At 43.6% G+C, this 57671-nt stretch carries 46 protein-coding genes and 10 tRNA genes (2 of these 56 cut by a window edge); 31 read left to right on the forward strand and 25 right to left on the reverse strand.

Annotated elements, in window-relative coordinates; translation table 11 throughout:
* The 6 genes from bhcB to sps_RS05435 form a co-directional block, all read left to right on the forward strand.
* Positions 1-504: the 3' portion of a beta-hydroxyaspartate dehydratase BhcB gene (bhcB, locus tag sps_RS05410; protein ID WP_077751595.1), read on the forward strand. 474 nt of this gene lie to the left of the window's left edge; only the last 504 of its 978 coding nucleotides appear in the window; the start codon falls outside the window, past its left edge; the stop codon is at positions 502-504.
* A 49-nt stretch (positions 505-553) separates the two neighbouring features.
* Positions 554-1702, forward strand: a complete 1149-nt coding sequence (gene bhcC / locus sps_RS05415; RefSeq protein WP_077751596.1) for a 3-hydroxy-D-aspartate aldolase BhcC — start codon at positions 554-556, stop codon at positions 1700-1702.
* Between the two features lie 283 nt (positions 1703-1985).
* Positions 1986-2984 carry an iminosuccinate reductase BhcD gene (gene bhcD / locus sps_RS05420; RefSeq protein ID WP_077751597.1) on the forward strand — a complete coding sequence of 333 codons (999 nt, stop codon included), beginning with the start codon at positions 1986-1988 and terminating at the stop codon, positions 2982-2984.
* Between the two features lie 125 nt (positions 2985-3109).
* Positions 3110-4411: an IS4 family transposase gene (locus tag sps_RS05425; RefSeq protein WP_077751598.1), complete on the forward strand. Its 1302-nt coding sequence runs from the start codon at positions 3110-3112 to the stop codon at positions 4409-4411.
* Between the two features lie 97 nt (positions 4412-4508).
* Complete coding sequence (locus sps_RS05430; RefSeq protein ID WP_077751599.1) at positions 4509-4958, forward strand: YtoQ family protein; 450 nt, start codon at positions 4509-4511, stop codon at positions 4956-4958.
* A gap of 114 nt (positions 4959-5072) precedes the next feature.
* Positions 5073-5936, forward strand: a complete 864-nt coding sequence (locus tag sps_RS05435; RefSeq protein ID WP_149027219.1) for an urea transporter — start codon at positions 5073-5075, stop codon at positions 5934-5936.
* Here sps_RS05435 and sps_RS05440 read toward each other — a convergent pair.
* The 10 genes from sps_RS05440 to xdhA form a co-directional block, all read right to left on the reverse strand.
* Positions 5930-6556: a TetR/AcrR family transcriptional regulator gene (locus sps_RS05440; protein ID WP_077751601.1), complete on the reverse strand. Its 627-nt coding sequence runs from the start codon at positions 6554-6556 to the stop codon at positions 5930-5932. The two genes, sps_RS05435 and sps_RS05440, sit on opposite strands and share 7 nt — an antisense overlap.
* Before the next feature lie 176 nt (positions 6557-6732).
* Complete coding sequence (locus sps_RS05445) at positions 6733-7929, reverse strand: urate hydroxylase PuuD (protein ID WP_077751602.1); 1197 nt, start codon at positions 7927-7929, stop codon at positions 6733-6735.
* A gap of 49 nt (positions 7930-7978) precedes the next feature.
* Positions 7979-9268 (reverse strand): guanine deaminase, encoded by a 1290-nt coding sequence (gene guaD / locus sps_RS05450; RefSeq protein ID WP_077751603.1) that lies wholly within the window; start codon positions 9266-9268, stop codon positions 7979-7981.
* A gap of 77 nt (positions 9269-9345) precedes the next feature.
* Complete coding sequence (locus sps_RS05455; protein WP_077751604.1) at positions 9346-9864, reverse strand: ureidoglycolate lyase; 519 nt, start codon at positions 9862-9864, stop codon at positions 9346-9348.
* A 12-nt stretch (positions 9865-9876) separates the two neighbouring features.
* Entirely contained in the window at positions 9877-10218 is a 342-nt protein-coding gene (gene uraH / locus sps_RS05460; RefSeq protein WP_077751605.1) for a hydroxyisourate hydrolase, read from the reverse strand.
* A complete protein-coding gene (uraD, locus tag sps_RS05465; RefSeq protein ID WP_077751606.1) occupies positions 10215-10715 on the reverse strand; it encodes a 2-oxo-4-hydroxy-4-carboxy-5-ureidoimidazoline decarboxylase in 501 nt (166 codons plus the stop codon). The genes uraH and uraD overlap by 4 nt, the downstream gene beginning before the upstream one ends.
* Before the next feature lie 11 nt (positions 10716-10726).
* Complete coding sequence (gene alc, locus sps_RS05470; RefSeq protein ID WP_237157996.1) at positions 10727-11785, reverse strand: allantoicase; 1059 nt, start codon at positions 11783-11785, stop codon at positions 10727-10729.
* 75 nt (positions 11786-11860) lie between these two features.
* A complete protein-coding gene (gene xdhC / locus sps_RS05475) occupies positions 11861-12775 on the reverse strand; it encodes a xanthine dehydrogenase accessory protein XdhC (protein WP_237157997.1) in 915 nt (304 codons plus the stop codon).
* Between the two features lie 25 nt (positions 12776-12800).
* Complete coding sequence (gene xdhB / locus sps_RS05480; RefSeq protein ID WP_077751608.1) at positions 12801-15161, reverse strand: xanthine dehydrogenase molybdopterin binding subunit; 2361 nt, start codon at positions 15159-15161, stop codon at positions 12801-12803.
* Positions 15154-16611 (reverse strand): xanthine dehydrogenase small subunit, encoded by a 1458-nt coding sequence (xdhA, locus tag sps_RS05485; protein ID WP_077751609.1) that lies wholly within the window; start codon positions 16609-16611, stop codon positions 15154-15156. The genes xdhB and xdhA overlap by 8 nt, the downstream gene beginning before the upstream one ends.
* Before the next feature lie 659 nt (positions 16612-17270).
* On the opposite strand from xdhA, the gene sps_RS05490 reads away from it, so the two are divergent.
* Positions 17271-19961: a bifunctional acetate--CoA ligase family protein/GNAT family N-acetyltransferase gene (locus tag sps_RS05490; RefSeq protein WP_077751610.1), complete on the forward strand. Its 2691-nt coding sequence runs from the start codon at positions 17271-17273 to the stop codon at positions 19959-19961.
* 47 nt (positions 19962-20008) lie between these two features.
* Here the strand turns inward: sps_RS05490 and sps_RS05495 are convergent, their stop codons facing one another.
* The 4 genes from sps_RS05495 to dmeF all read right to left on the reverse strand — a co-directional run bounded on the left by sps_RS05495 (position 20009) and on the right by dmeF (position 24573).
* Positions 20009-21040: a GGDEF domain-containing protein gene (locus sps_RS05495; protein ID WP_077751611.1), complete on the reverse strand. Its 1032-nt coding sequence runs from the start codon at positions 21038-21040 to the stop codon at positions 20009-20011.
* Between the two features lie 137 nt (positions 21041-21177).
* Positions 21178-22809, reverse strand: coding sequence for a phosphoethanolamine transferase (locus sps_RS05500; protein ID WP_077751612.1), 1632 nt, complete (start codon positions 22807-22809; stop codon positions 21178-21180).
* Positions 22810-23122: 313 nt separating this feature from the next.
* Complete coding sequence (locus tag sps_RS05505) at positions 23123-23542, reverse strand: MarR family winged helix-turn-helix transcriptional regulator (RefSeq protein ID WP_077751613.1); 420 nt, start codon at positions 23540-23542, stop codon at positions 23123-23125.
* Between the two features lie 59 nt (positions 23543-23601).
* Positions 23602-24573, reverse strand: a complete 972-nt coding sequence (dmeF, locus tag sps_RS05510) for a CDF family Co(II)/Ni(II) efflux transporter DmeF (protein ID WP_077751614.1) — start codon at positions 24571-24573, stop codon at positions 23602-23604.
* Between the two features lie 281 nt (positions 24574-24854).
* Between dmeF and sps_RS05515 the strand changes: the two genes are divergently transcribed.
* Positions 24855-25874: a Gfo/Idh/MocA family protein gene (locus tag sps_RS05515; RefSeq protein WP_077751615.1), complete on the forward strand. Its 1020-nt coding sequence runs from the start codon at positions 24855-24857 to the stop codon at positions 25872-25874.
* Positions 25875-26129: 255 nt separating this feature from the next.
* Here sps_RS05515 and sps_RS05520 read toward each other — a convergent pair whose 3' ends face one another.
* From sps_RS05520 to zwf, 4 genes are read right to left on the reverse strand one after another with little or no spacing between them, the layout of a single operon-like run.
* Entirely contained in the window at positions 26130-26771 is a 642-nt protein-coding gene (locus sps_RS05520; protein ID WP_077751616.1) for a bifunctional 4-hydroxy-2-oxoglutarate aldolase/2-dehydro-3-deoxy-phosphogluconate aldolase, read from the reverse strand.
* Positions 26772-26785: 14 nt separating this feature from the next.
* Positions 26786-28612 carry a phosphogluconate dehydratase gene (gene edd / locus sps_RS05525; RefSeq protein WP_077751617.1) on the reverse strand — a complete coding sequence of 609 codons (1827 nt, stop codon included), beginning with the start codon at positions 28610-28612 and terminating at the stop codon, positions 26786-26788.
* A 9-nt stretch (positions 28613-28621) separates the two neighbouring features.
* Complete coding sequence (gene pgl / locus sps_RS05530) at positions 28622-29320, reverse strand: 6-phosphogluconolactonase (RefSeq protein WP_077751618.1); 699 nt, start codon at positions 29318-29320, stop codon at positions 28622-28624.
* A gap of 12 nt (positions 29321-29332) precedes the next feature.
* Positions 29333-30805: a glucose-6-phosphate dehydrogenase gene (zwf, locus tag sps_RS05535; RefSeq protein WP_077751619.1), complete on the reverse strand. Its 1473-nt coding sequence runs from the start codon at positions 30803-30805 to the stop codon at positions 29333-29335.
* A 309-nt stretch (positions 30806-31114) separates the two neighbouring features.
* Here zwf and sps_RS05540 point away from each other — a divergent pair, with 309 nt between their 5' ends.
* Both sps_RS05540 and pyk read left to right on the forward strand, forming a co-directional pair.
* Positions 31115-31969 carry a MurR/RpiR family transcriptional regulator gene (locus tag sps_RS05540; RefSeq protein ID WP_077751620.1) on the forward strand — a complete coding sequence of 285 codons (855 nt, stop codon included), beginning with the start codon at positions 31115-31117 and terminating at the stop codon, positions 31967-31969.
* Between the two features lie 184 nt (positions 31970-32153).
* Positions 32154-33593 (forward strand): pyruvate kinase, encoded by a 1440-nt coding sequence (pyk, locus tag sps_RS05545; RefSeq protein ID WP_077751621.1) that lies wholly within the window; start codon positions 32154-32156, stop codon positions 33591-33593.
* 149 nt (positions 33594-33742) lie between these two features.
* Here pyk and sps_RS05550 read toward each other — a convergent pair whose 3' ends face one another.
* Complete coding sequence (locus tag sps_RS05550; RefSeq protein WP_077751622.1) at positions 33743-36019, reverse strand: acyl-CoA dehydrogenase; 2277 nt, start codon at positions 36017-36019, stop codon at positions 33743-33745.
* 31 nt (positions 36020-36050) lie between these two features.
* A complete protein-coding gene (gene psrA / locus sps_RS05555) occupies positions 36051-36689 on the reverse strand; it encodes a TetR family transcriptional repressor PsrA (protein WP_077751623.1) in 639 nt (212 codons plus the stop codon).
* Positions 36690-36885: 196 nt separating this feature from the next.
* Between psrA and sps_RS05560 the strand changes: the two genes are divergently transcribed.
* The 3 genes from sps_RS05560 (at position 36886) to sps_RS05570 (ending at position 39964) form a co-directional block, all read left to right on the forward strand.
* A complete protein-coding gene (locus sps_RS05560) occupies positions 36886-38724 on the forward strand; it encodes a M2 family metallopeptidase (RefSeq protein WP_077751624.1) in 1839 nt (612 codons plus the stop codon).
* Between the two features lie 198 nt (positions 38725-38922).
* Entirely contained in the window at positions 38923-39498 is a 576-nt protein-coding gene (locus tag sps_RS05565; RefSeq protein WP_077751625.1) for a YybH family protein, read from the forward strand.
* Positions 39482-39964: a YchJ family protein gene (locus sps_RS05570; RefSeq protein WP_077751626.1), complete on the forward strand. Its 483-nt coding sequence runs from the start codon at positions 39482-39484 to the stop codon at positions 39962-39964. The genes sps_RS05565 and sps_RS05570 overlap by 17 nt, the downstream gene beginning before the upstream one ends.
* A 41-nt stretch (positions 39965-40005) precedes the next feature.
* On the opposite strand, the gene sps_RS05575 is transcribed toward sps_RS05570, so the two are convergent.
* The 3 genes from sps_RS05575 to sps_RS05585 all read right to left on the reverse strand — a co-directional run bounded on the left by sps_RS05575 (position 40006) and on the right by sps_RS05585 (position 43302).
* On the reverse strand, positions 40006-42174 hold the full coding sequence (locus sps_RS05575) for a sensor domain-containing phosphodiesterase (protein ID WP_077751627.1): 2169 nt from the start codon (positions 42172-42174) through the stop codon (positions 40006-40008).
* Positions 42175-42321: 147 nt separating this feature from the next.
* Positions 42322-42609, reverse strand: coding sequence for a DUF406 family protein (locus tag sps_RS05580; RefSeq protein ID WP_077751628.1), 288 nt, complete (start codon positions 42607-42609; stop codon positions 42322-42324).
* A gap of 180 nt (positions 42610-42789) precedes the next feature.
* Positions 42790-43302, reverse strand: a complete 513-nt coding sequence (locus sps_RS05585; RefSeq protein WP_077751629.1) for a VC2046/SO_2500 family protein — start codon at positions 43300-43302, stop codon at positions 42790-42792.
* Positions 43303-43426: 124 nt separating this feature from the next.
* Here sps_RS05585 and sps_RS05590 point away from each other — a divergent pair.
* From sps_RS05590 to sps_RS05610, 5 genes are all read left to right on the forward strand, one after another.
* Positions 43427-43511 (forward strand) — tRNA-Tyr (locus tag sps_RS05590).
* 31 nt (positions 43512-43542) lie between these two features.
* A tRNA-Tyr gene (locus sps_RS05595) sits at positions 43543-43627 on the forward strand.
* Positions 43628-43723: 96 nt separating this feature from the next.
* Positions 43724-43808: transfer RNA gene (locus tag sps_RS05600), tRNA-Tyr, on the forward strand.
* Positions 43809-43901: 93 nt separating this feature from the next.
* A tRNA-Tyr gene (locus sps_RS05605) sits at positions 43902-43986 on the forward strand.
* 224 nt (positions 43987-44210) lie between these two features.
* Positions 44211-45272, forward strand: coding sequence for a PLP-dependent cysteine synthase family protein (locus sps_RS05610; RefSeq protein ID WP_149027221.1), 1062 nt, complete (start codon positions 44211-44213; stop codon positions 45270-45272).
* 55 nt (positions 45273-45327) lie between these two features.
* On the opposite strand, the gene queE is transcribed toward sps_RS05610, so the two are convergent.
* On the reverse strand, positions 45328-45996 hold the full coding sequence (gene queE, locus sps_RS05615; protein WP_077751631.1) for a 7-carboxy-7-deazaguanine synthase QueE: 669 nt from the start codon (positions 45994-45996) through the stop codon (positions 45328-45330).
* Positions 45997-46164: 168 nt separating this feature from the next.
* Here queE and queC point away from each other — a divergent pair, with 168 nt between their 5' ends.
* Positions 46165-46854 (forward strand): 7-cyano-7-deazaguanine synthase QueC, encoded by a 690-nt coding sequence (queC, locus tag sps_RS05620; RefSeq protein WP_077751633.1) that lies wholly within the window; start codon positions 46165-46167, stop codon positions 46852-46854.
* A gap of 2 nt (positions 46855-46856) precedes the next feature.
* On the forward strand, positions 46857-47474 hold the full coding sequence (gene rrtA / locus sps_RS05625; RefSeq protein WP_077751634.1) for a rhombosortase: 618 nt from the start codon (positions 46857-46859) through the stop codon (positions 47472-47474).
* Between the two features lie 94 nt (positions 47475-47568).
* Here rrtA and uvrB read toward each other — a convergent pair whose 3' ends face one another.
* Entirely contained in the window at positions 47569-49584 is a 2016-nt protein-coding gene (uvrB, locus tag sps_RS05630) for an excinuclease ABC subunit UvrB (protein WP_077751635.1), read from the reverse strand.
* A gap of 1020 nt (positions 49585-50604) precedes the next feature.
* Here uvrB and sps_RS05635 point away from each other — a divergent pair.
* From sps_RS05635 to rsxD, 11 genes are all read left to right on the forward strand, one after another.
* Positions 50605-50680 (forward strand) — tRNA-Asn (locus sps_RS05635).
* 47 nt (positions 50681-50727) lie between these two features.
* Positions 50728-50803 (forward strand) — tRNA-Asn (locus tag sps_RS05640).
* 36 nt (positions 50804-50839) lie between these two features.
* A tRNA-Asn gene (locus sps_RS05645) sits at positions 50840-50915 on the forward strand.
* A gap of 30 nt (positions 50916-50945) precedes the next feature.
* A tRNA-Asn gene (locus sps_RS05650) sits at positions 50946-51021 on the forward strand.
* 36 nt (positions 51022-51057) lie between these two features.
* Positions 51058-51133: transfer RNA gene (locus sps_RS05655), tRNA-Asn, on the forward strand.
* Positions 51134-51163: 30 nt separating this feature from the next.
* Positions 51164-51239: transfer RNA gene (locus tag sps_RS05660), tRNA-Asn, on the forward strand.
* Positions 51240-51355: 116 nt separating this feature from the next.
* Entirely contained in the window at positions 51356-53260 is a 1905-nt protein-coding gene (locus sps_RS05665; RefSeq protein ID WP_077751636.1) for an EAL domain-containing protein, read from the forward strand.
* 112 nt (positions 53261-53372) lie between these two features.
* A complete protein-coding gene (rsxA, locus tag sps_RS05670; RefSeq protein WP_005501820.1) occupies positions 53373-53951 on the forward strand; it encodes an electron transport complex subunit RsxA in 579 nt (192 codons plus the stop codon).
* Positions 53952-53953: 2 nt separating this feature from the next.
* Positions 53954-54523, forward strand: coding sequence for an electron transport complex subunit RsxB (gene rsxB, locus sps_RS05675; RefSeq protein WP_077751637.1), 570 nt, complete (start codon positions 53954-53956; stop codon positions 54521-54523).
* Positions 54517-56967 (forward strand): electron transport complex subunit RsxC, encoded by a 2451-nt coding sequence (gene rsxC / locus sps_RS05680; RefSeq protein ID WP_077751638.1) that lies wholly within the window; start codon positions 54517-54519, stop codon positions 56965-56967. Before rsxB ends, rsxC begins: the two co-directional genes overlap by 7 nt.
* Positions 56968-56970: 3 nt before the next feature.
* Positions 56971-57671, forward strand: partial view of an electron transport complex subunit RsxD gene (rsxD, locus tag sps_RS05685; protein ID WP_077751640.1) — the 5' portion only. It continues 352 nt past the right edge of the window; only the first 701 of its 1053 coding nucleotides appear in the window; it begins with the start codon at positions 56971-56973; the stop codon falls past the right edge of the window.

The following is a 57671-nucleotide window of genomic DNA, read 5'->3' on the forward strand; positions in this document are numbered from 1 at the left end:
CCACGAGTTATCGCTGGTCAAGCAACCTGCTCTAAAGAATTGGTCAATCAGGTTGAAAATTTAGATATTGTGATCGCCCCCATTGGTGGCGGAGGCATGATATCAGGAACCTGTCTCACTTTATCCACGATTGCCCCTCAGATTAACGTATACGCGGCAGAGCCCCTCAATGCCGATGATGCTGCGCGCTCATTAAAAGCTGGATACATCATCGCAGATGATGCCCCAAATACCGTCGCCGATGGCCTTAAAGTCCCCTTAAAAGATCTGACTTGGCACTTCGTAAAAAACCATGTGACCGATATTTTAACCGCTACCGAAGAAGAGATCGTGGCTGCGATGAAACTGATTTGGATGCGCATGAAACTGGTTGTAGAGCCTAGCAGTGCCGTTACTCTGGCGACGATTTTGAAGAACCCTGAAATATTTAAAGGCAAACGAGTCGGGATCATTATTACGGGAGGCAATGTTGATTTAGACAAGCTTCCCTGGATGGATAAATAAGGCCAATCCGCGTTGGTAAACTAATAACTATTAATAGATGGAGATTAACATGACAACAACTAACGATTTAGAAGTGGGTTATGACGTTCCGGCATTGCCGGGGATGGCTGAAGCCGATATTCAAACCCCCTGTTTGGTGGTTGATCTAGACGCGCTAGAAAGTAATATTCGAAAAATGGGACAATTTGCTAAAGAGATGGGGGTTCGCCATCGAGTGCATGGCAAGATGCATAAATCTGTAGATATTGCCCTGTTACAAGAGCATTTAGGGGATAGCTGTGGTGTATGTTGTCAAAAGGTTTCAGAAGCAGAAGTGTTTGCCCGTGGGGGGATCAAAGATGTTTTGGTGTCAAACCAAGTGCGTGACCCAGCCAAAATTGACCGTTTAGCCCGCTTGCCAAAATTAGGAGCTCGTACCCTTTGCTGTGTTGATGATATAGACAATGTGGCTGAACTCGCCGCGGCCGTTAAAAAGCACAATACTGAAATTGAATGTTTAGTCGAAATAGACTGTGGCGCTGGTCGTTGTGGTGTCAGCGAAGGTCAACCCGTTGTCGATATAGCTAAGGCCATTGCCGCAACACCAGGGCTGAAATTTGCAGGAATTCAGGCTTATCAAGGCGCGATGCAGCATATGGAAAATTTCCTGGAACGCAAAGAAAAAATCGATATCGCCTGTGCCATGGTCGCACGTACGGTGGATATGTTAAAAGAGGAGGGTCTTGAGTGCGATATCGTTGGTGGTGGTGGCACAGGCTCCTACTACTTCGAAGGTAACTCTGGTGTGTTTAACGAACTACAGTGTGGCTCTTATGCATTTATGGATGCGGATTACCAACGGATCCATGATAAGGATGGCCAAAGAATTTCTGAATTCGAAAACTCGCTTTTCATATTAACTTCGGTCATGAGCCACACGAAAGCTGATAAGGCTATTTGTGATGCGGGACTTAAGGCACAGTCTGTGGACAGTGGCTTACCTTACATCTATGGCCGTGATGATGTGGAGTACATCAAATGTTCGGATGAACACGGTGTGATTTCAGACCCAAGCGGCGCGTTGAGAGTCAATGAAAAATTAAAGCTTGTTCCTGGCCACTGCGATCCAACCTGTAATGTACATGATTACTATGTAGGTGTTCGTGACGGTAAAGTGGAAACTCTGTGGCCTGTGTCAGCTCGCGGAAAGGCCTACTAATCCCGATTATCACCAGTCTATCAACCAGCAAGATAAGTTTCACGTTTCTCCCAAAAGCGAGGATAAAAGAGTTTTTAGCTAGCGCTTCATTAGTTCCCAACTAACTCAATGCCCCTGTATTTATCAGGGGCAATATCGAAGTATTACAGCCTTTTAAACTCGCCTTTGGGAGTTTTTTAGTCCTCCACGAACATAGCAGGCAGGCTAATAATAAACGTATTCTGTCTATTTTCTCCCCCCTTAACATTCATCTAGGGGTTGCCATTATTCTAGGAAATAAACAATGAGTCATTCAAATCAAAATAATAGTAAAGGCATAACTGTAGTATCTGAAGCTGTATGTCAGCAGGTAATGGGACGTGCGGATGCCTTCACCGCCGTAGAAAACGTATTTTCAGCCATGGCAAGAGATACCGCCTACAATTTCCCCGTGATCCGTGAAGCCATTGGTCATGCCGATGCCCTTTATGGCTTTAAGTCAGGCTTTGACCGCGTCGGCATGGTGTTAGGTTTAAAATCTGGCGGTTATTGGCCAGGCAATATCGATAAAGGGCTCACTAATCATCAATCCACAGTTATTTTATTCGATCCAGATACTGGAAAGCTCAACGCTCTTGTTGGTGGCAACTATTTAACCGCAATACGGACAGCAGCCTCATCTGCGGTGTCGATTGCTCACCTGGCTAGACAAGATGCAAACGTATTGGGCATGGTCGGTGCTGGACACCAATCAACATTTCAATTACGTGCAGCTGTTGAGCAGCGTAATTTTAAAAAAGTAGTGGCATGGAACAAGGAGCCAGAGAAACTGACTAATCTTGCCGTCATATGTGAAGAGCTAGGGCTCCCCTTTGAGTCTGTAAGCCGTGAAGCGCTTTGCGCCCAAGCTGACGTGATTATTACCATAACGTCGGCATTTGAAGCTTTAATCGACCAAAGTTGGATTAAGCCAGGAACCCATATTGCCTGTATGGGAACAGACACCAAAGGAAAACAGGAAGTTGATGCACACCTCCTCGCAAGAGCGAGAGTTTTTACCGATGAGTTAACACAATCGACCACCATTGGTGAGGCCCAACACGCGATAGCTGAGGAGCTAATTAACGAAGCTGACATCATTCCAATTGGTGATGTCATCAATGGCACTAAAGCGGGTCGAACCTCTGATGATGAAATTACCTTATTCGATGGTACTGGTGTGGGGTTACAAGATTTAGCCGTTGCCTCGGTTGCAGCTGAATTGGCCGAAGCCAAGGGGCAAGCAAGCTATTTTAATCTATAACCTACATCGTCATTTGTAAAAGCCTCCCAAGGGGTAATGCCGATCATTTAGTGATTTATCGATCGGTTGACTGATCTTCTAGATGCTTCAGAATCCGAGTCCTATCTCTAGGTCTCGGATTTTTTATGCAAGTTTCCCAAGCTTTTGACATGATCAACCAACTCAAGCCCCATCAAGTTGAAACCCTCGCAGATTTACTCCCTCTGGAGTTGATAGAGGAAGCGTATTCATTAACTGAAACAGTCACGATTAGAAAACGTAAATTAACACTAGAGTCAATGGCTTGGCTTATTATTGGAATGGCTATCTATAATGATAAGTCGATGGCTCACATCATTAACATGCTCGATATCGTTGATAGAGAGGGCAAGCCATTTGTTGCTCCGAGCGCATTAACTCAACGACGAAAAAATCTCGGTGAAGCGGCAATGAAAGCTCTGTTTGAGTGCACTCAAGCTCACTGGAATCGTGAAGCTCTACATCCAAACTGGAATGGACTGACGTTACTGGGAGTCGATGGTGTAGTCTGGCGGGCGGAAGATACTCCCGATAATGCAGAAGCCTTTTCTCGACAAAAAGAGACTCAATATCCTCAAGTTCGTATGGTCTGCCAAATGGAATTGAGTAGCCATCTTATTACCGCCAGTGCTTTCGATGATTACGCCGTTAATGAGATGATTTTGGCCGAAAAGCTTATCGACTCCACACCGGATCATAGTCTGACATTGTTTGATCGAGGCTTTTATTCTCTAGGGCTACTTTATCAGTGGCAATCCACAGGTAACGAGCGACACTGGCTAATTCCGTTGAAAAAAAATGTCCAATATGAAGTGCTCCGCAGCTTGGGGCGCAACGATAAAATCGTTCAATTAAAAAGTAATCCACATGCCAGAAAACGATGGCCTGAGCTGCCTTATGAGCTGGAAGTTCGGCTGATAAGTCGAAAGATTAATGGCAAGGAATACTCGGTTTTGACATCAATGATAGATCCCATGCGTTATCCCGTTGCAGACATAGCTGACTTATACGTGCATCGATGGGAAATAGAATTAGGTTATCGAGAGCAAAAACAATACATGCTAGGTAATCGTTTAACGTTGAGAAGTCGACTGCCAGAGCTTGTAAAACAGGAGTTGTGGGGGATCTTACTCACCTACAATCTAGTGCGTTATCAGATGGTGAAAATGTGTCATCAACTCAAAGGGGATTATCTCCCTTATCAGTTGAGTTTTAATGGTTCTTTGGCTCATATTTTGAGGCTATTAGTGGGTTTGCCCTACTCGACACCAGGTGCAATTCCTCGTCAGCTTAAATATTTCTATGAAATGGCTGAAAGCCTGATTTTAGAGCCCCGACGAACTCGGTCTTTTCCTAGAACGGTCAAGCGCAGACCACAGAAATATGCCAGAAATAAAAAATGCCAGTAAGCTTAACTTACCGGCATTACTCCCAAGCAGGCTTTTACAATCTCAGGGTTCTGGTTTAAGTTTGCAGCGTTAACAATAATAAGGTGTAGGAGCAATGATGAAATTAAATGTGTATCTTTCCGGTGAAATACATACGGATTGGAGAGTTCAGATCATTCAAGGCTGTCAAGATGCCGATTTAAATATCGAGTTTTCTTCGGCAATCACAGATCATGAGGAAAGTGACAGTGCCGGAGATATGCTTGGTGACGGTCAGCTTGATGAGAAGCAAGGATTTTGGCGAGATCATAAATCAGCAAAGGTAAACGCAATAAGAACGAAAACATTAATAGCCGCATGCGATATCGCCATTATACGCTTTGGTGATAAATACAAGCAGTGGAATGCCGCCTTTGATGCAGGCTACTGCGCCGCCCTTAACAAACCTTATATCACGTTACACAGTTCAGATATTATTCACCCTCTTAAAGAGGTTGATGCTGCTGCCCATGCATGGGCTACCAGTGTTGACCAAGTTGTGGCAAGCCTGAAATACCTTTGTAAGTAGCCAAGAGATCAATCTCATTGAATAACATTGGGACGCTCGATTCATGCCGAGTTATTGGTAAGTATTATCGTTAGGTTTAATGCCCATAATAAGCATCTATAACAGGTAACTGATTTGACGTCCCCTATTTCCCCCCTTATTTCCCTTGTTCTAGGTTTACTGCGTGGTTTTTCTCAGATCATGCTTCAAAAGAGTGCACTAACTGGCCTCTTGTTTGTGATCGGTGTTGGCGTTAACTCTTTGGCTATGATGTTAGGGGGTATAATTGCGACATTATCTAGCTTAATCACAGCGAAACTCTGTCGATATGACAAAGAACTTATCAGCAATGGCATCTATGGCTACAATGCTGCGCTAGTTGGAATCGCAGTGTTTTACTTTTTACCCATCAGTCCGCTTTCGCTAATTCTTCTTGTATGTGCAAGTGTCCTATCCACTATCTTAATGCACTATTTGCTTATACGAATACCGGGGGCTTGTGTTTTTACCACGCCTTTTATCATCTCTACTTGGTTAGTCTTATTCCTGATTGATATGGCCGGAATAAGCGCATCGCCGGCGCCCTTATCATCCCAAGCTACCGCAGACTTTTACTCGCTGACGCGAGGCGTAGGTCAGGTCATGTTTCAGGGGTATTGGCTGTCGGGAGTCATATTTATTATCGGGCTAATATTTTATTCATACCAAGCCGCGATATGGGCAATAATAGGATCTGGGTTAGGAATGCTAACTGCGCGAGCTGTAGGGTTTTCTGAAGCTAATCTGGTAATGGGAGGTTATGGGTTCAACGCGAGTCTGGTTGCAATCGCACTCGCTGTACGCTATCCAAGCACACTCATACCAGCAGTCTTTGGCATCATGCTATCTGTGGTACTCACTGGGATTTTCGAGGCGTTTATGCTGCCAGCATTAACCGCCCCTTTTGTACTTGCTACTTGGCTAGTCATTGGTATGACAGAAAGAACATCATCTCACTGAATTCCACAGCCCTTTAGAATTAATTGAGTCAAAAAAGTCACCACATCTTCAAAATCATCATCGCTCATTGTTTGTTTATTTAAGGCCGCCACGACTTGCACATTAAAATCCGCGTAATGTTGAGTGGAACTCCAAATTAAGAACAACAGATGATGTGAATTGACCTTGTCCATCAAGCCTTGTTCAATCCAAGTATCAATCACACTCACTTGGCTCTGTAACCAGTCTTTAAAGTCGCCATAAAGGTAATCGTTCAACACTGGCGCACCATGGATCAACTCACTAGCGAAGATTCTCGAAGAATCTGGGTCGTCCTTAGAGTGCATGACTTTGGCCCTGATATAAGTGCTAAGCGCTTGTTTTGGCCCTTTATCAACACTTAATGTATCGTAGTCTCTGTTCCACACTTCTATAATATTGCTGAGCAATTGCCGATATAGGTCAGTTTTATCTTCAAAGTAGTAATGGATATTCGCGCGTGCAATATTTGCTCGCTCGGCAATTCGCTTAATGGAAGCACCTTTAAAACCATAAGTGACAAACTCTTTCTTTGCTGCATCGAAGATGACAGCCTTATTCTTTTGCCGAATATTGCCTTCCGAGGCTTTAACCTTTGCCACAAACACTCCAAGTCAAAAAGTGAACCAGCACCATCCATATAAGCGCTGTAAAAAAATAAATCAGTACCGTGGCTAACACCAAATTATCTTGGTATAAGCCACGGTACTGATTTTTAAATCATTAGATAGTAAAAGTTATTGGTTTTCAACCATAGCGGTACGCAGACCGCCATAATTTACTGACGACTGGTGTTCGCCAACCAAATCGCTAATGTTCTGCGCTCTTCATCCGTCATGTGCGTTTTATTCATAAATGGCATGTCTTTAGCGTCTACCACACGAGCTTGAATACGAGGTGCCCATTGTATAATACTAGCGGCATCAGAAAATACGATACCAGCTGGTGCAATGGTAAACACATCGTCAGTGGGGTGAGCAGAATGGCAACTGCTACATCTTTGCTCAATAATCTGTTGTACTTGACTGGTATCCACTGTTTGTCGTTTTTGCTCGGCGGTCAGTTCAGCTGAACGTGGTGCGATTATAAAAGCAAGAATGATAGTCGCCACAACCGATCCAACCAGCACTAGCGGCTTTTGCTTACCAAAGTGACGCAAAACAAAATATTGACGAACCGCTGCAGTAATTAAAATGATAGCAATGAGCACTAACCAGTTCGCACTATGGTTGTAGGTCATCGGATAGTGGTTTGAGATCATGATAAAAATGATCGGCAGCGTAGTATAAGTATTATGAGTTGAACGTAATTTTGCGTTTAAGCCATAAGCTGGATCCGGAGCAGTCCCCTCTTCAACCGCTTTAACTAAAGCGCGTTGAGATGGCATGATGCCAAAGAATACGTTACCGGCCATGATGGTACCAATAATAGCTCCCATGTGCATGTAAGCACCACGCGCACTAAACACTTGTGTCAAACCATAGGATAAAGCCGTTCCAATCAGGATTAAAATAAGCCCTAAAACTATCCCATGCTCTCTTAATTTAGTGCGTACTAACAACTCGTAACTGCCGACACCAATAACAATAGAACCTAGACCTATAGCAATGGCTTGAAATTGGGTTAAGTCAGCGACTCGTTTGTCGATTAAGTAAGAGTCAGCACCAACATAAAACATGAGTGACAGTAAAAGAAAACCGGTCAACCAGGTAGTATAAGCTTCCCATTTAAACCAATGCAAAGTGGTTGGCATCTGTGGTGGTGCCAATTTGTATTTGGCCACTTCGTAAAAGCCGCCGCCGTGAATAGCCCAGAGATCACCGCCAATTCCTTTCTCTTCTTTCCATTTTGGTGGTTTTTCTAGATGGTTATCTAACCAAACAAAGTAAAATGATGCGCCAATCCAAGCAATACCTGTAATGACATGTGCAAAGCGAATAATTAAATTTAACCATTCATTAATATAGGGATCCATAACCTTCCTCAATTCTTTTAATATTTATTTTTACGGCAATAGCGAGTGTCTACACTCGTTCACCCATAATATGAGTGGCCTTAACATGACGGTCATCGCCTAACATGCTTAACGTAAACAGCTTCTCTGACAGATCTTTGCAATGATGCATGCGTCTATCCATAAGTGGGGTAGCATGATAGTCGAGGAAAATGAAGTCGGCTTCCGCACCTTTAGTGAAGTTGCCTATGGTGCCTTCGAGATCTAATGCTTTTGCCCCGCCTAGAGTGGCCAAATAGAAAGATTGGAATGGGCTGAGTTTCTCAGCGCGAAGTTGCTGAGTTTTGTAGCCTTCGTTTAGGGTGCTTAACATTGAAAATGTTGTACCTGCACCTATATCAGTGCCGTAGCCCACATTGACGTCATATTTTTGCGCCTGTTTCAGGTTGAATAATCCACTGCCTAAAAACAGGTTAGAGCTTGGGCAAAATGCAATGGCCGATTCAGTTTCACCTAATCGCTTACATTCATGGTCATGCAGATGCACGCCATGGGCAAAGACACTTCGACGACCGAGTAAGTTACTTTGATCATACACATCTAAGTAACCTTTTGAATCTGGGAACAATTCACTCACCCACGCAATTTCACTGGTGTTTTCACTGATATGGGTATGTAAATAGACGCTTGGATTTTCTGCCAATAGTTCACCGGCTTTATTTAGTTGCTCAGTTGAGCATGTAGGTGCGAACCTTGGCGTGATGGCATATTGCAATCTATCTGTTTTATGCCACTTTTCAATCAGTGCTTTGCTGTCTTCATAACCACTTTGCGCCGTATCAGACAGATAATCAGGACAATTTTGATCCATCAATACCTTGCCGCAGATCATGCGTAATTTCTTCTGTTGAGCAACGGTAAAGAATGCCTCGACCGATTCTTTATGTACCGTACCAAATACAAGTGCTGTGGTAGTTCCAGCGTCAAGAAGTTGAGTTAAGAAAAACTCAGCCACTTTTTTACCGTGCTCTAAATCTGAAAATTGGCGCTCAAACGGGAAAGTATAATTTTGCAACCATTCAAGTAGCTGTTCACCATATGAGGCGATCATTTCAGTTTGCGGGTAATGCACATGAGTATCGATAAAGCCTGGCATAATGAGTCCATTTTCATAATGAATCACCTCAACGCCTTCATCTAACAGAGGTAACAACTCAGATGCTTCACCCACTTGATCAATCAAACCATCTTTAATGATTAACAACCCGTCTTCTATATGCTGGTAGCTTTCTTGTAGGGCAACTTTGGCGGGGTCAGCCAAAAAGTGCAATAACTCGCCTCGATAAACTTTTAACATCATACTTACCTTCTCATCGTATCTTTAAGTTCTTATTATCTCATTACGATATTTATTTTTTACATTGCAAAATCAAGCACTTACTCTTGCACCATTAAGAGTGAACCATCTAACTCCAGTGAGTCACAGTTATCCCCTTCGCCCCCTCTGTCAATGACTAAAAAGTCACTTTCACTCTCTAATGTTAGACAGAAATGATGCCAGGTCCCCTTGTGGTAATTCACTCCTTGACTCGATCTCGCGATAAAGACTTCAATATTATTGATATTAAATTCACCAGCAGGAGCCACAACCACTAAGAACGGATTGTTCCCCAAAGGAACAAATGCCTGGCTCCCATGGGGATGACGCTCCATCATCTTTATGGCTATGGGTTGCTCTAATGGCTTTGAGCGGAAAATACTGATCAAGGTATGGCCATCATTATCATTGACATCTACCTTAGCCAAATCGTGATAGCGATGAGTCAACCCGCCATTAATTGCAAAGTTTTTTGCATCGCTGCTGGCTTCAATCACATCACCAAAGGCACTAAAGGCTTCCCGAGTTAGAGGTTTTGCCGTGATGATCTGTAATTTATCCGTAATGCTGTTTTCCATTAGAGTACTCCCTTAGCTGCCGCGGTAAGTTGAATAACCGAACGCGCTTAATAACAAGGGAATATGGTAATGACTATTTGTCCCATCGAGTTCGAATACAATATCAACAAAAGGATAAAACCCCTTCTCATTATTGGCCTCGAAGTAACACTTGGTCTCAAAATGCATACGGTAAACCCCAGCATCGAGCACAATATTGTCGGCTAAAAGACCTGCAATACGACCATCTGAATTAGTCACACCCGAAGCTAATTCTTGCCAAGCATCACCGTTTTTGACAGATAATGTGATAGGCAGTTCCTGTGCGGGGAGCCCACGAGTGATGTCTAGGACATGAGTAGTTATTTGGCTCATATTAGTTTATTTAACCTCAAGTGGAAGATTTTACGCTGCTCTTCAGCGGCATTAGCGAGTTCTGTAATTTTATTATTAGGCAAGCGTGCGAGTAACAAGGCAAGCATCTGCAGTGCACTCTTACCCGTCGCGCACACAATAAAAATAAAACCAAACTTTTCGAGATAGTCGGCATTACCTTGGGCTAAATCCAGTAAAACTTGCTCAGAGGCCTGATTCACTGAGCTTTGTTCACCACTGGCCAGCTCCTTAGTATTGGCATATTTTTCCCTCAGGGTATTCACATTACCGATTTGAGGGTGACCTTCAAACGCCTCTAAATAATCTGGCTCCAACGACTTAGCCCAAGCAAGATCGGCTTGGTAAGCTAACGCTCGCTCGTCAATAAAAGGACGCGCCTGTACCATAGCCTCAACCCAATTAGATGCCGTACAACACTGCATAAAGGCATGTGTAGCATCTTCAACAGATAAGCGGTTTAATTGTTCTAAGTTCATATAAACACCACCTAAACTTTACGATTACCAAACACACGCATGCGTGATATACCGCCATCAGGGAATATATTCAAACGTACATGGGTATAGGTCTGATCCTCATCAGCAAGAATCTCATTAATAAAGAGGTGTTCGCGATGAGCATAGAGTTTGGTGCGAGCAATAATGGGTTGCCATTTATCTTCCTGCTGGCCGTTACTAAAGTCATCACTGTCCGTTACCATACCTTCCAAGGTAAAAGTATCAGGAAAGTTACCTTTAAAATGACAGGTATCTATGATCACTTTTTCAACACATCCACGACTGGCAAGTTTAACAATCGACCAATCAGGTCCGAGATCGCGACGACGTTTAGTTTCCCAGCCATCCCCCATGTTCTTACCTCGGCCAGGCATGATTAAGTTATTCTTATCACTAAAGAACATGTCGCTGACTAATAGCGCTTTAGCACCATTCTTGATGTAAGCTAAATCGATTAGCTCTCCAGCAATGAAATGCTCCCAATTCACATCGGCCTCGCCATAAACACGTATACGAGCCACACCGCCGTCTGGGAACATGTTAAAACGGATATGGGTCCAGGCAGTATCATTGCTAATAGCAAAAATATTTTGGCTATGGGCTTCGACAGAGCTTCTCTGTAAAACGGTATGCCATACCGTGTCGGCACCGGGTTCTACTTCGCTGATACATGCTTCTACCGACACAGACTCAGGCGCATTACCACGGAAGTAGTTGGTATCGATATCAAGACCACGAATAACGCCCTTTATGCCAAGCCTGATAATACACCAATCGAACTCACGGCCATTATCACGACCGTAGCTGCGACGAGACTCCCAACCGTCCATCCACTTACCGCGATCGGTAAATTTATCATCAATAAATATTCCTCGACCCGGTTTAATCAAGTTTTCCATTTCAGCAAAAAAATCATCACTACAAGACAAGGTTTCACCGCCAACCGCCTCACTGGCTAAGTCGACACAGTGCGTTTTTAGCTGGCGCTCTAATTCGAGGGGCTCACCACTTAACTTGTTTTGTTGTTGTGTATCTATATCTAACATCATTAGTTATTTTTCCTTTTTACTCTGTAGGGCATAATGAGCCACCTTGTGACTCCTGTTTAATACGTTAGCAAATGCCTAATCGGCATTAAGCAATTGCTTTAATTCTTTCCAATTAACGCCCTGTTGTGAACTCGGATGTTTTCTGGATACAGCTTGTGAACCGGTATTTAGCCTCTGATTCAGAACTTGCTCAACCTGTCGCTTTTGTTCTACTATTTTTTGTTCTTCGGCTTGATACTTGTTAATAATTTCAGCCGAAACAGACACAGCAACTTCAATGGGCAACTTACCGCCCACCTGCTCGAGTCCAATTGGGCAGCTCATACGAGCCACTTGGTTTTGATCTACATCTCTGTGCTTGTAGCGCTGCTTAAAACGACGCCATTTCGTGTCAGAGGCGATAAGGCCTAAGTAACTAAAATCTGCACGCTTGAGCACAGCTTGAGATATTTCAAAATCCATTTGATGGTTATGAGTCATCACCACAAAATAGCTGTTTTCGGGCATAGAACCGACTTCAAACTCCGGCTCCTCACTCACCACTTTAGTCACATTAGGGTAAGTGTCCATGGTCGGAAATTGCTCTTCACGACTATCGACCCAAGTGACATGACAAGGCAGTTGAGCCAATATGGGGATCAAAGCCTTGCCTACATGCCCGGCTCCAAACAGCATGATGTTCACACCAACAGCGGTAAAACACTCAAATAACACGCTAGCATTGCCACCACAGCACTGACCTAAATTACTCGCCAATTGAAAATGCTCTAAATGTTGGTAGTTCTTGCCGACTGCCAGCATGGTTCTAGCGTATTTAATGGTTTTATGCTCAAGGTGCCCTCCCCCTATGGTGTCAAAAATGTCATCTTGGCTGATCACCATTTTAGTGCCGCTGTTTCTTGGGGTTGAACCAGAGACACCCACGAGTGTCACTAAGACATAAGCTCTGCCTTGCGTACTTAGTTTATTAGCCGCGCTGCTCCAGTTCATTGTCATCATATTCCCCTATAGTCTCTTAACCTTGATTGCAGGCTTTCATGGATTCAACCGCCCACAGCACTCGTTCAGGCGTTGCTGGTGTATCAAGTGCGGGGCTTAATTTGTGATCTGATACGCTTGAGATCGCATCTTTTAACGCTGACCAAACAGACATCCCCAACATAAACGGTGGTTCACCCACCGCCTTCGAGTTATAAATGGTCTGCTCACGGTTTGGATCGTCAGAGACTAAATTGACACGAAAATCAACAGGTGCATCGCTGATTGCCGGGATCTTATAGGTTGCAGGGTTATTAGATAACAGTCGGCCTTGTTCATTCCAAACCAATTCTTCTGTGGTTAACCAACCCATGCCTTGAATAAAAGCACCTTCAATTTGGCCAATATCTATCGCTGGATTTAGTGAATGACCCACATCATGCAAGATATCTGCGCGCAAAACTTTATATTCACCGGTTAAGGTATCGATAAGCACTTCAGATACCGCTGCACCAGTGGAATAATAGAAAAATGGCCGACCCTTACCCGTTACACGATCGAAGTGAATTTTAGGTGTTTTATAGAAACCTGTCGCCGATAATGCGACTCGTCCCATATAAGCCTGTTGCACAAATTCAGCGAAGCTAAATCTCTCCACACCTACATGGACTTGGTTTTCAGCAAAGATAACCTCATCTTGATCTACACTGTATTTTTTACTGGCAAACTCAATCAGGCGTTGCTTAATAATTTTAGCTGCAGCCTGGGCCGCTTTACCATTTAAGTCAGTACCAGACGAGGCTGCAGTGGGTGAAGTATTGGGCACTTTATCGGTTCTGGTTGCCGATACACCAACCGTATCTACGTCTACCTGAAACTCTTCGGCAACGATTTGTGCAACCTTGGTAAATAATCCCTGACCCATCTCAGTGCCACCATGGTTTAGATGAATCGTGCCATCGGTATACACATGCACGAGCGCACCGGCCTGGTTAAGGTGTTGAACAGTAAAAGAGATCCCGAATTTAACGGGCGTTAAGGCAATCCCTTTTTTCAAAATGGTGTTTTCACTATTGAACAGATTGATGTTTTCACGACGAACTCGATAATCAGAGCTTTGCTCTAGTGAGGCTATCAGTTCTGGGATCTTGTTATGCTCAACCTTTTGATGATAGTGAGTTTCATTGCGGTCATCTGTGCCATAGAAGTTGATCTTACGAATTTCTAAGGGATCTTTTCCTAAGTGACGCGCAATATCATCCATAACCATCTCAATGGTCATCATGCCTTGGGGGCCACCAAACCCACGATACGCAGTGTGGGATACCGTATTGAGTTTACAACGATTTCCCGTAACAGTGGCCTGATCTAAGTAATAGGCATTATCAGAATGGAACATGGCTCTGTCGACGATGGCATCGGAAAGATCCGGCGAGTAACCACAGTTACCATTGACATTAATGTTAATGCCTTTGATTTGGCCCTGACTATCAAACCCAACTGTATAATCGTTTTCAAAAGGATGACGCTTGCCTGTCATACACATATCGTCTGAGCGGTTTAGTTTAAGCTTTACCGGACGCTTACTTTCATTGGCAAGCAGGGCCGCAATACATGCCCAAGGCGCCGCCTGTGTCTCTTTACCGCCAAATCCTCCGCCCATACGGCGAGTGTCAACAACTACAATGTTAAGTGGAATATTCAATACTTCAGCAACCAGCTTTTGCACTTCACTCGGGTGCTGGGAAGAAGAAAACACTAGCATGCCTCCTTCTTCAGTCGGCTCAGCAGAAGAAATTTGACCCTCTAGGTAAAAGTGCTCCTGGCCGCCGACTGTGATTTCACCAGATAATTGGTGTTCAGCACTGGCAATAGCCGTTTCTGAATCGCCTCGCTTCATGGTGTACGGTGGACGAACAAAGCTTTGCTTCGCTAAGGCATCTTTGACACTTAACACAGCCTCTAGCTCTTCATAATCAATTTTAGCGAGCTTGACTGCACGGTTTGCTAAGTCATGGCTTATTGCTGCGACAGCAAAGATTGGCTGACCCACATATTCGACTTTCCCAATAGCAAGAACAGGATCGCCAGGAAATACTGGACCAATATCGGTATGACCCGGCACATTGTCTACCGTGATCACAGCGACGACACCTTCAGCCGCTTTTACAGCAGAGAGATCCATGGATTTAATATTGGCGTGGGCAACACTACTTTGGCCTATAGCGGCATGTAACTGCCCTCGAAGTTCAGGCCTATCATCGATATATATCGCTTCACCACTCACATGCTTTTCGGCGCTTTCGTGTTTTTTTGAACGACCAACACCACCTAAACCTACGCTAGTTAGACTTATGTCTGACAAATTGGCTTTATTTATTTCGATAAGACTACGCATAGCTAACCACCCGTGTTTCAATTGTTCTGTTTTGCAATTCGAGATAACATTTTTGCATTAAGTTTTGCGTAACTTTCATTCGGTATTTGTCTGACGCGCGTACATCTGACATAGGATTAAAATCCAGTGTTAATGCCTGCTGAGCCACTGTGATATTTGCTTGGGTTAATGGTTTATTCAATAAGGCTGCTTCACAGTGTTTAGCGCGCATAGGAATACCAGCCATACCACCGAAAGCAATCCGCAAGTCGATGACAATATTATCTTTTAGCTCAATGAAGAAAGCAGCCAGTACTGCTGAAATGTCGTCATCGATGCGTTTTGAAATCTTATATAACTTAAGAAACTGTCCGGGTTTGGCTTTGGGTATGTAGAAATTTTTAATGAACTCTGAATCTTTCAACACGGTTTTTTTGTAAGCGATGAAGTAATCTTCAACCGCAATTTTTCGTTCTTTATCACCACGTTGTAGAGTCATTTCGGCCCCTAATGCAATGAGCGCAGGCGGCATGTCACCTATTGGTGAGGCGTTACCGACATTGCCACCTAAAGTACCGTTATTACGCACCTGTCTGGAGCCTATACGTTCAATCATCTCACCGAGCTCGTGATATTCATCGTGTAGCATTGGCGTAAACTCGGTATAGGGTACTGCTGAACCAATCACAAATTGATCATCATTGTTTTCAAGGGTACGTAGCTCAGAAACATCACCCAAATACACTAAATCGTTAATGATATTTAAGTTTTGAGTGACAGATAGCGCTAAATCGGTACCACCAGCCACTAAGGTTGCCTTGGGCTGCTCAATGAGTTTCTGTGCCAGCTCCGCTGCATTTTTGGGTGCAAAATAACTGCGTTGGCTGTCTGAGAGACTGGCGGATGGTAGTTGTTTGAAATTATTGAGATGCTGCACTGTTTGTTTATAGTGTTTAGTAAATGAATCGGCCTGTTCATGCTCACTAGACTCCATGGCGGCATCTATTATCGAGCGATATCCGGTGCAACGACATAAATTTCCAGCAAGCGCTTCGATAACCTCGCCTCTACTCGGCTTGCTACTGACTTTATGTAAGGCAAACGACGACATCACAAAACCTGGTGTACAAAAGCCACACTGTGAGCCATGGTTATCGACTATTGATTGTTGCACATGGTGTAATTTAGCGCCGTCTTTGAGGTCTTCCACCGTAATGAGTTGCTTGCCATGTAAGCTACCTACAAAGCTAATACACGAGTTTATCGATTTGTAATTTAATTCTTGTTTATTATTTTCTAATTCAGCGACCACGACGGTACAAGCCCCGCAATCACCAGAACAGCAACCTTCCTTGGTTCCTGTATTAAATGTCTTTTCGCGCAGATATTGCAGAACCGTCAAATTCGGGTCTATGTTTTCTAATGTCACTACATCATTATTGAATAAGAAACGAACTGTACTCATTGTCATAATTTGTCCCGTACTTGATCTTGTAAATCGGTGTGTGCTCACTTTTTGTTAATTTAGGTATATCAGAACAAAAAACCTGACACAAGTGTCAATTATATAAAATCAACACATTTCATTAACATACACCTTGGTATTTAAGCGATACGACTTAGGTTAACGTCAGTTAAAAACAGTAGAGAATATATAACATAATCATTTACTATCAACAGGATGAAGGCTTTCAAAACAAAGTGATCAGCAAGAATATAAACCACAATTACAGGATTTAATTTCTCCTATACAATTTGTTTCCTATCATGGAAGAAAACGGAAAGTCAAAGCAAAGCCATCAAAATACACAGCAAATTTATAACGATAAAATATTGAAATTTTGACTGGAATGCATCAATCGTTTGAATTTAAGTAAGCCCTTTTTACGGGGCATTTCGATAGCATCCTTGTATCAAAAAATGAATAAATATGCCTTGAGATTGCAATAAAAAATAGCGCTAAACTTAGGGTTTTACCTTGTTAAGTGATTAGACCTGTCTGCTTAAATATGTGATCATCAAGGTGATTGTTTAAATATCTGGTGTGTCACTAAGTTGTAATAATCTCTATCATAAATTCTGTATATAAGAACAATGTAGTGAGTCACCCAGTGATAAAAGGAAGCACTAATGAGTCAGCGTACGTTACATAGCCTATTTAACCCTAAATCAGTAGCCATTATTGGTGCCTCAAATACTGAAAAACGTGCCGGTAATGTCATTATGAGGAACTTGCTCGCTGGCGGGTTTTCAGGTCCTATCATGCCAGTCACCCCAAAGTATCAAGCTGTGCTCGGTGTCCTCGCCTACCCCAATATTGAAGCTCTGCCGTTAAAACCTGATTTAGCCATCATCTGCACCGCCGCGGACAAGGTACCAAGCATTGTCGAAACATTAGCTCAATTTGGTTGTAAGACAGCCATCATCAATGCCTCAGGGATGGGCCAGCAGTTGAATGATATGGGGGTTGATCTGCTCACTCAGGCCAAAAATAATGCTAAGCGCTATGGCATGCGACTCCTTGGACCCAACAGTTTAGGTATGATGCTGCCGAATTTAGGCTTGAATGCCAGTTTGGCTCATACTAGTGCCCTGCCAGGAAAAATAGCCTTCGTGTCACAATCGGCGGCCATATGCACAACAGTTCTCGATTGGGCTAATAACAAGGGCATAGGTTTCTCCTCTTTTATTTCTCTGGGGGACACCACAGATATCGATTTCGATGAGCTGCTCGATTATTTAGGCAGAGACTCACGCACCAGTGCAATCATGCTTTATATCGATTCAATAAATGAGAAACGCCATTTCCTCTCAGCTGCACGCGCTGCGTCCCGTAACAAACCCATATTGGTGATAAAATCAGGGCGCAGCCTGGAAGGGACCAACGCCGCAAAACTTCATACTGGTGGACTAGCGGGAAATGATGCTGTTTATGAAGCCGCTTTTCGGCGCGCTGGTATGCTTAGAGTCAATGACTTAATCGAACTCTTTGCCGCCGTTGAAACCTTAGCCCACTCCTCCCCGCTGCTCGGTGAGCGCCTGGCCATTATCACCAATGGAGGCGGGCCAGCCGTACTCGCTTTAGACCAACTCATGTTAGGGGGTGGAAAGTCTGCAGCATTAGATGATGTGTCTTACCAAGCGCTAAACCAACTTTTGCCCTCAACCTGGTCTGGCCAAAACCCCATAGACATAGGTGGAGATGCAGATGCAGAGCGCTACACTAAAGCAGTAGAAATCATGATGAACAGCAATTTAGCCGATGCTATCTTGATACTGCACTCACCTTCTGCTTTAGGGGATAGCGTTGAAATAGCCGATCGTTTAGCTAAAATGGTGACCAAGCACCCCAACAGGAAAAGGGTCAATATCCTAACCAACTGGAGTGGTGAAGATGCCGCTTATCAGGCACGTAAACGTTTTAATCAAGCCGGACTCCCAACCTACCGTACGCCAGAGGGAGCCGTTGGCGCCTTTATGCACATGGTTGAGTACCGAAGAAACCAGAAACTTCTGCAGGAAGTGCCCCAATCGATACCAGATAATATTCCAACAAATGCATACCAAGCGAAAGCCGCACTAGTTAACGCCAAGAAATCGGGAAAAAAAATATTAGAAACCCATGATTCACAAGAAATATTAAGTGCCTATGGATTAAAAACCATCGACACCTATGTCGCCCAAGATCCTCATAGTGCTGCTGAGATAGCCCAAGATATTGGTTATCCGGTGGCCTTAAAGGTGCAATCACCCGATATACATCATAAATCCGATGTCCACGGGGTCATGCTTAACTTAAGCAACAAAAATGAAGTAATACAGGCGGCAATAGCCATAAAAGAGCGTGTGTTGTCTACCAATCCAGATGCGCGTCTCGAAGGCTTGTTAGTACAGAAGATGGCATTAACGGCTGGGGCGCAAGAGATCCGCGTCGCAGTCATTAACGATCCGGTTTTTGGTCCAGCGATCTTACTCGGTGAAGGAGGTTCTGAATGGGAACCCTCTACAGATGCAGTAGTTGCCCTACCACCATTGAATATGGCTTTAGCAAGATACATGGTGATCCAAGCGCTTAAGACCAAGAAGCTTAAGGATCGTCATCTTCCTTTGGGCCTGGATATGAACGCGCTATGTGTGATGTTGACACAAATATCCCATCTGGTGATCGATTGTCCCGAAATCGCCAGTATCGATCTTAACCCTGTGCTATGTGCGGGGAAAAACATTACTATGCTTGATGTGAACATACAGCTCAATGAACACCCCCTCGATAACACCTCTCGTCTCGCTATTTCCCCCTACCCAAAGGAATTGGAACAAGTGGCTAGATTGAAAAACGGTCAAGACATTATGCTGAGGCCCATTTTACCAGAGGATGAACCTAAGCATCTGGCATTCGACAACTCCTTGTCTGATGAAGACAGGTATAAACGTTACTTCGGTGTTCGTTCAAAAATGACCCACGAAGAGATGGCCGTGTTAACTCAAATCGATTACGCCCGGGAAATGGCCTTTATTGCGACATCTAAGAGTGATGATGGCGAAGAGATCACACTTGGCGCTATACGGGCTTCTATCGATCCGGATAATACTGAAGCTGAATTTGCCATGGCCGTGAGGAGCGACCATCAGGGGCAAGGGTTAGGTAGGTTGCTTTTGGAAAAACTGATCGCTTATTACAAGACTAATGATACTCAGGTGCTCACTGGCTATACCATGTTTGAAAATCGTAGCATGGCAAATCTCGCTAAACGTCTTGGTTTTACTGTGACTTTCGATATGGAAGAGCACTTGATTAAGATGGATATGCAACTGAAATAGTCATACATCAGCTATCAGGCTCACATTAAGCCTGATAGCTTCACGTGTTATTCACTACAAACACGGTTCCTACCCGTTGATTTGGCACGATACAGTGCTTCATCGGCCCTGACAAAGTAGCTTTCTCGGTCATCACTGAGAGTAAGGGCCGACACTCCCAGTGATACAGTAATTGACCCCAAAGATAATTTCTTATCTTTACCTATGGTTAATTTACGTTCTGCAATCACCTTGCGTAATTGCTCAGCGACCACCAATGCATTTGTCAACTCAGTGTTTGGCAGCAAGATCACAAACTCTTCACCGCCATATCGGGCAACAAAATCAGTCCCTTTCACCGCTTGCTTCAATGCTAAAGCCACGTATGCCAGCACCTTGTCCCCAACTAAGTGACCATGGGTATCATTAAACTGTTTAAAATGATCGATATCTATCAAGAGTAAACAACTTGGAGACTGGGTTTGAATAAACTCTTGCATATGTTTCATCACCTCATCCTCAAAGCTACGCCGATTGTTGAGTGATGTGAGTTGATCTGTCATGGCAACCAGATTAAGACTTTCCATTTCGATTTTTAAAGAGCTCACCTCATCACGCATGGTATTTAAGCTCCCTTCCATCTGTTTATTACTTAAAATCACCCCTTCAATATTATCGACTAAGCTATTGACCAGCGTATTAAGGACTTCGACATCTGGCTGTTGTTTTAACTCTTGACTGAAGTCAGATAAGGTATCAGAAAGACGGGCTGTACCTTGAGTCAACTTGCTGACTTTACTGAATAAACTATTGATAATGATTTGAGTTTCAATTTGAACATTTTCAATCACTTCTGGTGATTTTTCTTGAATGAAATTCTTGTGAAGCCCATCATTCACTTCCGTACAAAAAGTGATGCCATTTGAGATAAGGCCATCGATGGCGCGTTTAAGGTCTAAATTAATACCGAGATAATATTCATACCAAACGGCATAATTTACAGGCGTGACGGGAATATTGAGTTCAGACATTTTAGGTACTGCATGTCTGAGGATTTTTGCTGATAGCTCTGTATCTGATAGGTGTTTCGCTAAGTTCATGCTTCCACCACCCTGTGAATGATTATAAGTAGAGTTTTATGGATCTCGTTAGCGCAGAAGATCCGTTCACAATTGAGTAAGAGTACTAACAATAAACAAAAAAGAGGATGTTGCCATCCCCTTTGTGAACTATTTACTTATTTAGGCAGCCTACATGAGCTGAATATATCTAAGCTTTTATCGTATACTTCTGATTTTACATTCATTATTCCAAGTAAAGAATCAAAAATATTATCATGAGAAAAACCACCGACTTGTGCCTTATCATTGAGGCAAGCCAAGTCTAGGTTATTTTCAGAGGCGAAATTTTCAGAAAACCAAGTGAGCATAGGGATCTGTATCTGTTCGTCTGGCGCGATTGCATAAGGTGCACCATGGAGGTACATGCCTTTTTCCCCCAAGGATTCCCCATGATCAGACACATAGATCATCCCAGTATCGTACCTATCTTGCTGTGACATGAGTTTATCTATAACTTGAGCAACAATATAATCAGTATAAAGTATGGTGTTATCATAGGTGTTCATCAAAGCTTCATCACTGCAATTTTGAATATCACTTCTCTGACAATCCGGGGTAAACTTTCTGTGTTCCTCTGGATAACGTAAGTAATATGTCGGCCCATGAGAGCCTATGATGTGTAATACCAGCAAGCTATCCTTGTTCTTAAGTTCTGCCAGCGCTTTGTCCAACTCATTCAATAACACCTGATCAAAACAATATTGTCCATTACAAAGCTTAGGGTCGCTGTCTAGCTTTACCATCAGATGTGGCACCCTATCACACACCCCTTTGCAGCCACTATCATTATCGAGCCAAAGCAGTTCTATGCCACCATGTTGCAATACATCCATCACACCGTCTCGGGCCTTGGCTTCGCTGGCATCATAGTCGTTGCGAGTCATATTAGAAAACATACAAGGCACAGAAACTGCGGTAGCCGTGCCACATGAGGTCGTATTCATAAATGCGGTCATACCGTATGGCTTGGTATAAGTGTTAGTGGGTTTATCATAGCCATAATATTCATAATTCATCGATCTGGCTGTTTCGCCAAGCACCATCACCATCAGATTAGGCTTCTTATTTGTATCTCGAGTCTCGTTAACCGCATCTAAGCCTATCTGTTTATACACCAGAGGAGTCTGTAAATAGTTGATATTAGTATACTTGGCGATCGAAGCAATCACATAAGTCGGAATAATAAAACGTTTTAACTCATCATTATTTCGCCCAAAAGACACATAATTTTGATAATAAAAGAAACCTATAACCCCTATTCCAATCAGCATTAACAACATGAATGCAAATTTATGCAGTAGCTCCTTTATCACAGGTTTATACTTGATATTCAGTTTTAATATCACAAATGAAGGCAATAGCCCCGTTAGCAGGAAGTTGACCACAGAGGATAAATTAATATAGGTAAATGCCTCAGCCGAATTGGTCTGCACCGTGTTTTCAATCATCCCATAATCAAATACGACACCATATTGCAGTGCCGCGAAAAATACGCTGGAAGAAAGCAAGGTGACACAAATGAAGAAAGGCTTTAGCAAATATTTAAAGGTAAATAGTGAAAATAGAAAACTCAAGGCAAAAATCAAGAATAGCGGGATTGTTGCAATAAACAGAGGGTCGACCTCCCCCTGCTTTTCTATGCCAGTCTGGACGATTCTAAAAAACGGTATGTTGAAGACCACAACATAGAAAATAGAAATGAATAGGGTAAATTGGATGACAGTTGGATTTTTTAATCGAGTTAGCACACGGATCCTCACTCACTAGATAATATCGACAAGAATACAGTTAATTAAAATTGTAAAACGAGCGCTTAGTACAAGCCAGTTGAACAAGCTATCGAAGCTGACTCAAACCAAAAACCTCGCCCAAGCATATGAGAACGAGTCGCAGATTTAGATCTATTCGACATAGGGACAACGACACTAAACAAAAGTTATAACTAAGTTTAGTTCTAGCGCTGTGAAAAAAATGTGTGTACGAGATAATTATCGTTTTCTACTAAGCATCAGGAGGAATTTCGCTAACAAGGAAGTACATCTAGTAAAGATGAGCTAGATATTAAAATTCGGCATTGATACGCTGCATAAAGCTAAGCAGTTGTACTCTCTCAGCATCAGAAAACTTGGCGGTTAGCTCTCCTGTTAGCTGCAGATGTAACGCATCATGCTCTCGAAATAACTCTTGTCCTTTATGGGTGAGATCTACTAAAATTGAGCGTCTATCTGACTCGTGGGGCATGCGAGTCACCAGATCTGCTTTAACCATCTTATCGATTTGTACCGTAAGTGTGCCTGTAGTTACTCCAATTTTATCTGCAAGCTCCTTCATCCTCATAGCGCCATGGCCGCCTAAAATCTCTACCGTGTGGATCTGTGGCAAACTGTGGCCATTATCTTTTACCACGGCCTGTTCCCAGGAAGAAAGTTTCTCATAGAATTCAACCATGACATGGTTCAACTGATCTTCTGTAGACTTCATTTACTTCTCTTAAATAGATGCAAGTGCTCATGACAAACAACCATGAGCACTTATTAATATTATGCGCTATATTCTGCCCGATTTGAGGTATTAACTTCAATAGTCAAATGGTTAAGACGTGTGAACTGACTCAATTTATTTTTATAAAAAGCGGCTTCTTTAGGTTCTGGCGTTACGATAGCAAGTTCGGCTGCATAGTGATCGCCGCTGATCCGCCATACATGAATATCCGAAATGGTATCTTGAGTCCCCAACTCGATAGCCTGAACTATATCTTGCTTATAATCATTTTCGATACTCGTATCTAACAGTATCGGTGCCGTTTGTTTTAATAACTGCCAAGCCCACCTTGTGATAATAACGGAGCCGACGATCCCCATGACAGGGTCTAGCCAATTTAAGCCATAGAGTTTACCTAATAATAAGGCACCTATGGCGAGTATTGACGTCAATGCATCTGCAAGCACATGGAAATATGCAGCCTTTAAATTATGATCATGAGTCTGAGTATGTTCATGAGTATCTTCTGCTGTATGACTATGGGAATGACCGTGGGAATGATCGTGTGTGTGATGGTCCTTTAATAAGAAAACACTGATCACATTCACCGTCAGCCCAATAATGGCAACCATAATAGCTTCATTGAATTGAATCTGATGTGGATTAAATACCCGCATGACAGATTCAACCAACATGATGAGCGCCACTAGTCCTAAGGCAATGGCACTAGTAAAGCCACCTAACACACTGACCTTTCCTGTCCCGAAGGAGAATGCCGGATTATTGGCATGTTTTCTTGCGTAATGATACGCAAACAGCGTGATCATAAATGCCGCGGCATGGGTCCCCATATGCCAACCATCAGCCAGTAATGCCATCGAACCATAAACGGTTCCTGCGACGATTTCGGTAATCATGGTCACCACAGTCAAGTAGAGTACATAACGGGTATTACGCTCTCCGGCATCACTAACCGAAGCAAAATTATGTGTATGCTGCCATCCACCTGCCACATGATTTTTATTATTCATTGTTAACCTTAATTTTTATCACTTTTAAAAGGCCTCTAAACTAGTTTGAGAGCCAAACAAAATGATTTTAATATAGTTTGATGATCAAAGTATATTAGTATTATTATTTAGTATCAAATAGTGTGATATGACACTCAATTGCAGTAGCTGGGTAACAATGGTATTGCCTATCAGTTTCATATTATTGCTCTCAATGAAAACAAAAAATATCTTTCGATACAAGGCGTTTTAAGGCAGTCTTATATCTCACTTTCAACGGATTATAGAACCTAGGAGTTAAGATGGATCAATTACGTGTAGGGGTCGTCGGTAGCGGTTTAATTGCAGGAGTGCTAGCTCGTGCAATCAAAGCGGCTAAAGGTATTGCTCTCACAGCAGTCGCAAGTCGACGACTATCTTCTAGCGAATCTTTTGCAAAAGAACACGAGATTGAGAATGTGTTTACCTCTTGGCAAGATTTAATAAACTCGAATAAAGTCGATATCGTCTACATCGCCACGCCGACTTCTGTAAGAGAAGAGATTTCTATCGCCGCAACCAATGCAAACAAACACATAATAGCTGAAAAACCTTTCGCCGATCTCGCTTCATTGAAACGGATCACCTCAGCAGCTCGAGAAAATCGAGTCGCATTTATGGATGCAACGCACTTTGTTCATCATCAGCGTTCACCTCAATTACAAGCATTACAACTCGATGAGATAGGTGAAGTTCAGGCGGTTAATAGTAATTTTTTCTTCCCACTGATGGAAAGAGACAACATACGTTTTGATTTAGAGAAGGAACCCACCGGTGCCGTCGGCGATATGGCTTGGTATTGTATGCGCGCTATTACTGAATACTTAAGACCTGAATCAGATCTCATTAAGGTCGAGGGCTCAATCATTCGGGATAATCAAACTGATGCCGTTATTCGTGGCAGTGGTCTCTTGGTATTTGCCGATGGAAAATCGTCAACAATCAACTTCGGTTATAATGCCGGCGTAGGTTTAATGGATTTAGATATCATAGGTCATACTGGTATATTCAGGCTTGATGATTTCGTTCTTGACTGGAAGCAAGGCTTTGCCTTCGACAACCCTGAACATAAAACAGGATTTTACAAACGCTCAGGGATGCAGTCGCCAGCAGAATATCAATTTATCGAGAGTGAAACGGATAAACCCCAAGCAGAACTTATGCTGGAAAAATTTATTAAACTGGTCGCGGCCCCAACATCAGCAGACTCCTTAGCTAGCATGAGAATTTCAGAACAGACTCAATTTCTGTTAGATGAATATTGGAATAGCGTAAACGAGTGATTTTGAATTATAAAAAAGGCTGCCAGTAGGCTAATGCCGGTAAGTTAAGAAAAAATATTGATAAAATAAGGGCTACAGGGGATTTAATCTAAATCTGGCTGTAGCCCTTACTCGTTATGCTGTTAGTCAATGATTGCTACACAAATTCCGTTAATTCAGAAAGTGAATAAAAGGTGATTATGTATGCAAAATAGTGACTCAGTGATCGGCATTACTGCCAGTAGGCAGCCTTAAATCAAATTAAGCCATTTAACATTAAATCCCGCTAATGGCTTCTTTACAGAGAGCGGTAATGCGAGCCCAGTCACCCTGTTCCATCGCATCCGTTGGCGCTATCCAGCTGCCACCGATACAATCAACATTCTTCAGTGCTAGATAATCACGGTAACTGCTGGGCGTGATCCCACCCGTAGGACAGAAACGAATATCTGCTAGTGGACCAGAGAACGCCTTAAGCGCATTGACTCCGCCAGATGCTTCGGCCGGGAAAAACTTGAAATTGGTATATCCAAGTGACATGCCCGTCATCACTTCAGAAATGCTGGCAACGCCCGGGATCAAAGGGACATTTCCCGCCATAGCAGCTTTTAGCAGGCTAGGTGTGGCGCCAGGGGTAATAACAAATTGAGCACCTGCATCGACAGCTTGCTGTAACTGATCTTCATTTAAAATAGTCCCTGCACCAACAAGTGCATCGGGAACTTCCTTGGCAATTTTAGTGATGGCTTCTAACGCACAAGGTGTACGTAAGGTCACTTCCAGTACGCTGATCCCGCCCGCAACGAGAGCCTTAGCTAACGGCACGGCATCTTCTATCTTATTGATCACCATGACAGGAACAATAGGGCTGCGTTTAAAAATATCTTGTGGTTGTAATGACCAGTTATTCTCAGGCATTCGTTACTCTTCCTTTAATAGATTTCGTCGATAGCACTGGTGCAGCGTGCACCCGTTTCAGGACTACTTAAATTTGATCTTAATGCACCGAATAACTCTCGGCCCATACCGTAATTGGTATCGCGAAGCTCCACTTTCTCCGCAACGCGCGCCTCGAGTTCGGCGTCGCTGACTAATAAGGTTAGATCGCCGGTCAGTGCATCGACACGGATCATGTCGCCGGATTGTACCTTGGAAATCAAGCCACCATCGAGGGCTTCTGGCGTTAGATGAATGGCTGCAGGAACTTTACCCGACGCGCCTGACATACGACCATCTGTCAGTAATGCAACCTTAAAACCACGATCTTGCAATGTGCCTAAGATCGGAGTGAGCTTATGTAGCTCAGGCATACCAACAGCTTTAGGACCCTGCCCCTTAACGACAACGACACAATCTTTATCGAGATCGCCAGATTTAAAGATGGCTTCAAGTTTATTCTGATCATCGATAACAACAGCTGGAGCCTCGACGACTCTATGTTGCTCAGACACAGCAGACACCTTGATGACAGCTCGGCCCAAATTGCCTTTTAGCAGTTTCAAACCACCGTTGGCCTGGAAAGGATTAGCGACCGACGTCAGTACCTCTGAATCCAGACTGGTCGCTTGACCGTCTACCCACTTAATTTCCCCATCGATTAATCTAGGCTCTTGGGTATAACGACGAAGGCCTTGGCCAGCAACGGTATTCACATTTTCATGGAGCATTCCGGCATCGAGTAGCTCTTTAATTAAGAAAGCCATACCGCCAGCGGCGTGGAAATGGTTGATGTCCGCATGACCATTTGGATATACACGAGCAACCAGTGGCACAGCGTCTGATAACTCAGAGAAATCATCCCAGTTAATGATAACGCCAGCAGCACGAGCAGCGGCAACAATGTGCATGGTGAGATTAGTCGAACCGCCTGTCGCCAGTAACGCGACGATACCGTTCACAATGGATTTTTCGTTTACTATCTCACCGATAGGCGAATATTGGGTACCCATCTCAGTTAAGCGACATGCTTGCTTTGCGGCAGTCTTACTTAATGCTTCTCTTAAGGGGTCATCTGGATTGACAAACGAGGAACCTGGCAGTTGCAGTCCCATGACTTCTAGCATCAATTGATTACTGTTTGCGGTGCCATAAAAAGTACAAGTTCCAGCACTGTGATAAGAAGCTGATTCAGCTTCAAGCAGCGCCGTTCTATCGATGAGCCCTTGAGCAAACTTCTGACGAATACGGGCCTTCTCTTTATTGGGGATCCCCGACTTCATCGGACCGGCAGGCACGAATAACATAGGTAGGTGACCGAAGCTAAGTGCCCCGATCAATAAGCCAGGCACTATTTTGTCACATATACCCAGTAACAAGGCGCCGTCGAACATGTTATGAGAAAGACCAATTGCCGTGGACATAGCAATCACTTCGCGGCTAAGAAGACTGAGCTCCATGCCTGGCTGACCTTGAGTCACACCATCGCACATGGCTGGCACGCCAGCAGCGACCTGAGCCACGCTACCGATTTCGGCACAAGCCTGCTTCAATAAGTCCGGATAAGTTTCGTAAGGCTGGTGAGCCGAGAGCATATCGTTGAATGACGTAACTATGCCTATATTAGCCTTAGTTAAGCCTTTAATAGATTGCTTATCATCTGGATTACAAGCTGCAAATCCATGGGCCAAGTTGCCACAGCTCAAAGAACTGCGATGAACACCATTTTGTTTTGCTTCATCGAGTGCCGCCAGGTATTTAGCCCGTGACACTTTACTGCGTTCGATAATTCTATCGGTTACAGATTGTACAACTGCGTGCATAATAGCTCCTTAAGCGCTCCAGTAAACGTCAACTGGTGTCTTATGTTGTGCCAATACGGCTCTGATCGGCATATTTTTAGCGTCTTCGTTTTCAAGCGCTTGACGGTAAACAGCTAATTTCTGCTCACCAACGATATGTAAATATATTTGACGACTGGCCAAGATTGCCGTTTTTGACAATGACAATCTTGGGTTCAGTGCAGAACCAGGATTGACCGCCACGCATAATGCTTCTGTCGATAGTGCTTCTTCTATCTCTTTAGAACATGGGAACCAAGAACAAGTATGACCATCGTTACCCATGCCCAAAACGACAACATCAAATGGGCTCGGGAAATTAGCCAGTTGCTCTATGGTCATCGCACATCCTTCTTCCGGAGAAGAGAACATGTTTTTTAGGCCGCGAAATTTGGCGGTATGTGCCTTATTCTGTAGCAAATGAGTCCGCACCAACTTTTCGTTAGACGCATCAGAATCATTGTCGACCCAACGCTCGTCAGCCAGAGTGATGTATACTTCACTCCATTCAACATTCTTATGACTGAGCAGTTGGAAAAGTTTTACCGGGGTCGAGCCACCAGACACAATCAGACTCGCTTTTCCACGGCTATCTACCGCTTCCTGAAGTTGCTTAGCAATACGATCGGCAAGCTGGTTTTCTAATGATGTCTTATCATCAAATGATTTGAACACACTTTCTTTAATCATAACTAGATCCTCTTACTCGTCCCAAGAACGGCCGTCTTTTGCTATTAGAGCAACGGATGCCACAGGGCCCCAACTGCCGGCAGGATAGGGTTTTGGCTTCTCATTGCTTTCTTCCCAAGCCTGAATAATTCCGTCAACCCAAGTCCAAGCCTGTTCGACTTCATCACGACGCACAAATAGCGCTTGATTACCCAACATAGCCTCGAGTAACAGACGCTCATAGGCATCGGCGATACGTTCGTTTTTAAAGGTATCCGAGAAGCTTAAATCGAGTTTAGTCGTCTGTAGTCGTTGCTTTTGTTCAAGGCCTGGTACCTTGTTCATCATCTGAATTTCGACACCTTCATGGGGCTGGAGTCGAATAGTCAATTTATTTGGCGGTAAGTTCCTATAGCTTGAGCGGTATAGGTTATGGGGCGGATTCTTGAAAGAAACGACAATTTCAGAACTTTTGGCAGGCATACGCTTACCACTACGAAGATAAAATGGCACCCCGGCCCAACGCCAATTGTCGATATCAATTCTTAAGGCAACGAAAGTCTCAGCATTAGATTGAGTATTAGCGCCCTCCTCTTCGAGGTATCCGGGAACCGGTGAACCTTGCAAGAATCCCGATGAGTATTGACCACGAACCGTATTCTCATAGATATTGTCAGAATTGATAGGACGAAGGGATTTGAGCACTTTGACCTTTTCATCACGAATGCTGTCAGCATCTAAGTCAACCGGAGGGTCCATAGCAACCAGTGTCAGTACCTGCAACAGATGATTCTGGATCATGTCTCGCATCTGACCCGCCTTATCGAAGTAACCCCAACGACCTTCGATACCTACCTCTTCGGCAACGGTGATCTGTACATGATCTATGGTGCGGTTATCCCATTTTGAGGCAAACAATGAATTGGCAAAACGAAGTGCGATAAGATTCTGAACAGTTTCTTTACCTAGATAGTGATCGATACGGTAAATTTGATTTTCATTGAAGAAGGCAGAAACATGGTCGTTAATAACTTTAGAAGATTCGAGATCGTAGCCGATGGGTTTTTCTAAAACCACACGAGAATCGGGATAAATCAAATTTTGTTCATGAAGACAGCGACAGATATCACCAAAAATAGCCGGTGGCGTCGCGAAATAGCTAACCATCACCCGCTTTTCGGGCTCTAGTATATCATGGAAAGGTTTGTAACCTTCTGACTCCGTAAAATTAGTACCTACATAATGGCAGCGTTGTAAGAAACGTTCGACAGTCTCTTCACAGAGTTCCTCTTTCACGAAGGTCTTGAGAGCCTTATCGACTAACGCTTTAAATTCTTCTTGAGTAAAACCATCTTTAGCGACACCAAGTACCTTAGTATCGATATTTAGCAGTCCCGCTTTGTCTAACTGATATAAAGAGGGAAGTAATTTACGCCGCGCTAAATCACCTTTAGTACCAAACAATACAAAATCACAAGCTTTGGCTTCTGGTGTTGTTATGCCCATAGCTTCTCAATCTCCTCATGTCACTGTGTTCAATCGAATCGATTTGAAATTCACGTATTTGTTGTAATATAACAACAGAATTTGTTAATTGCATCTTAATTTTGCAAAATACCCCCTATTAGTTAACTAGGCATACTGCCCTATGATCTGGTATGCTTTTCGTGATTAAATGACTATATACAGTAGAAACTTTTAATCTAATCCAAGTTATAATCCGTCATACGGGTCAAGCTTTTCATTTATAGAAGCTTGCTAAAATGACAGAAAAGAAATAATAAAATTACATATTTTTCGAGTGGACGTACGCATATGAATACCCTAGAAAAGGTTCAAAAAAGCCTCACCCATTTTAGTAAATCAGAGCGCAAGGTTGCAGAGGTCATTTTGGCTTCTCCACAAACGGCGATCCACTCAAGTATCGCGACGCTGGCTAAGATGGCCGATGTCAGTGAACCTACAGTTAACCGCTTCTGTCGTCGCTTAGACACCAAGGGCTTCCCGGACTTTAAACTCCACCTAGCTCAAAGCTTAGCTAATGGTACCCCCTATGTCAGCCGTCATGTGGAAGAAGATGACACTCCTGATTCCTATACTACAAAAATATTCGAATCATCAATGGCTTCTCTCGATACGGCCAGGCAGAGCATAGATACCTGCGCTATCAATAAGGCCGTCGATATTCTGACTCAGGCTAAGAAGATCTCTTTCTTTGGCCTTGGTGCATCAGCCTCCGTTGCCCATGACGCACAGAATAAATTCTTTCGCTTTAACGTGCCCGTCATCTGTTTCGATGACGTTTTGATGCAACGTATGAGCTGTATCAATAGTGGAGAAGGTGACGTGATTGTGCTTATTTCCCATACAGGCAGAACTAAGTCTATGATTGATATCGCTAGGCTCGCCCGTGAAAATGGCGCTGCAGTCATAGGCATAACGGCTCGTCACTCTCCCCTATCTAGCGAATGTACGCTCCCACTTACCATGGAAGTCCCAGAAGATACTGATATGTACCTGCCGATGGCATCTCGCTTGGCACAATTAGTGGTCATTGACGTATTAGCAACAGGCTTTACTTTACGCCGCGGACCTAGGTTCAGAGAGAGTTTAAAGCGAGTGAAAGAGGTGTTGAAAGAGTCTAGAATAGACAAAGATTCTATAATGTAACTGACTTTCTTTGCCTTCCTAGGCAGTACAACTTTCTTTGTACTGCCGTTTCCCCCTAATTTTCAGTTTCTCTTCACAAATTTATTATATTGTTTTAGATCATTTTGTTTGTAATTTTCCTACATAATCTCAAAACCTCTGTTAATATGGTGTCAGACATTTTTAAAAATTAACGGAGTATCTCATGTTCCGCAGAACCAAAATTGTAACCACTTTGGGTCCCGCTACCGACCGCGATGACAACTTACGCCGCATCATAAAAGCTGGCGCTAATGTTGTTCGACTAAACTTCTCCCACGGCTCACCTGAAGATCACATCAAACGTGCTAAAGATACACGTAGAATAGCCGCCGAACTCGGTGTTCATGTGGCCGTGCTGGGTGATCTTCAAGGTCCAAAAATTCGTGTTTCTACCTTTAAAGACAACAAAAAGGTCCAGTTAGACTTAGGTCAAAGCTTTATCTTAGATGCTGATCTTCCCAAGGGTGAAGGCAATGAGAAGCACGTTGGTATCGACTATAAAGAATTGCCAAACGATGTCAGCATCGGCGATATCCTTATGTTGGACGATGGTCGTGTACAATTGAAAGTCGAAAGTGTTGAAGGTAATAAGGTACACACTAGTGTCACTGTTGCCGGGCCGTTATCAAATAACAAGGGCATCAATAAGCAAGGTGGTGGTCTATCTGCTGCCGCGCTAACTGAGAAAGATAAACGCGACATAGTTACTGCTGCCGAAATTCAAGTTGATTATCTTGCGGTTTCTTTCCCCCGTACAGGTGCAGATCTTGATTATGCACGTGAACTTGCCCTAAAAGCTGGCAGCAAGGCACTTATCGTGTCTAAAGTTGAACGCGCTGAAGCGGTTGCAACCGACGAAGCAATGGATGATGTGATCAGAGCATCCGATATTGTCATGGTTGCCCGTGGTGATTTAGGTGTTGAGATTGGCGATCCTGCGCTTGTTGCGGTACAGAAGCGACTCATCAGTCGAGCACGTCAGCTTAACAAAAGTGTGATCACGGCGACTCAAATGATGGAGTCTATGATCACCAGCCCAATGCCTACTCGTGCAGAGGTCATGGATGTGGCAAACGCTGTGCTCGATGGTACTGATGCAGTGATGTTATCGGCAGAAACTGCGGCAGGTGACTTCCCAGAAGAAACAGTCAAGGCAATGTCTGAAGTCTGTCTTGGTGCAGAATCCCATCCAAGTGTTCAAGTCTCTAAACATAGACTCGATGAAAGTTTCGATTCAGTTGAAGAAACTATCGCGCTATCGACCATGTATGCGGCAAACCACCTCAAAGGTATCAAGGCCATTGTCGCGTTAACTGAGTCTGGTGCGACTCCTCAGTTGATGTCTCGTATCAGCTCAGCTTTACCTATTTTTGCTTTATCACGCCATGAAGTGACATTAGCCAAGATGGCCGTTTATCGTGGTGTACAGGCAGTACATTTTGATTCTACTGATGTCAAAGCCGAAGACGTTGCTCGTAAAGCGTTAGAAAGTCTAGCATCGGCTGGTTACCTAAAAACTGGTGACATGGTCCTTATGACTAAGGGTGATTCGATGGAAACAATTGGCGGAACCAATACTTGTAAGGTGTTGATCGTCGCTTAATGCCAAATCGTTAGTCAAAAGGGCACGCTTTCGCGTGCTTTTTTGTAGGCTACTCCCCTGCTGGTCAGTGCCTGGAACTGCCGCTGTAAACACAATAAAAAAGGACGCATAAGCGTCCTTTTCATTTTTAAAGCGATAACAAGATGACGTTACAGAGAACTAAAATCATCGACATTGATTGCTGCCAGTCTTAACTTATCTGCTGCAAGCACTGACTCTAATTCAGCCCCATCGATAACTTGTGTCTCATGAGCAAGATTAAACAATGGTAGGTTACTCATCTTCTTGGGTAAGGTTCCACTACGTTGGGCCGCTTTTATCTTCTTATGGATCTGCTTACAGTTAAACTGTGCGATAAAGGCACGTTCAACGTCGGCGATACCGCTAGTATCGCCCTCGAATTCAGGGCATAAGAAGGTAATACGGTCACGTGCAGGCCCTGGCTTTGACATGCCTTTAACGAGATCGATGGCCATCTTGTCAGTCGCACCATTAAAATGGTTACCCAGAGGAAAGATTAGCCCCCTCATCACCCAAGCAACAGGACGGTTAGGGAAGTTACGTAGCGTTTCTTCCAACGCCTTGGCCGCTTTTTGTAATCGTGTCGCCATCACATAGCGCACCGCAGGTAGATCATCTTGCTGACGACCATTATCTTCAAACAATTTTAGAGTCGCTGAGCCTAAATATAGCTCACTGAGCACATCACCCATTCTTGCCGATAACATCTCTTTTCGCTTAAGATCTCCACCCATGATCAACATAGAAACATCAGTCATAAATGCCAACGCCGATGACAGCCTCGACATGTCTTTATAATACTGCTGAGTCTCACCGCTCACTGGAGTCTGATTAAAACGGCTCGCGGTTAACGCACAGAACAGCGCACTGAATGCATTACGAGTAGCGTAGCCAATATGACCAAGCAGCAGTGAATCGAAGCGTTCCAATGCAGCTTCTTTGTCTTCCATGACCGCCGTTTCCATCTCAGCAAGCACATATGGATGACAACGCGTCGCCCCTTGACCAAATATCATCAGACTACGGGTGAGAATATTCGCCCCTTCAACCGTAATTGAGATAGGATTCGCCATATAAGGATGACCCAGATAGTTTTTCGGTCCGAGTTGAATCCCCTTACCCGATTGAATATCCATGGCATCGTTAAGCACATCACGGCTCATCTCAGTCATATGATATTTTGCAATAGCCGTGACTACCGATGGCTTCACTTTCAGATCAATACCCGTTGTCGTCAGACGCCTTGCCGCTTCTAACTGGTAAGTATTGGCAATAATTCGGGCGAGCGCTTCTTGTACACCTTCAAAGTTACCAATAGAAAGGCCAAACTGATGCCTGACATAGCTATATGCCGTCGTGGTTTTCGTCGCCGTGTGACCAGAGGCCGTCGCGAGTGCAGGCAATGATATCCCCCGGCCTGCAGATAAACATTCCACCAACATGCGCCAGCCACGGCCAGCATATTGTGGCCCACCGATGATCCAATCTAAAGGAATGAAAACATCTTCCCCTTGAGTAGTCCCATTCATGAATGCCATGTTAAGCGGGTTATGTCTCTGCCCAATCTTCACACCGGCGTGATCTGTTGGGATCAAGGCGCAGGTGATCCCTAAGGCCTCTTTATCACCTAACAAGCCGTCAGGATCTCGCATCTGAAAGGCAAGCCCCAGTACCGTCGCGACTGGCGCTAAGGTGATGTAACGTTTATCCCAGTTGAGTTTAAGACCCAAAACCTCTTCACCTTCAAAGTCTTGGCGACAGACTATACCTTCGTCAGGAATAGCACCTGCGTCGGATCCAGCTTCGGGTCCCGTCAGAGCAAAACACGGCACAGCCTCACCACTGGCAAGTTTAGGTAACCAATGCTCTCTTTGTTCCTGTGTACCGTAATGGGTAAGCAGTTCGCCTGGGCCTAAAGAATTTGGCACCATAACGGTAACGGCAGCACTGACACTGCGACTGGCAAGCTTACTGACGATGGTCGAATTAGCATACGCAGAAAAAGCCTTACCGCCATACTGTGTAGGAATAATCAGGGCGAAGAAACCTTCATCCTTAAAGTATTGCCAAAGTTCTGGTGGAAGATCCTTGCGGTTTTGCACTATGTCGTAATCATCGATCATGGTCAGCGCGGTCATCACCTGATTGTCGAGGAAAGCTTGCTCTTCTGCTGTGAGTTTAGGCTTGCCATAGCTATGTAAGGTTTCCCAATTGGGTTTACCTCTGAAAAGCTCACCTTCCCACCAGACATCGCCAGCCTCCATCGCTTCCTTCTCTGTATCAGATAACGGAGGGAGGACCTTCTTAAAAAATGAAAAAACAGGACGCGTAATAAACTGCATCCTGATATTTTTGACACCGAAGAGCACAATAATGATCAAGAGTGCAAGTATAAACAGAGTCATGATGCTACCTTTTGTTTAATTAAGTCTTAGGTTAAGCCGTTACTGGAACCGCTACGCCAGCTGAAAGATAAGGGATAACTTTACGTATGACAGCTTCAATATCATTGTGTTCACCGAAATCAGCCGCCGCGATTTCAGTCAACGCATCCGCCGAAGCCATGGTGAAAACGACGGTGCCTAAGGTAAAGTGTAAACGCCAAAACATTTCAGCGGGAGGAATATGTGGCGCACTATCGGCTACCGCTTTTACAAATTGAGTCAGATGGTCACCGTAATGTGTGGTGATAAACCACCTGAGGTGCCCCTGACTCTCTATATAGCCTCTGCCGAGTAACTGTAAGAAGGTACGAGTGCCCTCGGATCTTAGTTGATTTAAATCTAACAAAGGTTTGACTAAGGTTGAAAAAATATCATTAAGCGATGCCTCCTTGTCTGTACTCTGTAGAGAGGCAATTTCAGACGAAGCTGCAGGCATAAAAACATCGAGATATCGAGCTAAGACCGCCCGTATCAATTCTTTTTTAGAACCAAAATGATAATTCACTGAAGCAAGATTAACTTCAGCCTTACTGGTGATCAGACGTAAGGAGGTTTCAGAAAAGCCTCGCTCTGCAAATAACTTTTCTGCAGCATCCAGTATTCTTGTTTTTGTATCGGATCGATTTGCCATTCCGTGACCTTTAACTCTATTTTAAACACTCGTTTAAATTAAACATTGGTTCACATTTTGTCAAACAAAATTATTAGTCAATTGTAGGCTACAGATAGATTTACACTCCATTCCTCTTCTTTTCCTTTCTTCCACTTTTAAATCGTTGGCTTTTGGTTAAAATAGCCAACACAAAAACAACAAAGGAACTGAATTAATGTCACTTTTCAAGCCGAAGCTTTCACGTCTTTCGCTACTTATCGCGCTTTCAATAGGACTATCTGCCTGTAATGCCTCGAATAATGACGAAAACGACTCAGTATTATCTAAAACAGAAGAGGCTGAACAATTCCTAACTCAGTCTGAGCAGACATTGAGTGAGCTGTCAGTCGAAATAAATCGTGCCGAATGGATCTACAGCAACTTTATTACCGACGATACAGCGGCCCTGTCAGCATCAGCAAGTGAGAAACTTACCGCAACATCGGTCAGACTCGCCACCCAAGCTGCACAATATACTGATTTAAAACTAGATGATGCCAGTCAACGCAAACTCAATATCTTACGTAGTTCTTTGGTACTCCCCGCCCCACTCGATCCGGATAAAAATGCTGAACTTGCAGGGATAAGTTCACAGCTCAATGGCTTATATGGTAAGGGAAAATATTGCTTCGATGACGGCCACTGCTTAACTCAACCTGAGTTGTCCGCAATCATGGCAGAATCCAGCGACCCCAAATTATTGCTAGAAGTATGGCAAGGTTGGCGTGAGATAGCCAAACCTATGCGTCCTCTGTTCCAGCGCGAAGTTGAATTGGCCAATGAAGGCGCAAATGACCTTGGCTACGCCGATTTGTCAGTATTGTGGCGCAGTCAATATGACATGAAGCCTGATGAGTTCTCAAATGAATTAGACAGACTATGGGGTCAAGTTAAGCCCCTCTATGATTCATTACACTGTTATGTTCGTGGCGAGCTCAATGAAGAGTATGGCGATGAAATTGTACCGTCAAATGGACCAATTCCGGCTCACTTACTTGGAAACATGTGGGCGCAAAGTTGGGGCAATATCTATGATAAAGTCTCGCCACAAGATGCAGATCCTGGCTATGAAGTCACTCAATTACTTGCCGAGCATGACTATGATGAAGTCAAAATGGTTAAGCAGGCTGAAAACTTCTTTAGCTCACTCGGTTTCGATGAGCTACCAGACTCTTTCTGGACTCGTTCGTTATTCGTGCAACCTAAAGATCGTGATGTTGTGTGTCATGCATCGGCTTGGGATCTGGATAACCTCGATGATATACGGATCAAGATGTGCATTCAGAAAACGGCAGAAGATTTTACCGTTATCCATCATGAGCTAGGCCACAACTATTACCAGCGAGCATACAAAGAGCAGCCTTTCATCTTTAAAAATAGTGCAAATGATGGCTTCCACGAAGCGATTGGTGACACCATTGCCTTATCTATCACCCCGAGTTATCTCAAACAGATAGGCTTACTCGATGAAATCCCCGATGCCTCGAAAGATATCGGCCTGTTACTCAAGCAAGCCTTGGATAAAGTCGCCTTTATGCCCTTTGGCTTGATGATAGATCAATGGCGCTGGAAAGTGTTCAGTGGTGAAATCACACCGGCTAAATATAACCAAGCCTGGTGGGATCTCAGAGAGAAATACCAGGGAGTCAAGGCACCCATCGAGAGAAGTGAAGATGACTTCGACCCAGGCGCTAAATACCATGTACCCGGTAATGTCCCTTATACGCGTTATTTCCTGGCTCACATTTTACAGTTCCAATTCCACAAATCCCTGTGTGAGACTGCTGGTGATACGGGGCCCGTACATAGATGTAGCATCTATGGCAATAAAGCTGCAGGCAGTAAACTCAATACTATGTTGGAGATGGGGCTAAGCCGTCCATGGCCCGAAGCGCTGAACGTTGTAACCGGTAGTCAGGAGATGGATGCCAGTGCCGTACTCGATTACTTTGCCCCGTTACAAGTTTGGTTAAATGAGCAGAACGCTCAGGCTAATCGCCAATGTGGTTGGTGATGTGTGTAAGGCACGCTGAATCATTGAGATTAATGTCATAAACGATGAAGGGCGCTTTATTAAAGTGCCCTTTTCTACTTAAACTCAGGCTCTATCCCAACAATTCCCCAACCGACACACTTTGTTAAGAACTAAAACTTTAGATAATCAATGTCATCTATTATAGTGACATCAGTAATAGTGGATTTGAAATATTTAATGTCATTAATAAAAGTTCTCTTAGTGAGCCTATTCTCTTTTCTGTACTCGATACAGCCGGCGATGGCAGAGTCGGAAGATAATAAAGCAATTAATCAGTTATATACCCAATTTGCGCTGGCATTTAACCAACTAGATGCAGCCATAGTTGAGAATATTTATGCTGAAGATGCCTGCTATGTCCCTGAAAATCAAAGTAAGGGTATCACTATGGGTCGTGAGAACATCATCGCGGTTTATAAGAAGTTTTTTGGTAAAATTAAACACAAAGAAGCACGCATCGAAGTCGATTTCAGAGTCGTAGAACGTCAAATGGAGAGTCATAACGCAACAGACGTAGGCTACTACCTGATCCGTTTTCATCCTTCGGAAGATGCCGAAGAACCTATCAGTGAATTTGCCGGCAAGTTTGTCAATGTATCTAAAAAGAATGCCGATGGAAAATGGTATCTAACCGTTGATACCAACAACCGTTCAGAGACACCATTTTACTATAATGCAAAACCCTCTCCAGACCTGTATTATGGCCGTCACTTTTCACCACTCACTGCCGAGAACTATGCCGAACAACCTTAAAATCGTTTGTCCTTGTGGTCATAAAGTCCAAGATCCCCCCCTTTTATACCAAGCTTGCTGCGAACGATTTCATTCAAATGCCCTGAAAGCAAACAGTCCTGAACAGCTAATGCGAAGCCGCTACGCTGCATTCGTACTACACTTGTATGACTATTTAATCGCGACACATCATCCCGAATTTTTACAAGGCCTTACGGCTAATACATTAGCTCAAAGCCCGGAAACCCACTGGTTATCTCTGGAAGTCATGTCCTCATCAAGCACTGATTTGGATGGAAAAGTTGAATTCCAAGCTTGGTATAAAGATGACTCTGGAATAAACGCGATCCACGAAATCTCAGATTTCCAGTGTATCGGCGGGCAGTGGCTTTATACTCAGGGAGAGCAATTCGATGCTATCTTCCCTAAACGCAATCAAACTTGTCTTTGTGGAAGTGGTAAGAAATTCAAACAGTGTTGCTTATGATGATGTTTAAAGCACAAGATGCAAATAGATGAATTGTCTTTTTAATGGATCAGCGCTGGGTTGGATTTAAATAAAAACTGGCTAAACTCAGACTCCCTCAGCGCGGGACTGTAAAGAAAACCTTGAGCCTGATGACATAGATGTTCCGATAAGAAAGCTTCTTGCTCCTTAGTCTCTACCCCCTCAGCAGTTAACGATATATTAAGCGCCGAGGCCATCGCTATGATGGCACTCACAATCTCACGACTCTCTCGACTTACCGTTAAATCTGAAATAAACGAACGGTCAATTTTAAGTTTACTGATAGGAAACTGTTTCAGATAACGCATCGAACTGTAGCCGGTACCAAAGTCATCGATCGCCAAGCCTACACCGAGTTCAGAAAGTTCAGTGCATAGCTTAGTTGCATAATTGATATCTTCCATCAATTCTGTTTCTGTGATCTCTAAAATCAGGGAACCAGGTTGAAGCCGATAACGAGACACCAAGCTCCATACCAGCTCAAAGAGGTTACCACTAAAAAATTGACGAGCCGACACATTAACATGCATAGAAATATCAATTTGATGATGTTGCCACAGATTGAGTTGCCTGCACGCGGCTTCCAACACCCAAGAGCCAATTGCATTAATCAGGCCCGTTTGCTCAGCAATATCGATAAAAGCACCGGGATACAGCACCCCTTTCTTAGGGTGGTGCCAGCGTATCAATGCTTCTGCACCTATATACGTTTTGCTCTTGAGGTCTTTAAGAGGCTGATAGTAGAGTTCAAACTCCCTCCCCCGCAATGCAGTTTGCAGATCGCGCTCTATCTGCGAGTCTTCTTTGAAGGTATTGAGTAAAGCATTATTAAATACTTGGATCTTATCACTTTGCTTTTTCTTTGCGTATTGTAGTGCGATATCGGCACAGGCTAAGGGAACGAAGTTGTCTTCGACAGACTCTATATCGACAATGGCCAGAGCCGGTTTAGGTTGGATCTGTTCGCGGCCTATGATAACTGGCAGAGTCAGTTGGCAGTATAACCTGGCGGTAATGTAGTCCATGTCCACTTGATTTTGCAATGGAAGAATAATCGCAAATTCATCACTACCCACCCTAGCAAGTTGATCTGTTTTATTAACCGTGGCGAAATGCTTTAAACGTCTGGCCACTTCAATCAGTAACGCATCACCACTTTTGTGACCGTAAGTATCATTGAAACGTTTAAAACCACAGAGGTCGATAAGGATCAATTGACCAGATTGACAGCTCTCTAACTCTTTATTGAAATAACTGCGATTATAGAGTCCAGTCAAACCACAACGCCAAGCTAATCGTTCTAATTTAGACTGGTACTGCTTTTCTTCTGAAATATCATCGGCTTTAACCAGTGCGTAATGATTACCTCGTTCGGTAATAAACTGTTTAACTGAATACCTAAGCCAATATTGTTTTCCATCAGCACGAACAACTTGGCTCTCTCCTTTGGCCACAGAGCCCATTAACACCTTTTCTAAGACAAGATTAGCCTGTTCAGGATGTTGTTGAATAAAGTCGAGTCGTTTGAATGACTGGCCAATGATTTGATGTTTAGGGATACCGGAGACAAACTCATGGGCTAGGTTTACATATTCGATCAAATCCGTCTTCAAGTTGATCAACATACTCACCTGCTCAGATTCTTCATCGGCGCTTAACAGTAAGGTGAGTCGCTCATCTTTCTCATAAGCGTTATGCGTTGCCAGCGTTAGCGCGAGTTGATCGGCGACATGAGTCGCAATATGAATCTCACTATCGGACCAGGAACCCACATATGTTCTTTCTAAGTATAAGACACCTTCGAGATGACCATTAATTCTTATGGCCACATCCAGGGAAGACATGATTCCTTTCGGCTTAAAATAGACATCCGCGATCTCTTTTATTCTAGGATCTTCATCTACTTCGCTTATATCAATCAAACATTTGTTTCTGAGTTCAACAATATAATCAGGACAATCTGTGGGGGCGGGACGTGAATACACTATAGGCAGCAAGGGACCATAATCAGCGGCCGGGCTGATTTGATTGTCTTTACAAGAGAGCATACAGACACCGACATAAGTCACAGCGAGTTGCTGACACAATAACTCAGTCGCCAATTCAGCCGTTTTCTGAAAGTCACCTTCCTGTTTCTCTTTAGAGTTAACGATGCACTCTAATAGATCTTGATACGCACGCTTCTTCACGAATTCCCTAAACAGTAAGCAAAGCTGCTCACTCAAAGTTTCATATAATGATGATTAATGTATTCAAAGTTATTGAAACGATTATTAGTATTATTATTTTAATTTAGCCTACACATAATATTACCTTTGAGCAACAAGGACATAATGCTAAATCGTATTTTCTAATTGAAAAATCATTTTTTCTGCACTGAAGGCGAAATTAATTGTCAAGCAAATCCCTGAGTCGATACTCGTTGACTCAACGACGACATCATCGAACCTAGCTTGAACTTTCTGTCGCAATAAGGCTGACTCATCCAAGGCTTGTGGCCCGTTGAAGTTGACGATCAGTTGCCTATCATGTTCATCGATCACGGAGCCAATATCGGCATAACTACCACAATCATTACACGTATCGTTGACTAAAACGGATTGGGCATTCTGAATATTTTTCATGGCATATCTGTCTCGTAAATAAACTTATTTATCCATTATACGCCTATGTTATATAAGCAATGTCAGATACCTCAAATTTCAGCAATAAAAACGAATAAAATGAGGGGACTCATGAGACTCTAAAAACAAGAACAACATCCAGATGTCACCTGACTGAAACCTAAGATAATTAAGCTCAGGCTAACACGCCTCCATGATTCGACTCATCTGCCTTTGCTTAGAAAGAATATCGACAAAATGAGGAGACTCGAAATCTATTGCATCACCATAACCCACTTCTTTCGATTTAGACCTGATAAATTTCTCGCGTGTTAAGAGATCACAATTGGTTAGCACCTGTTGCATCTCTACTGGCTCACTTCCTCGGGTGACCATAGCTTCGGATTGAATCGCTTGGGCTAATTGAAAAGCGCGAGCCCCCCCCTCTCTAAATATTCGGCTATGTTCTACGGGTGAGCTATCCACCGACAGATCGCTAACTAACTGCAGAGGTGCCGCTAAGTCGAACTTTGTCCTCAGTTGATCATCAATATTTTTTCCCAGCAGATCCGTTTGGAATTGAGCCATATCTCGAGCATCGGTAGATAACAGGGCCAATAAAAGAGCAAACTCCCCTCGACGGCCATTATCTATCGCATGATTAAGCCTAGTGCCTAATTGTGACTCATTTACTAATACATTACTCATTCGCATAAAAAAACATCAATAAATCAACTCGTTGATAGTTAATCGACCGCTTAAACCAGAACTTTAGCTTTTTTTCAAATAGAGGCTTTACACTGGTGTAGTTTGTGACTACTATTGCCGCCGCAATTGAGGAGGGGTTCCCGAGTGGCCAAAGGGATCAGACTGTAAATCTGACGGCTCAGCCTTCGAAGGTTCGAATCCTTCTCCCTCCACCATTTGCACTAAAGAAATAAAATAAAGATATCCGGAGGGGTTCCCGAGTGGCCAAAGGGATCAGACTGTAAATCTGACGGCTCAGCCTTCGAAGGTTCGAATCCTTCTCCCTCCACCATCTTTATTTAGTGACTTTAGACGTGTGAAAGCTAATGTTTCTTCTTGCTGTTTTTTACTCACTGCAGAATAACATTAGTCCAGTAGAGAAAAATGTGGAGGGGTTCCCGAGTGGCCAAAGGGATCAGACTGTAAATCTGACGGCTCAGCCTTCGAAGGTTCGAATCCTTCTCCCTCCACCATCTTTACTTAGTGATTGTAGACATGTGAAAACTAATGTCCTTCTTGCTGTTATTACTCACTGCAGAATGATATTTAGTCAGAATAGAAAATGTGGAGGGGTTCCCGAGTGGCCAAAGGGATCAGACTGTAAATCTGACGGCTCAGCCTTCGAAGGTTCGAATCCTTCTCCCTCCACCACTTCTCTCAACTACCGCCAACCTCAGTTGTACACCCCCATTTAACTTACTGTCATTGTCCTATTGGCTAACGTCTTATCCCAGAGACTTACCGATTTCCTAATGTGCCCCATATATAATTATCTTTCCCCTGACTCGCACGATAGATTCGGCTTTCACGATTAATTCAATTTCGCTATCATCAGCTACCTTTCGTTATATTCACCTTCAATGGTCAGAGGCAACATGGCATCTTCTTGGGTAAATCAGGCAATCGCAATCATAGACGCTGATTATCAGCGTAGTGCTGACACACATTTAATTAAGTTAGATCTTCCGGTACTGACTGGGATCGACATCTATCTGAAAGATGAAAGTACTCATCCCACAGGCAGCTTAAAACATAGACTGGCACGTTCACTCTTCCTTTATGCATTATGTAATGGTTGGATTAGCGAAGGGACCACAGTCATAGAGTCCTCATCGGGAAGCACGGCGGTATCTGAAGCTTACTTTGCCCGCTTACTCGGCTTGCCTTTCATCGCAGTCATGCCTCGCACAACAGCGAAGAAGAAGGTACAGCAAATCGAATTTTATGGTGGTCAGTGTCATTTTGTCGATCATTCCAATGAAATTTACGCAGAATCAGAACGCTTAGCCAGTAAATTAAAGGGCCATTACATGGACCAATTTACCTACGCTGAACGGGCGACAGATTGGCGAGGCAATAATAATATTGCTAATTCTATTTTTGATCAGATGAACAGAGAGCCCCACCCTATACCTAAGTGGATTGTGATGAGCCCAGGTACAGGTGGCACGTCGGCGACGATTGGGCGCTATATTCGCTATCAACAGTTGGACACTCGCCTCTGTGTCGTCGATCCAGACAATTCAGTTTTCTATGATTACTACACCAGCGGCGACAACTCGATCACATCAGTCAAAGGCAGTAAGATTGAAGGCATAGGTAGGCCCCGGGTCGAACCTTCTTTCATACCAGGGGTTATCGATCATATGGAGAAGATACCTGACGCCGCATCCGTGGCTACCATCTACTGGTTAGAGAAGTTCATCGGCCGTAAAGCGGGTCCATCTACCGGAACCAACCTTTATGGGGTATTGCAGATAGCCGCTAGAATGCACGCTAGGGGTGAAACGGGCTCATTAGTCACTCTCTTATGTGATTCCGGTGAACGTTACCTGGATACTTACTACCACCCTGATTGGGTTAAAGAAAATATTGGTGATCTCAGCCAGTTTAACAACCAACTCAAGAATTTTGATATGACAGGCAAGCTAGCTTAGCTAATTTCCCTTTAGCCGAATGAATTTCCTCACTCGGCTAAAGGGATAGTCTGGATCAATCTATATTGAGGTATTTATGCGTCTGTATCGATAAACGCCAGTTGCGCTCGATACAGGTTTTCATTGCAAGTTCTGTAGCTCGAGGTTTCTGACTAATGGGCTGCAGGCAGATCGTTTTACCATCAAGCTCGATACCCTCTAGTAAATCATCCAAATCATCGATATGTTTGGACGTGGCTACCGGATGCTTAATCTCATCGGCTCGCTCGAGTGCCTGATTAAGTACCGCCATGCCCGCTTTCATATTCACCTTAGGTGATACAGTGACCCAAGTCTTATCTGAACAGATAACATCAAACGTGCCACTGGTCTCTATTTGAGTCCCGTAGCCTTGACAGTTAAGCATTGATGTTAATTCTGTCAAATCATGGATACATGGCTCTCCGCCAGTGATCACGACATGTTTTGCGCTGAAACCTTTGCGTGTAAAAAAGTCGATAAGATCTTTTGCAGTCAACTCGGACCAGCGACCTATCTCTCCATCAACCTGTATGACCTGCTCTGGGACGACTCGATTTTGCTCGAAAACATCCCATGTATGTTTAGTATCACACCACGAACACCCTACCGGGCACCCCTGAAGCCTCACGAAGATGGCTGGAACACCGGTAAAAAAACCTTCACCCTGGATGGTCTCGAAAACTTCATTAACTGGATACTTCATGGTCTATCTCTACAAGGATGGCCGGCATTTATAGTGTATTTTTAGTTTACAGGCAAGCGATAAAACCGCTTTGGAACGAGTAAAAAGCCAATACTGGTTCAACTGATATTATACAAGCGAGGGACTGTCAGTTAAAATGACGACAATTTAACTACTTGAGTGAACAATATGTCAAAAGCAGTCATCGTTTTTAGTGGTGGGCAAGATTCAACTACCTGTTTAATCCAAGCACTCGAGCAATATGATGAAGTCCATGGTATCACCTTCGATTATGGACAACGTCATAGTCAAGAAATTGAAATAGCCAAAGGGCTAGGTAAGCGCCTTGGTTTAACGAGTCATAAGGTCCTCGATGTCTCTATGTTAAACGAGTTAGCCATTTCAGCATTAACCCGTGATGATATTGCGGTATCGAATACACTAATGGACAATGGCCTACCCAACACTTTTGTTCCGGGTCGGAATATATTATTTCTCACCTTAGCAGGTATTTTTGCTTATCAGCTGGGCGCAGAGGCCGTGATCACTGGTGTATGTGAAACCGACTATTCTGGTTATCCCGATTGCCGTGATGACTTCGTCAAGGCGATGGCATCGGCGTTAGTTCAAGGAATGGACAGGCAGCTTGATCTTGTCACTCCTTTGATGTGGTTAAATAAAGCTGAAACTTGGGCCCTTGCCGATAAGTTTAATAGTCTGGCCTTAGTCCGGGATGAGACCTTAACCTGTTATAACGATATAGTGGGATCTGGCTGTGGCACCTGCCCTGCATGCTTATTAAGACAAACGGGGTTAGATGACTACCTAAACAACAAGGCGCAAATACAGTTAAATTTAGCAGCCAAAACAGCCCAGTAACTATGATGTTTATCGCCTCGACAAAAATCAGGCTATGGCTTTCTTCGAGTTATAGTCTGGTCGTACTGGTCACTATTGTATGTATAGGGCTCTATTTCTTAAACCTTGCTGACTCCCTCGCCTATAGAAGGGTAGAAATAGGCGATGGTGAGTATTGGCGACTATTGACTGGCAACCTGCTTCATACCAATGTCTGGCATCTAATCATGAATTTGGCGGGATTATGGGTCATAGTGCTGCTTCATCACACACATTACCGTTTATTGCATTTCTCGTTACTCTTCATAGCTTGCAGTCTACTCCAGGGGCTTGGTCTATACCTGTTTTATCCAGGTTTAATCGGCTATGTAGGCTTAAGCGGGATGCTCCATGGATTATTCACTTATGGTGCGATAAAAGACATCACCGTAGGATTAAAGTCAGGTTACCTCTTGTTGCTGGGTGTCATCATCAAAGTCAGCTATGAGCAGATTTATGGCGCCAGCCGTGAAGTCACTGAGATGATAGGGGCAAGAGTCGCCACAGAAGCTCATCTCGTGGGTGTTGTCAGTGGGATATTGATCTTCCTATTGGTTTACGCTGTACGCTTTTTGAATAAACAGTGTGCCGACACAGTATAGGTCAATGTGTAGATATAAATTTGATAGATATAATAAAAAGCAGCAATACGAGTCAGAGTATTGCTGCTTTTTGCTTTTTATTAAGAGCTAGTTATCAAGCTTTAATAAACGCATCTCTGAGCTTCAATACCTGATCCCTGACCGCCGCAGCTTGTTCAAACTCTAAGTTTTTCGCATGTTCATGCATCAACTTCTCCAGTGCATCGATTTGATGGCTTAAACTTGCCGCATCCTGAACTGCGTATTTAGCCTTATTTTCTGCAACGTTAAGACTAGTATAATCCCCTAAGATCCCCTTATCTCTCTCGCCTACGTCCATCACATCGGTGATCTTTTTCACCACACCTGTAGGAGTAATACCGTTATCGAGATTGAATTGGTGCTGCATTTTACGCCGCCGCTCTGTTTCCCCCATGGCTGCAGCCATAGATTTAGTGATACGGTCTGCATACAATATCACCTTGCCATTAATATTTCGGGCAGCGCGGCCCATCGTTTGAATTAATGAACGCTCGGAACGTAAGAAGCCCTCTTTATCGGCATCCAGAATACACACCAGAGAGACTTCTGGCATATCTAACCCTTCACGTAGTAGGTTAATTCCCACCAATACATCGAAGACTCCCAAACGAAGATCACGAATAATCTCTACTCTTTCAACCGTATCTATATCTGAGTGCAGATACCTTACCTTGATCCCATGCTCGTCTAAGTATTCACTTAAATCTTCCGACATGCGTTTCGTGAGTGTCGTGACCAATACCCGCTCATTAACCTTAATTCTTTTGCCTATTTCAGAGAGCAGATCATCAACCTGTATCCCCACGGGTCTGACTTCCACCTCAGGATCGAGTAACCCCGTGGGCCTAACCACTTGCTCAGCGATCTCTCCATCACACTTATCGAACTCATATTGGCTCGGCGTCGCTGAGACAAAAATAGTTTGAGGCATCAAATCTTCAAACTCATCAAATTTAAGAGGACGGTTGTCGAGGGCAGAAGGCAAACGAAAACCATATTCAACCAAATTAGACTTTCTAGAGCGGTCGCCTTTATACATAGCACCAATTTGTGGCACTGTGACATGCGACTCATCAATAATTAGCAAGCCATCATCAGGTAGATAATCCAACAGAGTCGGCGGCCCCTTTCCTGTCGCTCTGCCCGATAGGTAGCGAGAATAGTTTTCAATACCTGAGCAATAACCTAACTCCACCATCATTTCCAGATCATACTGCACTCGCTCAGATATTCGTTGAGCTTCGATCAACTTATTGTTATCCAGTAACTGCTGCTTGCGTTCCCTGAGTTCTACTTTTATCTCTTCTGTAGCCGCTATGATTTTTTCTCTGGGAGTCACATAATGACTCTTCGGATACACACTGATGCGGGCGATACGCTTTATGATCTGGCCAGTTAAAGGATCGAATAGGCTTAACCTTTCTATCTCATCATCAAAAAGCTCTACTCTTATTGCATTTTTATCTGAATCTGCCGGAAATATATCAATCACTTCTCCTCTAACTCGAAAAGTACCACGATCTAACGAAATATCATTGCGTGTGTATTGCAGCTCACTGAGACGCAAGAGGATATCCCTTTGCCCCATGAAGTCACCCTGTCTCAGATGCAACAGCATCTTCAAATAAGAATCGGGGTCTCCTAAACCATAGATTGCAGATACCGAAGCGATTAAAACCACATCCTTTCTCTCGAGAAGTGCTTTCGTCGCAGAAAGTCGCATCTGTTCGATATGTGCATTCACAGATGCATCTTTCTCTATAAAAGTGTTCGTTGAGGGCACGTAGGCCTCGGGTTGATAATAGTCATAGTAAGAAACAAAATATTCTACAGCGTTGTGAGGGAAAAACTCTTTCATCTCTCCGTACAGCTGCGCCGCCAATGTTTTGTTTGGCGCCATAATGATCGTAGGCCTAGCCATTTGCTTGATCACATTGGCAATGGTAAATGTTTTACCTGAGCCCGTGACCCCGAGCAGAGTCTGGCATGCGAGTCCAGATTCGATGCCGTCAACCAGCTTAGCTATCGCCTTGGGTTGATCACCAGCAGGCGAGTATTGTGATTCCAGCTGAAATGTTGATTCTGTCACTAACCGAGTTCCTTTTTTAAGCAGCTGAACATTTTAAACCAATTAAGGGACGTGTGTGAATAGAAGGCTGTATATTTCTTTTTATCCATATAAATTGATCACAATAAAGGGATAACGGATATTTTGAATACCAGAGACTCATTATCGATACAAAGGCGTAGCAGAATATAATGACAATTCCATTTATTTTTAATGAAATTTTAAAACATGTACTAAAAACAGTAAAAAAGGTTAATAGTTAGCTGGGAAATCAATGAAACTGCCGGATTAATTCACAAGTAGCACTATTGCAACAGTTACATTTTTGTAACGGTGAACAGCTCAGCAAGAATAAAGACTTGCATTTACTATCCACATGTTTTTAATCAAGTTTGTATGCGGGCAAAAAAACTGGCGATTTTAAGTTCAACCCCCTGTTTATGAGGCTTTGAAACACATTTTAATACTTAACCCACAGGCTTATCCACAGATTTAGTGGATAACTCAATCTAGCCCTTACCCTATGGGGGTTTAACACCTTCCCATAAAACCAACTTTAAAAATCCCATGGATGTAATTTTACTACATATGGAAGTCTGCATCATATTCCAACACTTTATAGGAAGGCAGATTATAGTTGCATTGCATTTACCCTAGCCAAAAAACAAGAATGATAAAAACGACTCACTATCATTCTCCAATAACCCTCTCAAATGATTCTTCACTGATAAACCATTCACGACTTCAGATTGTTAATCGGCGTTAATAGAACGATTAAGTGTATTTATTAATCTCTGGAAGCCCATTTATCTGAACCAAACAGCTTCAATCGACATAAATAAGGAATATGCTTTAAATCACGCCCACTCCCACAAGTGAAAATTGCTCATCCAAACAACAAAATGAGCAATTCTCCGTCAGGACGAACATTAGATGAGCACTTAACAGCATAATTACACTTTTTTTTCTTACTCGAGTTGACTCAACATCAAGAGCGATTTAATATGCGCTCCGTCTTCAACGACGAGTAGCTTTAACGTTTCCCCTGTAGTTCAGTTGGTAGAACGGCGGACTGTTAATCCGTATGTCACTGGTTCGAGTCCAGTCTGGGGAGCCAAAGTTATTTAGAATTGAAGACAATCAGAAATATCTGGTTAAAAATATTCCCCTGTAGTTCAGTTGGTAGAACGGCGGACTGTTAATCCGTATGTCACTGGTTCGAGTCCAGTCTGGGGAGCCATTTTTAATAGATATCTGATTTGAATGAAAACGCGATTCCCCTGTAGTTCAGTTGGTAGAACGGCGGACTGTTAATCCGTATGTCACTGGTTCGAGTCCAGTCTGGGGAGCCATTCATTCAAGACAACATTATTTAAAGCGATTCCCCTGTAGTTCAGTTGGTAGAACGGCGGACTGTTAATCCGTATGTCACTGGTTCGAGTCCAGTCTGGGGAGCCATATTTTAACGTAATGTAGAAAAATATTTAAAGCGATTCCCCTGTAGTTCAGTTGGTAGAACGGCGGACTGTTAATCCGTATGTCACTGGTTCGAGTCCAGTCTGGGGAGCCATTTAAATCTGTAAACAAAAGAAAAAACGATTCCCCTGTAGTTCAGTTGGTAGAACGGCGGACTGTTAATCCGTATGTCACTGGTTCGAGTCCAGTCTGGGGAGCCAATCTTTTTTCACCCTGACCTATCAAGCTCTTTCTATTTATACTCATTTAAGTTTAGAATAACGTTCAGAATTTACTAGAATAATAGATGTATTCTATCTCGGCGAACGGAACTCCTATGAGCTTATCTAGACTCTTTCAAGCCTTTTTATTTATCCTCTTTGCAGGTATCACAAGCCTTGTCTATCTTGACAGCAAAGATTCGCTTCAAGAAAAAGCCCAACAAAGGCTCGCCAGCTATCAAGCTGTCTTCGACCACACAACATTTTCAGCAAAAGACGGGAAAACGCTATTAGCTCAGCTAAACAAACATATTTCCTTCCAATTTTTTCAGTATATTCATAATGATGATAGTAGTTTTAATTTGACTCAAGGCACGCTTTATCCTGAGAAACAGACGCCCCTTGAGCACCTTTTTCCTGTAGATCTTCCCGATACACGTGATATCAGCAAGGGACGATTACAAGTAAAACTGTATGCAGACGATTTAATTGGACATACAGCAAACAGGTTTATACAAATTTTGTTGGTCTTATGGCTAAGTTATTTATCAATTGCAGTTTTTTACCTCCTCGTCATGGCTAGATTTAAACGCTCAATAAAATACGCTGCCAGCTACATAGAAAGCTTATCGAGCCAATCTTTTGATGCATTAGCATCGTCAAAGTTATCATTTGAGCTTCATCCTTTAGCTGAAGCTCTCGAAAAATGTAAATTAGCCCTGAAATATAGCTCAGATGAAACAGCACAAGAAAATGACAAATTGAAACGTGTTGCTTTTCAAGATGCAATAACAGGATTTGAAACCAGAATAAAGTTCACACAAAAACTCGAATCATTCTCAAGCTTAGGCAAAGAGCAAATTGGCCTATTAGCGATGATAAAAGCCAGCGAACTTGGGCCAATAAATCAAAACCACGGTCGCTCTGCCGGTGACGACTATCTGGCCAAAATTGCAAATTGCATCAGGAAAGCGGTAAGTAAGTATCCGAATTCACAATGTTATAGGATTTCAACTGCCGACTTTGCGGTTTTTATTCCCGATCTTATTTTAAAAGATGGCATTCCATTTCTCGAAAGTTTGAAATCTTTGTTCGATGAATATCAGCAAACCTTAGAAACCGATTCAATAGCACATGTTGGCCTTGTCCCCTATCGCCATGATTGTGAGCCAATGAATTTACTTACCTTAAGTGATACAGCTGTCAGCATTGCACAGACGTTAGGGCCTAACTGCTTTCATATGCAGGATAAGCTTAATGGCGATGAAGTCTACGGTGATACACGCTGGAAGCTTGCCATCGAAGATTTGATTAGAAGACGCGCAATAAAATTTTACCAACAACCGATACAGCCCTGCCGTACCGAAGTTAAGGTGTATAAAGAGCTTTTTTCTCGCTTCTATAACAGTGAAGGCAAGTTTTTGCCTACCGCGACAGTCATTGCTATGGCAGAGCGTCATGGCATGATTTTAGAATTAGATAAATTAATTGTCATGAACACATTAAAGATCCTGATGGATACCCCAGCACTCGAAGGGGCATACGGGATCAACATCAGTTCGTCATCTATAATGCAAGAGTCATTCGTCGCCTGGCTAAAAGATCAACTGATCAAGAAACGTCATATCGCGGCAAGACTCGTTTTTGAAACCAATGAAGCGGGAATGCAATCTAATTTAGCCGCCAGTTATAAATTCGTACAGGTCATGCACAGTGTCGGTGCCCGAGTGTCTGTAGAGCATTTTGGCATGGGGTTCACCTCATTTAAGTTCTTCAGAGAAGTTCGTCCTGACTTCATCAAACTTGACGGAACCTATACAGAATCCATCGAGAAAGATACGAACAACATGTTTTTTATCAAGATGATAGTAGACATTTCTCGTAGGCTAGGTATTCGGGTCATCGCAACAAGTGTAGAGCGACAAGAAGAGAAGCTCACACTTGAAAAAATGCTTATCGATGGCTTACAAGGATATTATATTGCCCAACCTCAAGCCATACAGGTGTTGGAGCCTAAATAATCAGTTTTCTAGAATATGCCCAAATTATTTAAAACCTTGTATTCTATGTGTTGTTTCTGACACTGGAAAAGCCGATAATACCCTTAATAATTATTCCCAAAATTGAAATGAGATGAGTGAGTATCTCCTGTTATTGATCGGCACAGTTCTGGTCAATAATTTTGTATTAGTAAAATTTCTTGGTCTTTGCCCTTTTATGGGGGTCTCCAGCAAACTAGAATCCGCCATAGGCATGTCAATGGCGACTACATTCGTGCTGACATTGGCCTCGGTATTAAGTTATTTGGTCAATCAATATCTGTTGCTGCCCTTTGACCTCGACTATCTTCGAACCATGAGTTTCATCTTGGTTATTGCCGTTGTAGTGCAATTTACTGAAATGTTAGTGCAGAAAACCAGTGCATCCCTCTATAGGGCACTCGGGATCTATCTGCCACTTATCACCACAAACTGTGCCGTATTAGGTGTAGCACTGCTCAACATCAATGAAAAGCATAACTTTATTCAGTCAGCCGTGTATGGTTTTGGTGCCGCTGTAGGTTTTTCTCTCGTACTCATCCTGTTTTCAGCCATGCGCGAGCGTCTCGCAGCTGCTGATGTGCCTTTACCCTTTAGGGGAGGAGCCATTGCAATGATCACCGCGGGCCTCATGTCACTGGCATTTATGGGATTCACGGGGTTAGTTAAATAGTCATGTCTGGAATATTTATCGCAATAATCTTGCTCACGGTCCTGGCACTCTTTTTTGGTCTCTTGCTTGGTTTCGCAGCGGAAAAATTTAAAGTTGAAGGTGATCCTCTAATGGATCAACTCGAAGCCTTATTGCCTCAAACACAATGTGGCCAGTGTGGTTACCCGGGTTGTCGTCCCTATGCTGAGGCCATAGCCAATGGGGACAAAATCAATAAATGTCCTCCCGGTGGCACAGCCACCATGGAAAAGTTAGCGGATATGGCGGGAGTTGATCCTGAACCGTTAACTGCGACCGAGGAAGTACAGGTAAAAAAGGTCGCGTATATCCGTGAAGATGAATGCATTGGTTGCACAAAATGCATTCAAGCCTGTCCTGTAGATGCCATTTTAGGCACTGGCAAGTTAATGCATACCGTCATAACAGACTACTGTACCGGGTGTGATCTGTGTGTTGAACCCTGCCCTGTCGATTGCATTGACATGTTACCCGTGACACAAAATATCAAAAATTGGGATTGGAAGTTAAACGCTATCCCAGTGAGAACTATAGATGAGGATGTGAAGTGCTAACTTTATTTGAACAAATTGATAAAGGGACACTTTGGCGGTCAATTGGTGGTATTCATCCTCCAGAGAGAAAAACCCTCTCTAACAAATCATCGATCAAGACCTTCCCCCTAGCAGATGAGTATGTCGTCCCCCTGCCTCAGGTCGGTGAGTCTGCTGTCTTGATCGTAAAACCAGGTGATTATGTCGCTAAAGGTACTGTGCTCACTAAGGGAACCCATTTTGGCCACTTACCTGCCCACGCACCAACTTCAGGCCATATATCGAGTATTGCACAGCGTCCGGGTAACCATGCCTCAGGATTAGCGGTATTAAGTTGTGTCATCAAAGCCGATGGACTGGATACTATAGATGCACATATTCATCAAGCACTCTCTGGGGATGAAGTTGAGCAGTTAACAGACAAACAACTACTGGCTAAGATACAAGAAGCAGGGATCGCAGGTCTAGGCGGCGCAGCCTTTCCGACCCATATTAAACTCAGCCCTGCCAGTGATATTGAGTTAGTCGTCATGAACGGCATTGAATGTGAACCTTACATTACTTCTGATGACATGATCATGCGGGAAAAGAGCGATGAGATCCTCAACGGTATCGCTATCATTCACCGATTACTGGCTCCAAAGCGCCTCATCATCGCCATCGAAGACAATAAACCCGAAGCGATTGAAGCGATGCAACATGCATTAAATCGAAGCTCACTACCAAAAAATGGCGTCAGAATCACCAGTGTACCAACGCGTTATCCTTCCGGAGGCGAGAAACAACTTATTCAGATATTGACTGGGCAGGAGGTTCCTTCGGGCGCTATTCCAGCTCAGCTCGGTATCGTGGTACAGAATGTTGCAACAGCCTATGCCATCAATGAAGCAGTATTACGTAATTACCCCCTAATTGAACGTGTTGTCACTGTCACAGGAGAGAACGCCCAACTTCCGGGTAATTATTGGATCCCCATTGGCACACCAATATCCCATGTGTTGACCCAGGCTCAATTTATAGGCAATGAACATGACAAGGTGATCATAGGGGGACCGATGATGGGTTACGCCTTGCATAACGATAATGCACCGACGTTAAAGGGCTCTAATTGTGTGTTGTTACCTGCAAGCGACGAATTAGCCCCAGACCAGAAAGAACTCCCCTGTGTTCGTTGTGGCGAATGTGCTCATGTCTGTCCGGCACAACTCCTCCCCCAGCAGTTGTTCTGGCATGCAAAGGCTCAAGAATACGAGAAAGCCACTAGCTATAACTTAGCCGACTGCATCGAATGCGGTTGCTGTACTTACGTATGTCCCAGTGAAATCCCTTTAGTTGAATATTATCGTATCGCGAAATCTGCGATAAAAACCGAAGCCGAAGAGAAAAAACAAGCAGAACTGGCGAAACAAAGATTCGACCTTCGTACCCAACGCCTAGAGGATGAAAAACTGGCAAGAGAAGCCAAACAGAAAGCCTCTGCCGCAAGGCGTAAGTCAAACATGTCCTCATCGGATAAGGATGCTGTCGTTCTTGCTATGGCAAGAATTAAAGCTAAAAAGGATGCAACAAACCCCGAAGTTGCAGCTCCGGCCGCGGATTCGACAAGCACCTCAAGCACAGGGCATGATACAGCTTCTGAGACTGCTTCTGAGACTAAAAGTAAACGAAAAGACATTTCCGCCGCGGTAGCACGGGCAAAGGCTAAAAAGACGGCACAAAAAGCGGCGACTCAAGACGACAACCCAAGTAACACGAAAGAGCCTGATTCAGATACCGCATTGGTCGATGGCAAGAAAGCTAAAATTGCAGCCGCTGTTGCTCGTGCTAAAGCCAAGAAAGCTGGCCTGAAACACGATGCTGCAAACAAATCTACTGGTACTCGCGCTGCTGAAGCAGAAACCAATAAGGTGAATCCACCTGTCGACGATAAGAAAGCCAAAATAGCTGCGGCAGTAGCAAGAGCCAAGGCTAAGAAGGTTGCAGCTCAGCAAGATACTGATGAAACCGATACCAGTACAGCAAGCGCCCCAGTCGATGATAAAAAGGCTCGAATAGCAGCGGCTGTCGCTAAAGCCAAGGCTAAGAAGGTTGCAGCTCAGCAAGATAATGATGAAACCGATACCAGTACAGCAAGCGCCACAGTCGATGATAAAAAGGCTCGAATAGCAGCGACAGTCGCTAAAGCCAAGGCTAAGAAGGCTGCAGCTCAGCAAGATACAGATGAAGCCGATACCAGTACAGCAAGCGCCCCAGTCGATGATAAAAAGGCTCGAATAGCAGCGACTGTCGCAAGAGCCAAGGCTAAGAAAGCTGCAGCTCAACAAGGTGCAGTTCAAGCCACTGCGAATACAACCAATGCACCTGTCGACGATAAGAAAGCCAGAATTGCTGCCGCCGTTGCTAAGGCGAAAGCCAAGAAAGCGGCCCTAAATACCAGCACTAAAACAGAAGATTATAAGGATTAATTGATGGCATTTAAGATTGCCTCTTCGCCTCATTTGAGTCGTCGATTCCAGACCAGTACCTTGATGCAAAGAGTGCTACTGTGCGCCTTACCAGGCGTAGCTGTTCAGTGCTATTTTTTTGGCTGGGGCACCATCATTCAGTTGGCGTTAGCCATCTCCGTGGCACTGTTTTGTGAAGCCAGCGTTTTAAGATTAAGACGCAGACCCGTATTCGCCACACTAAAGGACAACAGTGCCTTACTGACCGCCCTTTTTATTGGCATCGCAGTACCGCCACTTGCGCCTTGGTGGATAAGCTTCATAGGTGCGATGTTTGCGATCATCATAGTTAAACATCTCTATGGTGGACTTGGGCACAACATATTTAACCCGGCAATGGCGGCGTATGTCATGCTACTGATCTCTTTTCCTGTTCAGATGACTAGCTGGGTAGCACCCAGTGTCATTGCAAGCCAGCCCCTTGATATATTAGCCAGTTTACAGATGATATTTTTGGGCGGTACTCAAGCGGAGATCAGTGCCTATAAGCTGGGATTCGATGGCATTGCTATGGCTACCCCACTAGATACCTTAAAAACAGATCTTGCCATGGGGTTAACCAGTACAGAAAGTTTAACTAAAACTATTTTTAGTGATGGCTTTGGTATCGGCTGGTTCTGGGTCAATATGGCTTATCTCGCCGGCGGACTGGCCATGATAAAGAT

Origin of the sequence: Shewanella psychrophila (genome assembly GCF_002005305.1) — a bacterium.
Taxonomy (GTDB): Bacteria; Pseudomonadota; Gammaproteobacteria; order Enterobacterales; family Shewanellaceae; genus Shewanella; species Shewanella psychrophila.

Coding starts and splice junctions, on each gene's coding strand:
- bhcC (WP_077751596.1), top strand. CDS start 554: ATGACAACAACTAACGATTTAGAAGTGGGTTATGACGTTCCGGCATTG.
- bhcD (WP_077751597.1), top strand. CDS start 1,986: ATGAGTCATTCAAATCAAAATAATAGTAAAGGCATAACTGTAGTATCT.
- sps_RS05425 (WP_077751598.1), top strand. CDS start 3,110: ATGCAAGTTTCCCAAGCTTTTGACATGATCAACCAACTCAAGCCCCAT.
- sps_RS05430 (WP_077751599.1), top strand. CDS start 4,509: ATGAAATTAAATGTGTATCTTTCCGGTGAAATACATACGGATTGGAGA.
- sps_RS05445 (WP_077751602.1), bottom strand. CDS start 7,929: ATGGATCCCTATATTAATGAATGGTTAAATTTAATTATTCGCTTTGCA.
- guaD (WP_077751603.1), bottom strand. CDS start 9,268: ATGATGTTAAAAGTTTATCGAGGCGAGTTATTGCACTTTTTGGCTGAC.
- sps_RS05455 (WP_077751604.1), bottom strand. CDS start 9,864: ATGGAAAACAGCATTACGGATAAATTACAGATCATCACGGCAAAACCT.
- uraH (WP_077751605.1), bottom strand. CDS start 10,218: ATGAGCCAAATAACTACTCATGTCCTAGACATCACTCGTGGGCTCCCC.
- uraD (WP_077751606.1), bottom strand. CDS start 10,715: ATGAACTTAGAACAATTAAACCGCTTATCTGTTGAAGATGCTACACAT.
- alc (WP_237157996.1), bottom strand. CDS start 11,785: ATGATGTTAGATATAGATACACAACAACAAAACAAGTTAAGTGGTGAG.
- xdhC (WP_237157997.1), bottom strand. CDS start 12,775: ATGAACTGGAGCAGCGCGGCTAATAAACTAAGTACGCAAGGCAGAGCT.
- xdhB (WP_077751608.1), bottom strand. CDS start 15,161: ATGCGTAGTCTTATCGAAATAAATAAAGCCAATTTGTCAGACATAAGT.
- xdhA (WP_077751609.1), bottom strand. CDS start 16,611: ATGACAATGAGTACAGTTCGTTTCTTATTCAATAATGATGTAGTGACA.
- sps_RS05490 (WP_077751610.1), top strand. CDS start 17,271: ATGAGTCAGCGTACGTTACATAGCCTATTTAACCCTAAATCAGTAGCC.
- sps_RS05495 (WP_077751611.1), bottom strand. CDS start 21,040: ATGAACTTAGCGAAACACCTATCAGATACAGAGCTATCAGCAAAAATC.
- sps_RS05505 (WP_077751613.1), bottom strand. CDS start 23,542: ATGAAGTCTACAGAAGATCAGTTGAACCATGTCATGGTTGAATTCTAT.
- dmeF (WP_077751614.1), bottom strand. CDS start 24,573: ATGAATAATAAAAATCATGTGGCAGGTGGATGGCAGCATACACATAAT.
- sps_RS05515 (WP_077751615.1), top strand. CDS start 24,855: ATGGATCAATTACGTGTAGGGGTCGTCGGTAGCGGTTTAATTGCAGGA.
- sps_RS05520 (WP_077751616.1), bottom strand. CDS start 26,771: ATGCCTGAGAATAACTGGTCATTACAACCACAAGATATTTTTAAACGC.
- edd (WP_077751617.1), bottom strand. CDS start 28,612: ATGCACGCAGTTGTACAATCTGTAACCGATAGAATTATCGAACGCAGT.
- pgl (WP_077751618.1), bottom strand. CDS start 29,320: ATGATTAAAGAAAGTGTGTTCAAATCATTTGATGATAAGACATCATTA.
- zwf (WP_077751619.1), bottom strand. CDS start 30,805: ATGGGCATAACAACACCAGAAGCCAAAGCTTGTGATTTTGTATTGTTT.
- sps_RS05540 (WP_077751620.1), top strand. CDS start 31,115: ATGAATACCCTAGAAAAGGTTCAAAAAAGCCTCACCCATTTTAGTAAA.
- pyk (WP_077751621.1), top strand. CDS start 32,154: ATGTTCCGCAGAACCAAAATTGTAACCACTTTGGGTCCCGCTACCGAC.
- sps_RS05550 (WP_077751622.1), bottom strand. CDS start 36,019: ATGACTCTGTTTATACTTGCACTCTTGATCATTATTGTGCTCTTCGGT.
- psrA (WP_077751623.1), bottom strand. CDS start 36,689: ATGGCAAATCGATCCGATACAAAAACAAGAATACTGGATGCTGCAGAA.
- sps_RS05560 (WP_077751624.1), top strand. CDS start 36,886: ATGTCACTTTTCAAGCCGAAGCTTTCACGTCTTTCGCTACTTATCGCG.
- sps_RS05565 (WP_077751625.1), top strand. CDS start 38,923: ATGTCATTAATAAAAGTTCTCTTAGTGAGCCTATTCTCTTTTCTGTAC.
- sps_RS05570 (WP_077751626.1), top strand. CDS start 39,482: ATGCCGAACAACCTTAAAATCGTTTGTCCTTGTGGTCATAAAGTCCAA.
- sps_RS05580 (WP_077751628.1), bottom strand. CDS start 42,609: ATGAAAAATATTCAGAATGCCCAATCCGTTTTAGTCAACGATACGTGT.
- sps_RS05585 (WP_077751629.1), bottom strand. CDS start 43,302: ATGCGAATGAGTAATGTATTAGTAAATGAGTCACAATTAGGCACTAGG.
- sps_RS05610 (WP_149027221.1), top strand. CDS start 44,211: ATGGCATCTTCTTGGGTAAATCAGGCAATCGCAATCATAGACGCTGAT.
- queE (WP_077751631.1), bottom strand. CDS start 45,996: ATGAAGTATCCAGTTAATGAAGTTTTCGAGACCATCCAGGGTGAAGGT.
- queC (WP_077751633.1), top strand. CDS start 46,165: ATGTCAAAAGCAGTCATCGTTTTTAGTGGTGGGCAAGATTCAACTACC.
- rrtA (WP_077751634.1), top strand. CDS start 46,857: ATGATGTTTATCGCCTCGACAAAAATCAGGCTATGGCTTTCTTCGAGT.
- sps_RS05665 (WP_077751636.1), top strand. CDS start 51,356: ATGAGCTTATCTAGACTCTTTCAAGCCTTTTTATTTATCCTCTTTGCA.
- rsxA (WP_005501820.1), top strand. CDS start 53,373: ATGAGTGAGTATCTCCTGTTATTGATCGGCACAGTTCTGGTCAATAAT.
- rsxB (WP_077751637.1), top strand. CDS start 53,954: ATGTCTGGAATATTTATCGCAATAATCTTGCTCACGGTCCTGGCACTC.